The organism is Paenibacillus sp. FSL R5-192 (assembly GCF_000517845.1).
In the GTDB taxonomy this organism is placed as follows: Bacteria; Bacillota; Bacilli; order Paenibacillales; family Paenibacillaceae; genus Paenibacillus; species Paenibacillus amylolyticus.
On sequence record NZ_ASPR01000008.1, the window covers coordinates 1 to 57,671 of the forward strand.

General features: G+C 45.4%; 41 protein-coding genes and 1 pseudogene (1 of these 42 running past the window's edge). 26 read left to right on the plus strand and 16 right to left on the minus strand.

All coding sequences use genetic code 11. The features are described 5' to 3' along the window. Positions 1 to 814: exosporium glycoprotein BclB-related protein (locus C161_RS04665; RefSeq protein ID WP_036668487.1), on the plus strand; the 814-nt coding region annotated here is incomplete at its 5' end. Positions 815 to 994: 180 nt separating this feature from the next. Here the strand turns inward: C161_RS04665 and C161_RS04670 are convergent. Together C161_RS04670 and C161_RS04675 are read right to left on the minus strand one after the other, a co-directional pair. Further along, positions 995 to 2,893, minus strand: coding sequence for an AraC family transcriptional regulator (locus C161_RS04670; RefSeq protein ID WP_047844455.1), 1,899 nt, complete (start codon positions 2,891 to 2,893; stop codon positions 995 to 997). A 176-nt stretch (positions 2,894 to 3,069) separates the two neighbouring features. Beyond that, positions 3,070 to 3,423 (minus strand): DoxX family protein, encoded by a 354-nt coding sequence (locus tag C161_RS04675; RefSeq protein WP_036668488.1) that lies wholly within the window; start codon positions 3,421 to 3,423, stop codon positions 3,070 to 3,072. Between the two features lie 140 nt (positions 3,424 to 3,563). Between C161_RS04675 and C161_RS04680 the strand changes: the two genes are divergently transcribed. Together C161_RS04680 and C161_RS04685 are read left to right on the plus strand one after the other, a co-directional pair. Further along, positions 3,564 to 3,950, plus strand: a complete 387-nt coding sequence (locus C161_RS04680) for a winged helix-turn-helix transcriptional regulator (RefSeq protein WP_047843861.1) — start codon at positions 3,564 to 3,566, stop codon at positions 3,948 to 3,950. Between the two features lie 21 nt (positions 3,951 to 3,971). Next, the gene (locus C161_RS04685; protein WP_036668489.1) at positions 3,972 to 5,009 is read left to right on the plus strand and encodes an NAD(P)/FAD-dependent oxidoreductase; all 1,038 of its coding nucleotides are present in this window, start codon (positions 3,972 to 3,974) and stop codon (positions 5,007 to 5,009) included. Between the two features lie 154 nt (positions 5,010 to 5,163). Here C161_RS04685 and C161_RS04690 read toward each other — a convergent pair whose 3' ends face one another. Next, positions 5,164 to 5,964, minus strand: coding sequence for an ankyrin repeat domain-containing protein (locus C161_RS04690; RefSeq protein ID WP_036668490.1), 801 nt, complete (start codon positions 5,962 to 5,964; stop codon positions 5,164 to 5,166). A gap of 33 nt (positions 5,965 to 5,997) precedes the next feature. Then, positions 5,998 to 6,969, minus strand: a complete 972-nt coding sequence (locus C161_RS04695) for a phosphotransferase (RefSeq protein WP_051449583.1) — start codon at positions 6,967 to 6,969, stop codon at positions 5,998 to 6,000. Positions 6,970 to 7,190: 221 nt separating this feature from the next. Between C161_RS04695 and C161_RS04700 the strand changes: the two genes are divergently transcribed. Beyond that, entirely contained in the window at positions 7,191 to 9,155 is a 1,965-nt protein-coding gene (locus C161_RS04700) for an AraC family transcriptional regulator (protein WP_036668491.1), read from the plus strand. Between the two features lie 68 nt (positions 9,156 to 9,223). Further along, a complete protein-coding gene (locus C161_RS04705) occupies positions 9,224 to 9,811 on the plus strand; it encodes an imm11 family protein (protein WP_036668492.1) in 588 nt (195 codons plus the stop codon). 61 nt (positions 9,812 to 9,872) lie between these two features. Here C161_RS04705 and C161_RS32910 read toward each other — a convergent pair. After that, positions 9,873 to 10,013 (minus strand): annotated as a pseudogene (locus C161_RS32910) (sulfurtransferase); the annotation flags it as partial. A 295-nt stretch (positions 10,014 to 10,308) separates the two neighbouring features. Between C161_RS32910 and C161_RS04715 the strand changes: the two are divergent. Next, positions 10,309 to 11,868 (plus strand): acetamidase/formamidase family protein, encoded by a 1,560-nt coding sequence (locus tag C161_RS04715; RefSeq protein ID WP_036668494.1) that lies wholly within the window; start codon positions 10,309 to 10,311, stop codon positions 11,866 to 11,868. Positions 11,869 to 12,097: 229 nt separating this feature from the next. On the opposite strand, the gene C161_RS04720 is transcribed toward C161_RS04715, so the two are convergent. Then, positions 12,098 to 12,934: a sulfurtransferase gene (locus tag C161_RS04720; protein ID WP_036668495.1), complete on the minus strand. Its 837-nt coding sequence runs from the start codon at positions 12,932 to 12,934 to the stop codon at positions 12,098 to 12,100. A gap of 63 nt (positions 12,935 to 12,997) precedes the next feature. Continuing rightward, positions 12,998 to 13,942: a DMT family transporter gene (locus tag C161_RS04725; protein WP_036668496.1), complete on the minus strand. Its 945-nt coding sequence runs from the start codon at positions 13,940 to 13,942 to the stop codon at positions 12,998 to 13,000. Positions 13,943 to 14,170: 228 nt separating this feature from the next. On the opposite strand from C161_RS04725, the gene C161_RS04730 reads away from it, so the two are divergent. The 3 genes from C161_RS04730 (at position 14,171) to C161_RS04740 (ending at position 16,797) form a co-directional block, all read left to right on the plus strand. After that, on the plus strand, positions 14,171 to 15,073 hold the full coding sequence (locus tag C161_RS04730) for a polysaccharide deacetylase family protein (RefSeq protein ID WP_235193735.1): 903 nt from the start codon (positions 14,171 to 14,173) through the stop codon (positions 15,071 to 15,073). 37 nt (positions 15,074 to 15,110) lie between these two features. Continuing rightward, positions 15,111 to 15,764 carry a YkyA family protein gene (locus C161_RS04735; protein ID WP_036668498.1) on the plus strand — a complete coding sequence of 218 codons (654 nt, stop codon included), beginning with the start codon at positions 15,111 to 15,113 and terminating at the stop codon, positions 15,762 to 15,764. 142 nt (positions 15,765 to 15,906) lie between these two features. Next, positions 15,907 to 16,797 (plus strand): hypothetical protein, encoded by an 891-nt coding sequence (locus C161_RS04740; protein ID WP_036668499.1) that lies wholly within the window; start codon positions 15,907 to 15,909, stop codon positions 16,795 to 16,797. Between the two features lie 212 nt (positions 16,798 to 17,009). Here the strand turns inward: C161_RS04740 and C161_RS04745 are convergent, their stop codons facing one another. Together C161_RS04745 and C161_RS04750 are read right to left on the minus strand one after the other, a co-directional pair. Further along, on the minus strand, positions 17,010 to 18,182 hold the full coding sequence (locus C161_RS04745; protein ID WP_036668501.1) for a mannitol-1-phosphate 5-dehydrogenase: 1,173 nt from the start codon (positions 18,180 to 18,182) through the stop codon (positions 17,010 to 17,012). Between the two features lie 47 nt (positions 18,183 to 18,229). Beyond that, the gene (locus tag C161_RS04750; RefSeq protein WP_036668502.1) at positions 18,230 to 18,898 is read right to left on the minus strand and encodes an HAD family hydrolase; all 669 of its coding nucleotides are present in this window, start codon (positions 18,896 to 18,898) and stop codon (positions 18,230 to 18,232) included. Positions 18,899 to 19,404: 506 nt separating this feature from the next. On the opposite strand from C161_RS04750, the gene C161_RS04755 reads away from it, so the two are divergent. Together C161_RS04755 and C161_RS04760 are read left to right on the plus strand one after the other, a co-directional pair. Next, entirely contained in the window at positions 19,405 to 20,331 is a 927-nt protein-coding gene (locus C161_RS04755) for an ADP-ribosylglycohydrolase family protein (RefSeq protein WP_036668503.1), read from the plus strand. A 25-nt stretch (positions 20,332 to 20,356) separates the two neighbouring features. Next, positions 20,357 to 21,604 (plus strand): MFS transporter, encoded by a 1,248-nt coding sequence (locus C161_RS04760; protein WP_036668504.1) that lies wholly within the window; start codon positions 20,357 to 20,359, stop codon positions 21,602 to 21,604. A 66-nt stretch (positions 21,605 to 21,670) separates the two neighbouring features. Here C161_RS04760 and C161_RS04765 read toward each other — a convergent pair whose 3' ends face one another. Then, positions 21,671 to 24,082 carry a galactose-binding domain-containing protein gene (locus C161_RS04765; protein ID WP_156946079.1) on the minus strand — a complete coding sequence of 804 codons (2,412 nt, stop codon included), beginning with the start codon at positions 24,080 to 24,082 and terminating at the stop codon, positions 21,671 to 21,673. Between the two features lie 651 nt (positions 24,083 to 24,733). On the opposite strand from C161_RS04765, the gene C161_RS04770 reads away from it, so the two are divergent. From C161_RS04770 to C161_RS04795, 5 genes are all read left to right on the plus strand, one after another. Then, positions 24,734 to 25,546 carry an alpha/beta hydrolase gene (locus tag C161_RS04770; protein WP_370511457.1) on the plus strand — a complete coding sequence of 271 codons (813 nt, stop codon included), beginning with the start codon at positions 24,734 to 24,736 and terminating at the stop codon, positions 25,544 to 25,546. A 219-nt stretch (positions 25,547 to 25,765) separates the two neighbouring features. Beyond that, complete coding sequence (locus C161_RS04775) at positions 25,766 to 25,945, plus strand: hypothetical protein (protein WP_036615241.1); 180 nt, start codon at positions 25,766 to 25,768, stop codon at positions 25,943 to 25,945. A gap of 130 nt (positions 25,946 to 26,075) precedes the next feature. Beyond that, positions 26,076 to 26,774, plus strand: coding sequence for an RNA polymerase sporulation sigma factor SigK (gene sigK / locus C161_RS04780; protein WP_017687130.1), 699 nt, complete (start codon positions 26,076 to 26,078; stop codon positions 26,772 to 26,774). A gap of 670 nt (positions 26,775 to 27,444) precedes the next feature. Then, positions 27,445 to 27,639, plus strand: coding sequence for a hypothetical protein (locus tag C161_RS04790; protein WP_076318823.1), 195 nt, complete (start codon positions 27,445 to 27,447; stop codon positions 27,637 to 27,639). A gap of 2 nt (positions 27,640 to 27,641) precedes the next feature. Beyond that, positions 27,642 to 29,003, plus strand: coding sequence for an amino acid permease (locus C161_RS04795; RefSeq protein ID WP_036668508.1), 1,362 nt, complete (start codon positions 27,642 to 27,644; stop codon positions 29,001 to 29,003). Between the two features lie 55 nt (positions 29,004 to 29,058). On the opposite strand, the gene C161_RS04800 is transcribed toward C161_RS04795, so the two are convergent. After that, positions 29,059 to 30,243: a serine hydrolase domain-containing protein gene (locus C161_RS04800; RefSeq protein WP_051449585.1), complete on the minus strand. Its 1,185-nt coding sequence runs from the start codon at positions 30,241 to 30,243 to the stop codon at positions 29,059 to 29,061. A 170-nt stretch (positions 30,244 to 30,413) separates the two neighbouring features. On the opposite strand from C161_RS04800, the gene C161_RS04805 reads away from it, so the two are divergent. Then, on the plus strand, positions 30,414 to 30,866 hold the full coding sequence (locus C161_RS04805; RefSeq protein ID WP_017687134.1) for an Lrp/AsnC family transcriptional regulator: 453 nt from the start codon (positions 30,414 to 30,416) through the stop codon (positions 30,864 to 30,866). Positions 30,867 to 30,969: 103 nt separating this feature from the next. Here C161_RS04805 and C161_RS04810 read toward each other — a convergent pair whose 3' ends face one another. Further along, complete coding sequence (locus tag C161_RS04810) at positions 30,970 to 32,169, minus strand: MFS transporter (protein ID WP_051449586.1); 1,200 nt, start codon at positions 32,167 to 32,169, stop codon at positions 30,970 to 30,972. A 219-nt stretch (positions 32,170 to 32,388) separates the two neighbouring features. Next, complete coding sequence (locus C161_RS04815; RefSeq protein WP_036668509.1) at positions 32,389 to 33,453, minus strand: ABC transporter substrate-binding protein; 1,065 nt, start codon at positions 33,451 to 33,453, stop codon at positions 32,389 to 32,391. A 166-nt stretch (positions 33,454 to 33,619) separates the two neighbouring features. Between C161_RS04815 and C161_RS04820 the strand changes: the two genes are divergently transcribed. Next, a complete protein-coding gene (locus tag C161_RS04820) occupies positions 33,620 to 34,696 on the plus strand; it encodes a FecCD family ABC transporter permease (protein ID WP_200869400.1) in 1,077 nt (358 codons plus the stop codon). Between the two features lie 2 nt (positions 34,697 to 34,698). After that, positions 34,699 to 35,466, plus strand: a complete 768-nt coding sequence (locus tag C161_RS04825; protein WP_036668511.1) for an ABC transporter ATP-binding protein — start codon at positions 34,699 to 34,701, stop codon at positions 35,464 to 35,466. A gap of 144 nt (positions 35,467 to 35,610) precedes the next feature. On the opposite strand, the gene C161_RS04830 is transcribed toward C161_RS04825, so the two are convergent. Next, positions 35,611 to 36,243: a DUF421 domain-containing protein gene (locus tag C161_RS04830; RefSeq protein ID WP_051449587.1), complete on the minus strand. Its 633-nt coding sequence runs from the start codon at positions 36,241 to 36,243 to the stop codon at positions 35,611 to 35,613. 154 nt (positions 36,244 to 36,397) lie between these two features. On the opposite strand from C161_RS04830, the gene rnhA reads away from it, so the two are divergent. From rnhA to C161_RS04855, 5 genes are all read left to right on the plus strand, one after another. Continuing rightward, the gene (rnhA, locus tag C161_RS04835) at positions 36,398 to 37,051 is read left to right on the plus strand and encodes a ribonuclease H (protein ID WP_036668512.1); all 654 of its coding nucleotides are present in this window, start codon (positions 36,398 to 36,400) and stop codon (positions 37,049 to 37,051) included. Between the two features lie 332 nt (positions 37,052 to 37,383). Further along, positions 37,384 to 38,253, plus strand: a complete 870-nt coding sequence (locus C161_RS04840; protein WP_036668513.1) for an alpha/beta fold hydrolase — start codon at positions 37,384 to 37,386, stop codon at positions 38,251 to 38,253. Positions 38,254 to 38,552: 299 nt separating this feature from the next. Next, complete coding sequence (locus C161_RS04845) at positions 38,553 to 39,542, plus strand: serine/threonine protein kinase (protein ID WP_036668514.1); 990 nt, start codon at positions 38,553 to 38,555, stop codon at positions 39,540 to 39,542. A 309-nt stretch (positions 39,543 to 39,851) separates the two neighbouring features. Continuing rightward, positions 39,852 to 40,292, plus strand: coding sequence for an Imm48 family immunity protein (gene imm48, locus C161_RS04850; protein ID WP_051449588.1), 441 nt, complete (start codon positions 39,852 to 39,854; stop codon positions 40,290 to 40,292). A gap of 31 nt (positions 40,293 to 40,323) precedes the next feature. After that, the gene (locus tag C161_RS04855; protein WP_036668583.1) at positions 40,324 to 40,863 is read left to right on the plus strand and encodes an RNA 2'-phosphotransferase; all 540 of its coding nucleotides are present in this window, start codon (positions 40,324 to 40,326) and stop codon (positions 40,861 to 40,863) included. 200 nt (positions 40,864 to 41,063) lie between these two features. Here the strand turns inward: C161_RS04855 and C161_RS04860 are convergent, their stop codons facing one another. Next, on the minus strand, positions 41,064 to 41,921 hold the full coding sequence (locus C161_RS04860) for an SDR family oxidoreductase (RefSeq protein ID WP_036668515.1): 858 nt from the start codon (positions 41,919 to 41,921) through the stop codon (positions 41,064 to 41,066). 110 nt (positions 41,922 to 42,031) lie between these two features. Then, a complete protein-coding gene (locus C161_RS04865) occupies positions 42,032 to 42,457 on the minus strand; it encodes an Rrf2 family transcriptional regulator (RefSeq protein WP_036668516.1) in 426 nt (141 codons plus the stop codon). A gap of 423 nt (positions 42,458 to 42,880) precedes the next feature. Here C161_RS04865 and C161_RS04870 point away from each other — a divergent pair, with 423 nt between their 5' ends. Then, positions 42,881 to 43,357, plus strand: coding sequence for a DUF6790 family protein (locus C161_RS04870; RefSeq protein ID WP_026080959.1), 477 nt, complete (start codon positions 42,881 to 42,883; stop codon positions 43,355 to 43,357). 63 nt (positions 43,358 to 43,420) lie between these two features. Next, on the plus strand, positions 43,421 to 57,671 hold the 5' portion of the coding sequence (locus C161_RS04875; protein ID WP_036668517.1) for a hybrid non-ribosomal peptide synthetase/type I polyketide synthase. 2,543 nt of this gene lie beyond the right edge of the window; only the first 14,251 of its 16,794 coding nucleotides appear in the window; its start codon is at positions 43,421 to 43,423; its stop codon lies off the right edge, out of view.

Consider the following 57,671-nt stretch of genomic DNA (forward strand, 5'->3'; position numbering starts at 1 on the left):
CGGAGCAACAGGCACAGCAGGTACAACGGGAGTAACCGGAGCAACAGGCACAGCAGGTACAACGGGAGTAACCGGAGCGACAGGCACAGCAGGTACAACAGGAGCAACAGGAGAAACAGGCGCACCAGGTACAACGGGAGTAACCGGAGCAACAGGCACAGCAGGTACAACCGGAGTAACGGGAGCAACAGGCACAGCAGGTACGACCGGAGTAACGGGAGCAACAGGCGCATCAGGTACAACGGGAGTAACCGGAGCAACAGGTACAACCGGGGCTACGGGTGCGAGTGGTTCTGGAACAATTATTCCTTATGCATCAGGACTTCCTGTTGTGTTGACTACAGTTTTGGGTGGACTTTTGAATACTTCCAGTTTAGTTGGTTTTGGTAACAGTTCTACCGGAGTAAGTGTTAACGGAGGAATTATTGATCTCACAGGCGCTGCAGGCACATTGCTTAACTTTGCTTTCTCAGCATCGCGTGCAGGAACGATTACTTCACTGGCCGCTTATTTCAGCACAACAGCCGGACTTAGTTTGGTTGGATCTACAGTAACCTTAACTGCACAATTATTCCGATCCACTACACCTAATAACTCCTTTACAGCTGTACCGGGTGCATTGGTAACCTTAGCTCCTCCACTGACTGGCATTTTGGCACTGGGCACAATATCCAGCGGGGTGACTACAGGACTGAGTATTCCGGTATCTGCCGGTGACCGCCTGCTTATGGTGTTCTCAGCATCAGTAACAGCCGGAATTGATGTGGCTACAACGGTAGCGGGATATGCAAGTGGCGGCCTTACCATCACTTAACGGAAAATGGGCTATATAACAAGTTTAAAGACAGGGACTCTTGCCAACATGGTGAGAGGTCCCTGTTTATGTGTGTGCTTTTGTTTTCAAACTCTCTTCAAATGAAAGATAAGGACTATACAAAAACATAAAAAGACGAGGATTGCTCCTCGCCTCGTACATACCGTGGCCTACTCAATTTCACTCTGTTTTGGTTAGGCTGTCTACGACAAATTTAAGTTGGGCTTCCAACGAAATTGGGTCACTAAACACGAAGCCACGGCTTTCCTCGCGATAAACGTGATTATTCTGGACAGCAGGGAGGTTATCCCAGATAGGACCTTCAAAAACGGAATCCCCACTCTCATCACCTGTCCATCCACTTACAAAGATATAATCTCCTGCATATTGTGGTAACAATTCAAGTGATAACTTGGCCCAACCTTTGCCGCTATCGATGGCTTCCTTCTGAATGATCGGCGGTGCCTTCAGGCCAAACTCTCCATAAATAATATCTCCACCTCTACCAAAGCTCCCGTAGGCATAAAATTCTTTGGCACTTCCCGTATCAAAAATCGAAACCGTGCGATCACCTACCGCTTGCTCCACGAGTGGTTTATATTCAGCGATCTTAGCATCCCACTCTGCGATCCAGGCCTTCGCTTGCTCTTCTCTACCAGTCATCTTGCCAAAATCCATCAATTGCTCCCGTAGAGGTATTCCATATTCAACAGCGACGGTCGGCGCAATTTTGGACAGCTTTTCGATCGTTTCAGGGTCATTCCAAACGACAATTAAATCCGGCTGCAACTCCATGATTTTCTCGTAGGGTACATCGTTACCGATGTTGACAACGTCATCGAGCTTTCCTTCTGTATAACTGTTAAAGGACTCATCACCAGTTCCAACAGGCTTAAGGCCAAGAGCTAGCAAATGACCGGTAAAGGCTCCTGCAACCATTACTACCCTTTGAGGTTTTTTGGGGATTTGTACTTCACCGTTAACCGCAGAATAGGTTACCATCTCCGAGCTTCCGTTTGTGGTGTTACTGATATTACTCTCTGCACCTACAGTTGGACTTTGCGTACTGCCAGTGCTTCCATTCGTGTTTGCTGGCCTGGAACATGCGCTAACCAATAGAGTTAGGCACAACAGTAGGGTAATTCCTACAGGTAGTTTGCTTCTATACATCCGTAAATCTCCTTTTTCGCTATGTTGATAATGATTATCATCTCTGATATCAATATAACGACGGAGTTTACGCGGAGCAATGGATGATCGAAGCCTAAGGATAGGACGATAAGAACCTTTTGTCACTTGTCCGGACTCATCCTTGAATTGCTTTGGTGTGACTCCCGTATGTTTTTTGAACATTCTTATAAAATAGGATACATCAGCATATCCGACGCTTGCAGCGACTTCTTGCAGAGATAACTCGGTCTTTTGCAACAGCGTTACTGCTTTGTTCATCCTAATACCGATTAAGTAATCGATTAGACTTGCGCCAGTTTCACGTCGGAAGTACTTGGACAGATAAGGGACGCTGTAATGGAATGTATGAGCGAGGGTTTCCCGCGTCAGCGGCTTGGCGTAGTGCTCCTGCATATAGCGAATAAGCTGAGAAGCAAGGTTAGGCCTAACAATGCTTACCTGCTGTTGATCCATTTGTCTGAGCAATTCATATACAAATTGATAGAATAGTGTTTTGGTATGGAGTCGCTCCAAGCGTCCCGGTTTATTCCACTCGCCCAGCATTCGCTCAGTGATTTCGTAGAGGATGGCAGGATGATATGGAATAAAACCGTACTGGAGGTGGAATGGCAATGGTTGATCCGGTTGTTGAAGTGTATGCTGCTTGCCAGATAGCGCTAAGGAGGCTTTGTAGAAAATTAGGTAATAATGAAAGGATTCGTCCGTTGGGATGATGTCCAGACGGGTGTTTTTGCCCCCATGAAGCATATAAAATGGTTTGGTAGCATGCTCATTTCCGTCTAAGATCACGGTTGCATTGCCATTCGTTACGTACAGAAAGGCGCTGGCAGGGAACAGGTAAGGACGTACGCACTCGTCGGCTTGTATGACAATATGTCGTACATCCATGATTTTGAGCGATGCACAATTCCAGATGAGTATGTGTTCTTGTACATTCAAGGTTGCTTTCAATAGAGAGTTGTCTTCCTTCCATGAGCTGTTGAAGCCAGCCTTTTATGTGGTGAGGTTATTATATAATAATATTAGTGGCTTTTTGTCACTTTCCAGAACGTTCCCCGTTTCCTTTATAGTCTTCCAAAGGCTACGATCAATGCCAGAACTATAAAAAAGATATTTACGCTGAGCTCCCGGTACTCTTTACGCCAAACATGAAACAGCATTCCAAGCAGTGTGACAACAGCCAAAGCGATTGCGGCGATCGGCGTAAGCACCGGAGTGATGTTCAGCGCCCAAGGCAAAAAAAGGCCCAGCGCTCCTAGTAGCTCCGCGATACCGATCCAAATAACTAGACTTTTTGGCACATCATTGACCCAGGCCCAGGTCTTTTTTGACGACTCGATACGAATGGTTTTCATCCATCCTGAATATACGAAACCTAGCGCCAATATAAGTTGTACGATCCATAACGTTACATTCATCTTTTCTTATCCTCTCACTTGCTCGATTTTAATATCTGCCTCTATACTAAGGTGAGAAGGCCCAATCTGGAAGTAGGCACTTAAACCTAACCAGGTAACCAAAAGTATACCCGGATATGGTCAGAAAGTGAGGAATAAGAATGACGGTATATTGCAAATTCGGAACGGCCTTGGATATTCTTACGGGTAAATGGAAATCTTTGATTCTTCTACGACTGCTTAGCAACGGTACAATGCGGTTCAGCGAATTACAAAAAGCCATTCCAGATATTTCGAAAAAAATGCTGACCCAGCAGTTAAAAGAACTGGAGTATCACGATATTGTGCATCGCGAAGTATATGCTCAAATTCCGCCTAAGGTCGAATACTCGATTACGGAGTACGGACAGCTCATGAAACCTGTGCTCCAGACAATGAGCGACTGGGGAGCCGGCCATATGCAGCATATGGAGAAGCTGTACGGCGAAGAAGACGAAAAAGGAGCAAACCCATCCGAACTTCGGAAAATCGATTCCTTGGGGGGATAGGGTGACAAGGGAGAGTTAGTTTTGAATAAACAAAAAATTGTGATCATTGGTGCAGGGATTGTTGGGGCGTGTATGGCCTATCATCTAGCCAAACGAAATCAAGATGTAACGGTTATTGAACGGCACTCAGCCGCGGCGCGTGAAGTCACAGAAAAATCATTTGCCTGGATACATACGACGCATAGAGTGGCTCCTGAATACTGGCATTTGTACGATGCAGCTGTGGAAGAATATCACACACTTCAGCAAGAGTTGTCCGAACTGAAAATTCATTGGCATGGCGCGCTAACTTGGGACACTCCGCCTCTAAGGGAGCAACACTTTCAAAAATTAAACCGGGAGCAGCTTGAGGCATTGGAGCCCAATCTGAAGGAATATCCGGATGAAGCCATGTTTGTCAGCGAAGAAGGTGCGGTGGACCCTATTGCGGTAACGGAGCTGTTGTTGAGCAAAGCGCAAGAGTACGGAGCAAATATTCAGTTCGACACCAACGTTACACAGCTGAAGCAAGAGGGTTCCCATCTGGTTGGTGTTCATACATCCAAGGGTTTTGTGGAGTCGGATGTTGTGGTATTGGCTGCAGGAACAGGTACACCCGAACTTTGTAACCCGTTAGGTTGTCACGTGCCAATAACTTCGTCACCTTCGATTCTGATTCGGATGAAAACTGCTAATAAACGGATACACACATTAATCTCCAATGCGCAATTTGAAGCGCGTCAACTGACAGATTATACGCTGCTGGCTGCGGAAGATTATATCGACGAGTCGGAGGAAAACGGACCACAGGCGGTCGGTAAGCGAGCTTACGACACATTGCGTCGCAGTCTCAAGCACGGTAATCAATTGGAACTGGAGAGCATAAAGGTTGGATGGAGACCCATGCCTGAAGACGGTTATCCGATTGTGGGCTTCCATGATCACATGAATGGACTTTATCTGACGCTAATGCATTCTGCAATTACGCTGGCGCCGCTGATTGCGAATCTGGCTGCAAGTGAAATTATTGATGGCAAATCAAGAAATGAATTAGACCCTTGTCGCCTCTCACGGTTCTAGGGTCACTCCACAACGAAAAGGACATCGCTCAAGTGGCGATGTCCTTTTCGTTGTGGATATTTGTTGGAGTCTTCTATACTTCCCCAGTGGCCACCGGATTCTCCTCATAACTGTATTCGCAGCCACTGGCGAATGGCAATTCCATGCTAGCTTTTCATCTACCTGTGTGAATCTCGTTAGCGGATTTGGCACCTTGACTTTCAAGCCACGGGATCAGTTCAGCTGAAAAATTACGTTTTGCTGTGTCCAGTGGAGTCATTCCATCCCAGGTGGCTAACCAGTTCAGTTCGGCGCCTTGGTCAAGCAGGTATTCGGCTGTTTCTCTTTGACCTCCATGGCAAGCACACCAGAAGGCAACGCTTACTGCATCGGGCGGAGAAGGGGAGGTACTCGTTCCCCAAGGATAACGTTCCGGGAGTTTGGCTCCTTTAAAATGTTCTTGTATGGCGTGAATATCTCCAAGGGCGGCGGCATGCCAAAGGGCAAAGATCGCACCGCGCTCAACCAAGCGCCATGCTGCATTCCATTGTGCAAAAGCAATAGCATCGTCCAGCGGCGTGCCACCGGCGATCACCGCGCCAGGCGTTTCAATGTCTGCGCCAGCATCAAGAAGGGCATCGAGCACTTGAACATCATTGGAGCTTGCAGCCCAATGCAAAGGTGTCTCGATGTTTGGACCGACAAAAGGAGCATTCACTTCCGCACCAAACTTGGTCAATACTCGCACGGCATCCGCTCCATTAGGGAAGTGCCCCGGCCAATCCGTCACCACGTGCAGCAGCGTTCGAGAGATATTAGAGTCGGCATCTACGTTGTCAGGCTTTCTTTCCAATATTCTTATCTTTGCCAATCCCGGATTCTCTGCCAGCAGTTGCTCTAACGTTGGAATATCTCCAGTGTGAATGGCTTGAATAACGCTCACTGCAAGTTTTTCATCTTCGTGAATAAACTCCATGCTCCAAATCTCCTTCCAGGCTTATATCCATATTCATGAAAGCATTTGAACTGCACATCTGGCATGATACTCTGCGAGGCCTCTTGCGAATTGCTGATCGGGGAATTGTCTGTGAAGCAGTTTCAGTCCTCCTGATATCAAGGACAAATGATGGCAAAATCGATAAAATGTCATCCGCTCCGGGTCGAGATCATTATTTTTTAAGTAGTGATAAAAGTCTCCAAATCGAAACTCCAGAAAGCTATGCTCATGTTCGAGATCGAAGAATCCTGCGCCCTCAATATCAATAGGGCATGGTTGCATAGCATGATCTATCCATATATGATCCGGACCCAACTCTCCATGAATGAAACTATAGAGATCTCTGGGTTGAATCGCTGCTTCCAATTCGTAAAGTTTCTCAAGCAGCTTTTCGTCATTTTTCCTTATATCTGTCATGTGCTTGGATGCATAGGATAAGGCTGATTCGGCATCTAACCGCTGAACTTGGTAGCAAGGCCCAGCCTTTTTGCTGATATCGTTGGTGTTTCCATAAACGTTTCTTTGGACGTTATGCATATTAGACAACATATCCCTGATCCGTTGAAACAACTCATCCCGATCTTTGTGATTTTTGTGCTGGAAATAGGCTTCGGCTTTCTGTCCATCCACATACTCAACAAGAGCAAAATCATAAGAGTGCTGGTCTCTATCGTTATTCAGATCATACAAGATTGGTGTTCGAATTCCATGTTGAGCGAGAAAGCGAGTATTCAAAGAGAAAAGTTCGCTGCCATAGGAACTGTGGAAAGTGGGCTCATTCAAGATCTCTTCCTGAAAATAGTTGCTGGAAATATCCCAAACGTACAGCATACAAGTGAAACCATTCGTGCAGTCAATTTTGTAAATGACTTTTTGTGCGCCTCCATGTATTCTTGCGATCTGCGTTATGAGGTGACTGGCACCAAATACATTGTGCAGATAATCCTGTAATTCTTCACGAGTAAGATGGTTGTTGGAAGTCATTGATCTATGCTCCGTTTCATCTGTATTTTGCCGGCCAGCAACCTAAATATATAGAATATTTTCCCAAAAATATAGACTGTTTCTTTTCGATCTGTTAAAGTGTTGATTAAGGTCTGTATATTCATACGTATATCAAAGCAAGGGGTCGGGTACTCACGTTAGTGGGTGATCCGGCCCCTATTTTGCATGCAAGTTGACTCTCTGTTGACTATATATGACCAATGATTTTAAGGAGCTGGGAAGCCATCTTACATTTCAATGAACATCTTTTATTATGGAACAAGGCATCTATTAAAATAATGGATATTCGCCATATAACTATGCAAATGAAGGAGGGACTTCACTCCTATCGATTCCCTGTGAGCTGTTTCTTATACACGGTGCGTGGCAATGCTGTTATCCAGTTGGATGGAAAAGATCATCAGGTCTCGCGATTCCATATTTTACATGGTGGGAAGGGCTGTTGTCTGAACATTTTGCCTGTTGAAGAGGTCCTTGATTATTATATGATTTATTACAAAGCCATCATCCCGCTGCCTGAACGTCAGGATATTCTGGCCTTGATGGAGCACCGTAATCCCTTCAAGCTTCAATACGGCTTTGCACCTGATCAGCCTGTTTCCTTGTTAAGCAAAGTACAGTACATGATGACAGCTTGGGAAGAGCATGAGGCACTGGAACAGTTTCATGTAAAGTCATTATTTTATCAATTTGTATACGAGTTGTTATGGCAAATCCACAATGGGCGCGTGCCAACAATAAAGCCAGACCTGGTTGCCCAAATGAAATATTATATGCAGGAACACTATGCTGAACCCATTACAATGGACTTGTTAGCAGAGCTTATGGACAGCAGTCCACGTCATTTATCAAGGTTATTCAAACGCCAGACTGGTTATAGTCCGATTGATTTTGTCATTCAAATCCGGATGAACAAAGCGAAGGAACTGCTGCTTGCTACAGATGCTACTTTACAGGAAATTGCCAAGGCTGTTGGTTATCCGGATGGTTATTATCTTGCTAAAATATTTAAAAAATATATGGGGATTGCACCTATTCGTTATCGTAAGCAGCATGAAAGTCCTAATGTACCATCGACTGTGGCACGATTAGGCATTGTACAGGATCTAACTTCCTTATATATTGATAATGATTATCATAATCAGCATATATTTGAGGAGGAATTATTGATGTACAGAAGTAGAAAGACACCCTTGGCTATCACATTATTACTTTGTTTAAGCCTATTGCTTAGTGCTTGTTCAACTGGTGGGGCAGGAAGTCCGGCAGCCAATGAAGGTTCTCAGAAGCCAACGAATCAGGTATCGGCCAACAACGCTAACAATACAGATACACAATCTCAAATGAAGACCGTAACCACCATAAAAGGTGATATTGAAGTACCGGTTAATCCACAACGAGTGGTTGTCCTGTATCTAATGGGTGATTTGCTTGCTTTAGGCGTAAATCCTGTGGGGATTTCTTCTATAGAAGAAGGAGCGGCTTTTGCGAGCGAACTGGAAGGTGCCACTTCATTAGGAGCATTTAAGCCGGACCCGGAAGCAGTAACTGCGCTTAATCCCGATCTCATTATTGTTACCAATGAAGAAATCTATGAAGGACTTAAAATGATTGCCCCTACAGTATATATTCCTTATGACCTGCCAGTAGAAGAACGTATGAATTTGCTTGGTGAAATTCTGGGTAAAGAGGGACAAGCTCAGGAAATGTTAGATAACCTTCACAAAAAGGTTGAGCAAAGCAAGGAAAAACTTGAACAAGCAGGTATTTTGGATAAAACCGTCACAATAATGGAAAGTAACAAAGGTTCCATGGCTGTAATGACAGGCTTGGGTTATGGCCGGGGTTCGCAGATTATTTATCAATATTTAGGGATGAAAGCACCTGAAGTCTTGCAACGTGAAATTGAAAGTGCAAGAAACGATGCTACAAGCAAGGACGTTTCTTATGAAGTATTACCTGAATATGTGGGTGATTATATATTCCGTTCTTCCTTTGAAGGAATGGTTGATCTGTCAGACAATTCAATTTGGAATAACATCCCCGCAGTCAAAGAAGGACGTCTGATTGATATGAGCTTTGGTTTATTTTTCTACAATGATATTTATTCGTTAGACAAACAGCTTGATTTTATTGTGGATAACTTGCTTAAAACCGCGGAGTAATTGGAGGGGCCGCTTAACCTGTATAATTGATTGAAAGGCACTTTATTTGGAAAGGAGACATCATTCTTTTGAACTATTATTTTCTGGAATCTCAATATCCACGTAGAGGGTTTATTAGTGGCGGAACAACTTTCACTCCCCAATTAGATATGAATTATTTGGCGATAGAGAATCCGTTGCCCGAGGGGACAATGGCAGAGGTTGAGCTACTGTCTACGGTACGCAACCTGAACGTAGATTATTTTGAGACGATCACAGGAACGAGACACGTATCAGATCGTTTTAAAACGCTGTTGGAGGAAACGAAAACAAATACACAGTTTATTCCGACAACGGTGTGTTACCACGACGGTCGTGCGGTTGAAAAAACCTATTGGACTGCACATCAGCTCGATCGTTTGGATGTTTTTGATTATGAACGTTCAGAATATGGGCGCAAAGCGGTCATTGCTGCATCTGTACAACAACCTCCACGTAAGATCGTCAAAGTTGTATCTCGAATCTGCCTTCATGAAGAGCGAATTGGCGAGCATGAATTTTTTATGCTGGATTATATAAATATCTTCAAACCTATTGTTTCAAAAGATTTTTACGAAGTATGCCGAAAACATAAGCTAAATCTGAACGTGACAGAAGTCGAAAATGAAAGCATCTAAAGTGCTACATGAATATAATGAAAGCAAAGAGAAGCCCGCGCAAAACGTGGGCTCTTAGTCTTTATTTTTCCCCAGTAGCCACCGGGTTCTCCTCATAACTAATCCAGTAACTCCAGCTTCCGGAATACAACTTCACATTTGAGTATCCCGCTTTTTCCAGTGCAATCACGTGCGGACAGGTGATTAAGCCTGAACCGGAGTGCAGTAGTATTCCTGCGGCGGGTTCAGAAACATGAAATACATACATAATTTTCCTAAAACTTATTTCATTTGTTCAAATCGCTGAAGAAGGATCATTAAGTTTACTAAATGTATTTAAGTTTTATATGACTTATAAATGTTAAGTATACTTACATATCATTTATATTTATAAGTTTTTTCTTGATATGCAGCTCGTTAATGTTATGTTTGTTAACGAAAAATATTGTTGTAAATGTATTTATATGTTAGTGTTTATTTGTGTCAGAAAATATTACATAATACAGAGGGGGAGCGTAATGTTTATTAACCGAACGATTAGGAGATTTGGAGTTTCAGTAGGGATTATAGGTATGCTTACATTTGCTCTACCTTCAGTGGGTTTTAGTATGCCACTGCAACCAACAACTATCGATAAGGTAGAAGGTGATTATTATGTAACGTCTGCGATTGAGAACATTCGCTGGGGATCACTGCCTAATCGAGACAGCTCTCCGATTCTTACTGTACCATCAGGAAGTGCTGTAACATTTGATACGGTATCGCATGAGGGACTGATAGAAGATCAAGGGAGAAATCCAGTGGAGTACTTCGGCAAATTCGGTATCTCACCCGATGGAGTGTTGGATGATGCGAAGGCAATTGGGGCTTCTGCGATTAAGCATGATTATGTAAAAGACGGACCTCATATTATCACTGGGCCAGTAGCGGTTGAGGGAGCAGAGCCAGGAGATGTTCTTAAAGTAGAAGTCCTTTCGTTGCAAACTCGAGTTCCATATGGTGTCATTTCTAACCGCCATGGTAAAGGTGCCCTTCCTAACGAATTTCCAGAAAATACAGGCCCACAAGAGGGAGCTAGCGCAACAAAACCGGAGCTATATAATAATGTATCTATATTTACGCCTATTGAAGAAATCAACGGCAATTGGTATGGGGTATTACCAACAAAAGCTGGCAAAAATGTACGTTTCCCAATTAACCCGTTTCTAGGTGTTATGGGGGTTGCACCAAATACCAGTGAAGTTGTGAGTTCTATCCCACCTATTGAAACAGGAGGGAATATGGATATTAATGAGTTGGGTGTTGGTGCAACTATTTATTATCCGATTCAAGTTAAAGGCGGACTATTCTATACTGGTGATCCACACTTTGCTCAAGGAGATGGAGAAGTAGCGTTAACTGCATTGGAAGCTTCCTTAAGGGGGACAGTTCGGTTAACGGTGTTAAAGAAAGGTGATCCATCACTACCACACAGTGGAGAATTTACGCAACCCTTTGCTGAAACAGAGGATTATTGGATTCCAATTGGACTGGACCCTGATTTGGATGAAGCAATGAAAGAATCAGTACGTGAATCGATTCAGTTCTTATCTGATAAGCTTGATATGGATAGAAGTGTAGCTTATGCGTACTTATCGGCGGCAACGGATTATGAAGTATCTCAGGTGGTAGACCGAACTAAAGGGGTTCATGGACTCATTCGAAAAACCGATTTCCTTGAATATGTTGACGTTGCAATGTATGTAGGTGGTACGGTAATCAAACCGGTTGTTCATAACAATGAGTTCTACGTACCGATTCGAACAATTTCCGAGCTATTGGGCGGTACAGTAGTGTGGGATAATAAGACGCGTACAACGCAAATCAAATTAGGTGCGAAAAATATAAGTGCGCAAATTGGTTCAGATGTGTATTCAATTAACGATAAACTAGTGTTCAATAGAAACGTACCTAAGCTTTTAAATGGCGAAACCGTAGTTCCGGTTTCTGTTATTAATGAAATACTAGGTGCTTATGTAAACTGGACGACGATCGACAAGACGTTAACAGCTAATGTATCGTTAAGTAAAAAACAATAATAGATTTCATTATCAACCGCGGTGGACAGATATCCATCACGGTTTTTTTCGTTATCATGAATCAAAAAAAGCTGCCACTTGATGTCTACTTCTGTGTGCTTTTAAATACTTACTGGGTTGTATTGTTGAATTGATGTTGACTCCGAACATAGAAAAATACATCGCCGGGGCAGATAAGCCACCTAGCGATGTATTCCTCTTTGAGATAATGTGCACCCTCGCTACATTCTTAATTTTCCTCGGTAGCCACCGAATTCTCCTTATAACTGATCCAATCGCTCCAACTTCCAGAATACAACTTCACATTTGTATATCCCGCTTCTTCCAGTGCAATCACGTTCGGGCAGGCTGATACGCCGGAGCCGCAATACACGATAATCGCACCATCCTTGTCCAGCTTACTGAAACGCTCTTCTAACACCCCAGTATCTGTCCAACGTCCATCCCAATCCAACACATCTTTCCAAAAATAATTCACCGCACCCGGAATATGTCCGGCCTTGGCATCAATCGGTTCCTCCAGACCCGCATAACGGCGAGCATCACGGGAGTCAATTAGCACGGCACTACCATTTGTAGAGGCTTGTTGCACATCCTCAACACTTGCCAGCATAGCTGGCTGCACATTCACCTCAAAGGAAGATGGGATCTGAACCGGCACATCCGTAGTCACCGGATATTTGGCGTTTTTCCAAGCGGAGAAACCTTCGTCCATGATATACACCTGTTCATGACCGATATAGCGAAGCAGCCACCATAGCCGAGATGCATTCATTCCGCCTTGATCGTCATAAGCAACAATACGACTATTGGAGCCGATGCCAGCTTTGGAGAGACGACTTGCGAGCACAGCCGGATCAGGAAGCGGGTGACGTCCTCCGTGCGCAGACACAGGAGAAGACAGATCTTTTTCCAAATCGAGATAGACAGCTCCTGGAATATGTCCAGCTTCATAGGCTTGTCTTCCAGCCTCTGGCTGACCGAGCAAGAATCGGCAATCTGCAATAACTACATCCGGTTCATACATTCTGGCGAGCAGCCAGCGCATGGATACAATATTTTTCATCAAAATACACCGCCTTATGAGAGTGATAGAGTCGTTTATTACTATGATTTACGAAAAAATACGTTATACCGTTGTAGGTTCAATAGGCCCTTTTCCCGCAACAGAGGCTTCTGCTGAAGCAATCTGAGGTTTGGTTTTGCCATATCGAATGAAGATCCATACCCCGAATATAATGACAACCCCGGCAGACATCTGTAATGCACTGAGGGATTCGCCGAGCAGCATCCAGGCCAGTAATGAAGAGAATACGGGTTCCCCAAGTACGCCCATGGATACCGTCGTGGCATTCATATATTGAAGCAGCCAGTTGAAGAGATAATGTCCAAAGATCGTTGGCACAATGGCGAGCAGCAGGAAGATTCCCCACTCTGACGCAGCGTAACCTCCGAACGGATGGCCCATGATCAGATTATATACCGCCAGCGTGCAAGCAGCTACGAAGAACACCCAGAAGTTATACGAAAATGCACTAAGTCCCGCTCGCAAAAATTGACCCAGCAGCATATGAACGGCGACTGCGATTGTGCCAAGTAAAGACAGGACATCACCTTGCAGGGCAGTACCTGCCAACTGGAAATCTCCTGCGCCAATGACGATTGATCCAAGCAGGGCGATGCCCATGCCGATGATCATCATGCGGTTAATTTTGGCTTTGAACAGCCATACCGAACCGGCAAGAATCAGTATAGGCTCCAGCGCGAGAATAACTGTGGAACTGGCAACACTGGTGAGCCGCAGCGAACCCATCCAGAGCAGGAAATGAAGGGCCAGCATCACACCGGATGCAAGCAGCAAGCCCCACTGCCGTAAGCTCAGACGCATCATCTCATGTCTGTATTTCCAGACAAACGGGAGCATTAGCAGATTGGTCAGAAATAGACGGTACATGGCAATGACCGCAACATCTGCGGTAGACCAGCGTACAAAGATCGAAGAGAAAGAAATGGCGATAATGCCGACAAAGAATAACAGATAGATGGATCTGCCGGCACGGTTCAAGCTTGTCATGGGTGTAGCTCCTTCTTGAAGTCTGATAGCGTAAATCACTTCATTATACAGGAGAAGACAACCGCAGGAAAGATAAAGAGAACGAAGAGATAAGTAGATTGTAACCGGGCTTGTAACTATTCTGTCATTCTCCCGATCCATTTTTCTATTAATCTTCTATATAGAGACATGAAACGAGATAATATACCAATAATCGGGAAAAAATGAAAGTAAGGAAGTGGCATGACAGTGAGAGTTCAACAAGAGAGAGCGGGAGAACGTGGCAGTATTCCGCCTAGCACAAGTCGCACGAAAACACATAAACGAAGAAAAATCCGGTATGGAAGGGTAATCATAGCATTAATGCTCCTGGTACTGTTCGTTACCGGTATTACATATGTATTCTTTGGCATGACGCATTGGATCAAAAGCGTTGTGGCGCCGCCTCCGATTACTGTAATCGAACAGCCGGCCAAGCTTGGCATGATACAAGTTACTCCGGATGCGAAGGAGGAGCCGGCACGGTTCCAGGGCCAGGTTCGCAAATTGGCTTACATAACGTTTGATGATGGGCCAACTGAATATACAGAACAACTGCTGGATATATTGAAGCAGCATGAGGCGAAAGCTACCTTTTTTATGATCGGACGTCAGTTGAATCAGCATCCGGAAGCAGTGAAACGGCTGTTGAAGGAAGGCAGTTATCCTGGGCTTCACAGCATGACGCATAACTATAAAAAGCTGTATAAGAGTGGCAGCTCTGCGAACTTTGTGAAAGAGTTCAAGAAAGAGCAGAAGATGGTGCAAGACCTGATTGGTTTTACACCTCATCTTATTCGTGCACCTTATGGCAGCAGTCCACAGATCGGTGAAAAGTTCAGAGGGGACATTGCTGCGGCCGGATTCAAAATGTGGGACTGGACGACAGATTCACTCGATTGGAATCTTCCCGGTCAGCCGGACAAGATTGTGGCCCGGGTGAGCAAAAGTGTACATCGGGATAAGGAAGTGATTCTGATGCATGAGCGGGAGCAGACGGTGCAGGCTTTACCACGCATTCTGAAGTTACTCGAAGATCGGGGTTACGAGTTCGAAGTATACGATCCGGATGCACACTGGGTAGCCAATTTTAGCGGAGATACCCGCTTGTAATATAACAACAAGATGATGCAAGAGAGGAAGGACTTGGGTGCTAACGAGTAAAAAAGTGGCGCTTGCGGCAGTTAGTGTATTGCTAATTCTGCTGGTGAGTGGTTGTGGAGATCCGCAGGAGCCTGCGGCAAATCAGATAAACCAATTGGTGCTCAGCGGTCAGGAGATCGATCAGAGTTTGAAGACGCTGACCAGTCATGAGCAGGAAGATATGAAGTTATACAAGTCTATTTTAGACAAAGGCAAGAACAAAAACAGTGATCTCGAAGCACTGCTGGATCAGGCAGCAGATCATATCCATGAACGAAGAACGTTGTTGAAAAAGGCGGAAGAGGCCATGGAACAGACCAACGAGAAGACGGTGGCCCTGCGTAGTTCATTGAAAGAACTATCATTTGAAAAAGAAGAAACGTTGGCACAGGCAGAAAAGGTGCTGGATCAATATGAAGCAAGAGCACGTGCATTGGAAAATTTTGTTACTTCGTATCAGTTGAGTCTGAGTGCCGATGAGCAGTTGTATGATCTGATGAGAGAAAGTGCAGAACCTAATCTGGTTAAGATTAAGCGAGCCATTCGGGTACGGAATAGCGAATATGCGAAGCTTGCTGAATTCCGAAAGCAATTTAACCTCCAGACCAAAGCGTTTAACGGAGCCAATGCCAAACTGGTACAGATGGATCAGGCCAGCTGAGCAGAGGATCTGAGCAACCATTCAGACATTTTGCATGATTGAGCTGCCTGTCTCCCGTGTAAGTACTAGTATACAGCCAAGCCAATGGATGAGAAGCAACATGGACAAGCATCATTGCGTATAAGCTAACGGAGGTGTTCATATGCGAAAAGGAAATACAATGAAAGTCAGTGCATCACTCCTGGTTTTACTTATGGGATTCTCGCTTGTGGCTTGTGGGAACAGTAATCCTGCTGCACAGCCAACAGTGAATAATACGGAAGAACAGTCACCAGCACCGGAGCAACAACCAAATGAAAGTGCTGCAATAGAAGCAGAAGGTATTCTGACTGGATGGGCTGATCCGCATACCGTTGAGATTCGAGTGAATGAGAAGCCGATGTCATTCCAGGTGAGCGAAGATCTGCAGAAGTCTCTGGATGATATCGATGACGAAGATTCCGTTCGTTTCAAATATGTAGAGAAAACGATTGATGCAACAACGAAACAGTTGGTACTTACAGAGATTGCAAAGATTGAATCGAGTGATGACAATAACGGTTCCAATGCAGGCGGTACAGTAACGTCCGATCGTCCGAAGACATCAGAGCTGGAAGTGACGGTAGAAGGAATAACCGAGAAACGTCCAGTGACATTGGCACAAGCGAAAGGTTATTCACTTTATGTGTTTGAACCGATGGCTTTTGACGCTGAAGACCATGAATTAACAATGAAGATTGATCCGGATTATGAGGTAGAGATTGAGAAGCTGCCGGCGAATTACAATCTGGATGCGCTGAAGATGGATGCCAAGGAAGAGTTGTCGGAGACCGGAGAAGTGAAGCAGTTAACGGCTGAACAACTCAGCAACGGCCCGATGAAGGATGCAAGATTATACATGATGTCCCAGAATGATAAGAAAACAGAGTATTTTATCGTGAAAGAACTGGACGGCAATGGTTTCATTTTCCACATCCAAGCACCTATTGGTGAACCTTCGGAAGGTTTCCTGCCCATGGCATATGCATCCCTCAATTCCATTATGAATGAGTAGAAAATTAAATAAAAAAGATTCCCTAAACAGCGTGTTTCCTTGAGAGAGGAGATGCGCTGTTTTATTAACGTTACTACAATATAGATAGGATGTACCGTGCCGTGCATAGACAAATAGCCGGAAGGAGCGATGCTGCTGCATAGGTTCCTCCCGGCTTCTTGGCCGTGCTTCTATTCAGTTTGCAGGATCGAACCCATGCCCTGATCCGTTACTCAGGTTAGTATAGTCGATTCCTTGCGCCCTCTGAGTTCTTGATAACGGGCGATTACATTCTGATGAACGGGATGTTCGTCGGGAATTCCCATGCGTTCACGGATGAAGGCGGAGACGCCATCTTCGCGAATCATGTGTTGTAGCTTCATGGCTTCCTCGTCGCGTTTGTCATTAAACAGCATTGCGGCCGCCATAGCAGAAGTTAAATGAGGAATTTCAATTCCGAATTCACTGGCCTGCAGCGCTGGGCGAACAAGCCGATCATGAGGCGAGAGCTTGCGAAGGGGGGAACGTCCAACCCGGGTGACCTGATCTGTCAGGTTGGGATTGGCGAAGCGTTCCAGTATGGTGTCGATATATTTGTTATGCTTCTGTGCGTTGAATCCATGCTTCTGGATGAGCATCTGACCCGTCTCTTCCATAACATGGCGTACCTTGGCCCGCAGGGTAGAATTACTCATCACCTGGCGGATTGTCTTGAATCCTTCGAGATAGCCGAAGTATGCGGCGACACAGTGACCTGTATTTACCGTAAACATTTTACGCTCAATATAAGGTTCAAGCGAATCCACATAGTGGACGCCATCTATTTTCTTAAAACCATCCAGAAGTGCTGGACGATGAACGACCCATTCGTAAAAAGGTTCAACAGTGACCTGCAGCGGGTCTTCGTGGTTTTGAGCCGGAACAATCCGATCCACAGCTGCATTGGGGAAAGAAACATAACGTTCGGCTTTTTTGCGAGTTTGTTCATCCAGAAATGGATAGATGCGTTTCTTCAGCCTGGTGCTACCACCGATGGCATTTTCGCAAGCGATAATATGCAGTGGAGCCTGATTATTGTTTTTCATGCGAAGTTGAATGCCTTTGGCGATCGATTCGGCGATATCTCCGAGTGCAGATACACCCACCGCGGTTGTGATCACATCGGCTGAAGCGATCTCTTCAGCAACGAGATTCTGCTCATTCACATTGATAGCCGTCACGTTGTTGACAATCGTAGTGTCCTGATCTCTATTGGCAAGTGTAATCGGATATTCCTGTCTCTCTTGAAGCATGGAGATTTTCTTCGGGTTACGTGCGACAAAGCAGACTTCGTAGTCGGAAGCGGACAACATATGACCGATAAAACCGCGGCCTATATTGCCCGCACCAAAATGTACAGCTTTCATGTGTGAACTCCCCCTTTAAGGATTAAATCGCGAAATTCGTGCAGACCTTAGACGGTAGTGACGAGTGGCTTCGAAATCAAATCGTTAAATGTAAGGTCAGTCAAGCAAGACAGCCGTTGGTGAGGCATATCGAATTCCAGTGTTCCTGTGATGGTATTCGAGATGACTACGCAGTGCATACCAGCCGCAGCAGCTGCACGCGCGCCGTTAGGTGAATCCTCAATCGCTACGGCTTCGTCTGCAGTTACTCCAAGGGCTTCAAGCGCTTGAATATAGAGTTCCGGGTCAGGCTTCACATTTGCAACATCATCTGCCGTACGAATGACTTCAAAATAATCTTTCAGTTTCAGTTGTTCCAGATGTTGTTCAACCCACTCCCGTTTGGAGCTGGATGCTACAGCCAGTTTCAGTCCGGCTTCACGTGCTTGTTCAAGATATTCCTGAATACCAGGACGCACCTTTTCTTTGTTCATCAACGCAGCGTGCTGCAACTGAACGGATTCCCTGAACGCTTCCCGATCGATCGGAAGATTCAAATCTGTGATGAGGTACTCATACGGATTAAATGTTTTCAGACTGGTACCGATGCATTGTGAATACATCTCCAGGGTTAAATCTACGCCGTGTTCCTTGTAAGCATCACGAAAAGCAATATACCATGCTGTCTCTGTATCAATAATCGTTCCGTCGAAATCAAACACCAGTGCCTTAATCATAAATTTGTTCCTCCTGTTTCAGAATTAGTTTGGGGATAAAATAAAAAAAATGAAAATTTTCTGCAAATTCATTCCCTGTATTCATTAACCTGCGGGATATTAGTTGACGCAATAACCCGAAAATGAATATTAATTTGGGAAAAAATATGCGTTTGAAGCTAATAAAACCGTAACATAGGACAAACCGAAGGGTCAAGCGCGTCATGATTGTTTACATTGAAAATTTTCACATGTATGATTTGTTTTCAGAAAATGATGAGCGTTGCAAACCGTTAACCCTTTTGCATGTAAGCGGTGTACTGAATAAACTGTTTTTACAGCTCAAAAAAATAAAACTTTTTTTATGAAAATTTGCTATTCTGGCCGTTCTACAGCTTTCGACACTTTTATAATAGAAGAAATGGAGCTTAATTTATTGGATTTTATTAGCTTTACGCCAGATCAGGCCCTGTGGGAGAATGGAAGAAAGATTGTGAAAGTATATGGAGTAAGGGAGGAAGACAAGCATGTTGCAAAAGGACCGTTTCAATGGCTGCTTCATCGGGCTTGCAGCGGGTGATGCGTTGGGAACTACCGTGGAATTCAGTAGCCCGGGCACATTTGAACCCGTAACGGATATCGTGGGTGGAGGTGTATTCGGGCTGGAGGCAGGGCAGTGGACAGATGATACATCCATGGCTCTGTGCCTGGCAGAAAGTCTGGTACGTAAGGCAGACTTTGATCCTGCGGATCAGATGCGCAGATACACCAATTGGTACAAGGTCGGGTATATGAGCAGCACAGGCGATTGCTTTGATATCGGCGGGGCCACGCGAAGTGCCTTGGAGAGGTTTGAGATAACTGGAGAAGCCTACAGCGGATCAACTGACCCGATGACGGCGGGCAATGGCTCTATCATGAGGCTTGCACCTGTCGCGATGGCTTATGCTAATCAACTAAACGAGGCGGTTCGTTATGCCGGGCTGAGCTCCCGGACAACACATGCTGCAACGGAAAGTGTGGAAGCATGTGAAGTGCTGGCCGCCATAATTGTTGCCGGTCTGCGCGGAGCGAACAAGAGCGTCATGTTGATGCCGGAGACATGCAGACAGTGGAGGGAAGAACCTACTTTTTCGCCCGCTATTGAAGAGGTTGTTATGGGTTCCTATCAGAGCAAAGAACCGCCGGAAATTAAGGGCAGCGGCTATGTGGTTCGTTCACTTGAAGCAGCACTATGGGCGTTCCATAAGTCGTCAAGCTTTGAAGAAGGCGCGTTGTTAGCTGTTAATCTGGGTGATGATGCGGACACTACAGGTGCGGTGTATGGGCAGATCGCAGGTGCTTATTATGGACTGAGTGGTATTCCGGCACACTGGCGGGACAAGCTGGCTATGCGTGAAACGTTCGAACAACTAACAGATGCCTTGTGGTTGAAGGCGACAGAAAATCGTTGATTAGAGACAGGAGAAGAGAACATCTATGAGCACCACAGGACACACAACAGAACCACAGGCTTCGCAGTCAGGTAAACGAGGGGCGTTTCCATTATCCCTGTTATGCCTGACGATAGGGGCTTTTGCGATTGGTATGACTGAATTTATTATTATGGGCCTGCTGCCCAATGTGGCAACAGACCTGAATGTAAGTATTCCGCAGGCTGGACAACTCATTACGGGATATGCGCTTGGTGTAGCGGTAGGTGCGCCGATATTGACCGTATTTACACACAAGATTCCGCAGAAAAAACTGCTGGTACTGCTGATGTGCATTTTCATTATCGGGAACGCATTGTCCGTTATTGCTCCCACCTATGGGTTGTTAATCTCAGCACGGATATTAACGGCATTTGCTCATGGTACGTTCCTTGGTGTAGGTTCAATCATGGCAACGCGGCTTGTTGCGCCAGAGAGAAGGGCAGGAGCGGTATCGGTTGTTCTCGCGGGGCTAACGATTGCCAACATCATTGGCGTTCCGTTTGGTACATTTATCGGGCAACAGCTCGGATGGCGGTCATCTTTCGGGGCGATTACGATCTTGGGCATCGTTTCTTTGATTGGTATCATTCGTTTCATTCCCATCCTCCCGCAAGGAGCACCAGCGAACCTCGGACAGCAATTTCGGAATCTGGTTCGTCCACAAGTGTTGCTGGTTCTGCTTATTGGGGCGTTGGGGTGCGGAAGTTTGTTTACAGTCTTCACCTATATTACGCCGATGCTTGTGGATATTAGCGGCTTTGCGGAGCAAAGTGTGACCTGGATTCTGGTGTTGTTTGGCTTCGGTGTAACCTTGGGCAATTTGGTTGGCGGCCGTCTGGCAGACTGGAAGCTGATGCCTTCGTTAATCGTCAACTTTGGGATCTTAGCTGTTCTGTTAGCTGCACTTACGATTACACTAGAGAATCCTTATCTCGCGGTAATCACCATATTCTTCTGGGGTGTAGCCGCGTTTGGTATTATGCCGGGACTTCAGATTCGGATTATGAATATGACCCGCGAAGCGCCGCTGCTGGCGACAACCTCAAGTCATTCGGCATTTAACCTGGGAAATGCCGCTGGTGCCTATATGGGTGGGTATGCAATTACGCATACAGGACTTATCTCAGTGCCTTTGTATGCCGCAGTAATTGCTGCACTGGGTTTGCTGGGATTGTTCATCAGTCTGTTGATGAAGGACAGACTGACTTCACCCGAGGGTGCAGAGGTAGTTAATCCAGTATCCGTACACTAAACAGATGTCAAGAAAGCCTCAGCCATCCTGTGTAACCAGGGGCTGAGGCTTTTTGGGTATGTTGTTTTAATAGATTTCAAGCTCATTGATTCGCACATAGGTTGGCTGATGGGAAGGACCTTTACTCGCTACGACACGGATCTTGGAGGTACTGACTGCTGAAAATGTGTGTGAACGCGTTAACTCTTGATTGCCTGTAATCTGTACAAGATTCACCCAATTTGAGCCATTCCAGTATTGCAGATCATAATTGGCAAGCGGGTATCCCTGGGTGGTATACAGATCAATTCGCTGGATTGAACTCGATGCCGGCAAATCAATGACGACATATTGGGGAAGTGAGGAATTACGGTTATTGGCCCAGCTATAACTTTCCCCCAAGGCCGTGTTACGATCCCCGTCATTGATTCGGGCTGCTGAATACCCGGGATAGGTGGAAGTTACCGTTATGGCAGCATTTCGTGCCAGGTTCTGTCCGGTTCCCGGATTGGTAGGGGTTTTCACCAGATTCACCAAATTCCAGCGCAACTCGAAGAGTTTGAAGGACTTATTAAATACAGCTCCTTCTCCTTTGACGAGAGCATCAATCTTTAGAGACATGGTACTGGGCACATTATTGCTGCTTGTCCATTTCCCTGTGCCTTCAATGCCGGCAAAAACACTTACCTCAAGTATTTTTTTGCCGGCAATTTTCAGACCGACTTCCGCTTTGGCTCCTGCCCAAGCAGTGATCTGTCCTTCAATTTTATGGGTTACCGTAAGATATCTGTTCACACTGCTGTAAGGCTGGATCTTCACGGGAATAAAGACACGTGTTTTCCCTTTGACTCCCGCAGTAACCGTGTATCCCTGATCGACCTGAAATTCAAAGGTGACATTGCCGTCAATACCAATGACCAGAAAAACGCCGACAGATACGGCTCCGAGATTGCCAGCACCAATGTTGAAGCCCATGATTGGAACTTTGACCTCTTTTTTGAACTTGGCATCACCTTTGATATAGATGTTGGCTTTCTCACCAGCAGTAAATTTCAGATCATATTTTCCCCAAAATCCGTATTTCCCCGTAACTTTGGGTGCAATCAAGGTGAGCTTGCCACCTGCTTCAACGAACACTTTGTTACCGTTTGCATTTTGTTGATTTACAAGTACCTTCTTGAAATCACAGACAAACTCATTGCCGGATTTTTTGCAATTGGCAAAATCACCTGCTCCAGCAGCACGAATCACATCATTCAGATCCGTTGAATTAATATCAGTTAATTCCGTGGAGTTTATTTCATTCAGATCCATATCATTTGTATCATTCATGTCCATGGAATTCACATCATTCAGATCCATGGGTGCGATATCCGTGGAAGCGATATCCATTGTTTCTGCATCCGCAACCATGTCCGTATTTGCATCTAAATCATTTTGAATCGTGTTGTCGATGTTGAACTGTCGCATTTCAGCATCATCAGCTATATCGGTCTCTAACAAGGAAGGGGTTTCCTGAACAAGCCATTCCTTGCTATCCAATACCATCTCAGGATCAGGCATGACGATATTGCGCTCTTCGAACGAGACCTCCTGCTCGGGAATATCATAGTAATCGAACAATTCCTCCACACCCGGAGTGTTGTAATCTACCCGCATACCACCAGAGCTTCTATTGACGCTTGTAACTTTGATAGCCCGGGCAGAGGACTGATCGAGAAAGATCTGACCAGGAGCTAGGTTATTACCGATCTGGGCAGCCTCTTGGGTGCTAAGTTCTATAGAACCTTTCTCTTCCACCGTTTCAAAGACGGCATTTACCACGGGAAGTCTCTTCACCATGGAAGCAGGCATGGGTTGGGTTGGTTTTAACTGATAATCGACTTGCTCGAATTGACCTGAAGAAGAAATGGGGTTGCTAATAGCCAGTCCATCTTCGGAGACGTTAAATGAGATTCGAAAATATGCTTCTGAAACTGGAGCATTAACATTGGTCTTGCCTGCCCAGATCCAGCGTGCACTGGTCTCCTCAGGCATGCCACTAATCTGTTTCCAAGGATCACTGCCATACCGTCCGAAGTCAGTAGCACGTGACCATGACGAATCATCGAATTTGGGTTGCTCCCAACCTTCGATATATCGTTCAGATACTTTCCAGTTGAAATCCGTAACCAGATTCTCATCTCCGTAGCTAAGGTCTGCCAGCAGTCCCGCATAGAGGCCTATATCCTTCGCTTGAACTGCAATCACATTGATGCCAGATTGAATGGGCACAGGGAACGTATAGGCTTTGGCCCAGTCGGTGCCTTTTCCCGTCTGTCTGCCGTTTATAAAAAGTGTGAACTCATCATCTGCGGTTATAGATATTTTTCCTTCATTGTTAGATGCAGCATAGACATTGGATGGCCATAATCCTACAAGTAAAGGCAGCAATAATGTAATAACCAGGAATGAAGCCCATGCTTTTTTGATCGACAAGCGTACATTGAACATCATCATTTTCCTCCCAGAAAATAAAGTAGTTGCAAAAGATATTGGCGGCCGAAACGTTGAAACTTTTTCGTAAGCATATCTCAGAAGAAAAATATTATGAATCTATTGAAATTGTTCATAGACACCCCCCTATGGAAGCTATAATAAGGTAAAATATTCAATTTAACAACAGTATTTTACAATTTTAATTATGATTCGAGAATAAAGAAGAAAGAAGAAAAACTCTGATGCTATAAGATCATTGAATTGAATCGCTAGAAATGAAAATATTGTTGCAAAAAATGGATAAATAAGTTTAAATATACTATATAAGTAATTCTATGTCAGGAAAACAGAGTGGAATCTACATGTTTCAGTGTTTTTCTGAAGGGAAGGGAGGTGATCTAACCTGTTTCTTGTAAGGGCTTTCAATTTTGGGTTAAGAGGAAGCTTGCTTCACCGCGTTAGAAAAAAGTTGAACTTCAGCATCAAGCGTAATCCAGTGAAACTTCGAGAAACGCATACTTAAGTTTGACAAAATTGAGAGGAGAAATTGAGATGAAAAAACGTATTACAATCCTTTTAAGTCTTTCGATGATCGTTGCCATGATTGCCCCAACAATGGCTTTTGCTACGGATTCCAGCGAGGTTGGGGCTCAGAACACAGCGTATGAATCTATGAATGTATCCGGCAATGACGCAAACAATGCGCTTGCTAATACTCCGGTGGTGCCGGCACCACCGGGTTTTGATGGCTATCGAAACAATATTCCGCACGGAAATACCAATCTGATATCCTATTACTCCACAACGGTGGGCAATACACGGAAAGCGACCGTGTATACACCGCCAGGATATTCTCCGAATAAAAAGTATAACGTCTTGTATCTCCTGCACGGCATCGGCGGGGATGAGCATGAGTGGGTCAATGCAATGAAACCCAAGAACATTTTGGACAACCTGTATTCGGAAGGCAAGCTGTCCCAGATGATCGTTGTCATGCCGAATGGCCGTGCCATGAAGGACGACCGTCCAGTCGGTGACATTTTTGCTCCGGACAAAGTGGCTGCGTTTGAACGGTTTGAGCAAGACCTGCTCAAGGATCTGATTCCTCATATCGAGGCCAATTATCCGGTATACAAAGACAAGAATAGCCGTGCGTTGGCCGGTCTGTCCATGGGTGGTGGGCAGTCGCTTAACTTCGGATTGAAAAATCTGAATACCTTCGCTTGGGTAGGGGCCTTCTCGGCTGCACCGAATACGCAATCTGTATCACAGCTGGTTTCCAACCCGGGACAAGTAGCCAGCCAACTCAAATTGTTGTGGATCTCCTGTGGATCAAGTGACGGTCTGTTATGGGTCAGCCAGAACTTCAAAAACGGCTTGAGCAGCATGAATATTCCGCATACCTTTTATCTGGATGTAGGTGGACACGAACCATCTGTCTGGAACAGCGGCCTGTATCAGTTCTCACAACGAATCTTCAAATAATTTAATTTGAATTAGCTTCTTGAAGCAATCGACAGGAGAAACAGGAATTCATATCGATATGTAGCCTCAGTTCTGTTCTGCACAGGGCTGGGGCTTTATGTTGGTTAGTGTGCGAATATGACATGATGAATGAGAGAGAATATGTTAGCATGAAGGAAGCAGATCCACATGGAGCGGGTAGTTAATTACATAGGTAGATACATGAAGGAGAGAAATAGGATGTTCTATTACAAAGGTGCGTTTCGGGAAACGGACAATGTGATCTATTTTAAAAGCGATGTTTCATTAGCCCAGAATGATGTTGTCCTATTTGGTGAAAAGAAGTATTTTATCGAAAGTGTGGAAAAAGAATTTCTCCTGCTTCAGCGGGTGGGCTCCATTGTTTCTGTGAGTCTGTGAAATCTTCGCAAGATCATCCCCTTTTTCAAGTGTACGTGCACTTCTGGGCCTCTGCCTACATACAATAGATCGACCCTGTTCCCACATGTGCTCAGGCCAGATCGTTGTAAAACTGCAGGAGGTGTCATCCGTGCCCGGATTGTTTACCGCAATTGCTCTATTCATTAAAGAGTTAACGTTACTCGTCTCGTATGTCAAAAATAATGCGTTCCCCCAGCCACTGGCTGAGGGTGATGAAGCCAAACATTTGCGCCTTATGGCTGAAGGCAATGCTCACTCTCGCAATCTGCTCATTGAACACAATCTGCGCCTCGTCGCGCATATCGTCAAGAAGTTCGACAATACGGGTGAAGATCAGGAAGACCTGATTTCCATCGGAACCATTGGTTTGATCAAAGCGATCGAAAGTTTTCAACAAGGCAAAGGCACGAAGCTTGCCACATTTGCGGCGAGATGTATTGAAAACGAGATACTTATGCATCTGCGTTCCCTGAAGAAAACACGCAAAGACGTATCCCTGCACGACCCTATCGGTACGGACAAAGAAGGCAATGAAATTACATTAATCGACATCCTTGGCACAGAAGCTGATGATGTTGTAGATCGGGTACAGCTCAAGATTGAAAAAAGCAAAATTTATCGCAATCTAGATATCCTGGATGACCGGGAGAAGGAAGTTGTAATCGGTCGATTTGGCCTGGAAGCAGGCGGGGAGGAACGAACTCAACGCGAAATTGCGAAGGAACTGGGCATCTCACGTTCTTATGTATCACGGATTGAGAAGCGGGCGTTAATGAAGCTGTACCACGAGTTTTATAAGCAAAAGTAGTTGTTGGATAGATAGCGCTTTTCGTTAAAAAGATGGTGCTTTCTGAACCTTCCGCATTTGTAGGGAGATGCATTAAGATCGAAAATTTGATACACTGCGCTCTCTGAAAATGGCACGGACAAAGAGGGCAATGAAATTACACTAATTGATATCCTCAAAACAGATTGGAAAAGAAAAAGGAATAGATTAACAGACCAGAGGGCGCCTTTATCAGGAGCCCTTTTTACTGTGAAGATACTTAAAACTGGATCTAAATAGTATTAATTATTTGGGGTTATGACCTAAATAAAGGAATTTCCATTCCCGTTGAAGAATATCTTGTACACAGACCAATTTAATATATAAGGAGTAAATCATAATGAAGCAGCTTTTTCAGAAAACTCCACTGTGGTTTTTGTTAATCTGGATTGTAGGATTTATGATGATCGTGTTCAACTCGTTTCAATCAAACTCGGGTACCATTAACTTGCTTGCATTATTCATAATTAATGTTGCTAATGCTATTCGAATTTGGAAAAACGAACGTTCATTAGCAATTACCTTTTTAGTTGTTGCCGCTCTATGCTTGGCTTATATTTTAATATACTTCTATAGATATGTATAATCAGCATGACATGGCATGAGAATAACAACAAAGGAATGTACATAGGCTGATGATAGTATGGATCGGATGCAACTTAAGATTAATAAAAGCCAAGGGCATGAAATAGGAGCATATGAAGTGGTCACCTTTTACAAAGGTGGCCTCTTTGCTTTTGCAAAAAAATATATAAAAGAGGGATATGTATTCTGGGCAGATTATTATATGATGAGTAATAATATTTTGCATCGTAGAGAGCATGTACAGAAAGAGAGTGGTGGTTGATCATGCAGCAAGAAACGTTAACAAGGGGATTAAAGAACCGACACGTGCAGTTGATGGCGATTGGAGGTGCGATCGGTACAGGTCTGTTTCTTGGAGCAGGCAAAACGATCCAGCTAACAGGGCCATCCATCTTGCTGGCCTACATTATTACGGGTGTTGTGTTGTTCCTGATCATGCGTGCATTGGGGGAGCTGCTGTTAAGCAACTTGCAGTATCATTCCTTTGTCGATTTTGTGCGTGATTACCTGGGAAATATGGCGGCATTTATTACAGGCTGGACCTATTGGTTCTGCTGGATCTCCATTGCCATGGCTGATATTACGGCCGTTGGTTTATATACGCAGTTTTGGTTTCCGAATGTACCTCAGTGGATGCCAGGGTTAATTGCGCTGGTCATTTTGCTAATTATGAACTTGGCAACGGTCAAGTTGTTTGGTGAGATGGAATTCTGGTTTGCCCTGATTAAAGTCGTGGCTATTCTGGCACTCATTGTTGTTGGTTTATATATGATTTTCAAAGGTTTTACAACGGATCAGGGTCCAGCGAGCTTCACCAATCTGTGGAGTCATGGGGGATGGTTTCCGAATGGACTGCATGGGTTCATCATATCGTTCCAGATGGTGGTATTCGCCTTTGTAGGCATGGAACTGGTGGGACTCACAGCGGGGGAAACGGAGAATCCGGAGAAGGTTATTCCTAGAGCGATTAACCAGATTCCGATCCGGGTACTGCTCTTCTATGTTGGCGCACTGCTGATTATTATGAGCATCTACCCGTGGAACGCCATTGTGCCTACTGAAAGTCCGTTTGTACAAGTGTTTGCCGCTGTGGGTATTGCAGCTGCCGCCGGCATTGTGAATTTCGTGGTACTGACTTCCGCAGCGTCAGCGTGTAACAGTGCCATTTTCAGTACAAGCCGTATGGTGTTCTCCATGGCAAAGGATCACAACGCACCTGAATCATTTGCAAGACTGAACAAGAGGAAAGTCCCTTCCAATGCGCTGTTTTTCTCCACGATCGTTATTCTGATCGCGATTGTGCTGAACTATATCATGCCAGAGGGTGTATTTACGCTGATCACGAGTGTGTCGACTGTGTGCTTCATCTTCGTCTGGGGCATCATGGTAATCTGTCATCTCAGATATCGTCGTACTCAGCCGGAACTGGCGAGTCGCAGTCGCTTCAAACTGCCACTATATCCGTTTTCGAACTACTTTATCCTGGCGTTTCTGGCATTTGTGCTGGTGGTATTGGCATTGGCCGAAGATACGCGTGTGGCACTGTTTGTCACGCCAGTGTGGTTTATTCTTGTTGCGGGGATCTACCTTTTTAAAAAGAAAAATTTGAGTAATAACAGACAGTAGTCTTACCATCGTTGCCAAATAAAGCCGCCCAATGATATTGGGCGGTTATTCGTATTTATATTCTTGCAGCCTCTTTGCCTTCACAAATGCCTGCGTAGATGGCATCACAGATATCGATGGTATACTGGCCCGACATCCCTTCAAGTGCCGTGTTGGTGAATGCTGCAACACTAAGTTCTTCTTTTGGATCAACAAACCAGGAATGACCGTAAGTTCCACCCATCCGCCACGTACCCGGGGATTCCGGTGTACCGGCTGCGACAGGATCTTTAAGTACGGTAAAACCAAGGCCAAACCCTCTGCCTGGCCAGTATGGCATCACGAGATCACCGATTTGATTGGTAGACATCTCAGCCGCAACGGCTTCTGTAAGGAGAGGCTGTCCTCCTAGTCGCAATGCTTCAAGTAAAGTAAGAAAATCTCCGGTACTTCCAACCATACCCGCTCCGCCCGACAAGTAAGCAGAAGTATGATTCACACGATTGGGTGACAGTCGGAAGCCAGCAGTACCCTCAATAAAAGGAATCAGCTCCAACTCCTGATGAAGGAGACGCGGTTCTTCAGAACCATTAGCATATGCGGCTGTCAATCGTTCCGAATCCACCGCAACAAAGTCAGTGTCGGTCATGTGGAGTGGATGAGTAACCAGCGTTTGGACAGCTTCTCGTAGTGACATCCCAGTTACCTTTTCGATAACGGCACCAAGTACATCTGTCGCAATGGAATATCTCCACATGTTGCCTGGCTCATACAGAAGAGGAGCAGAAGCCAGCCTCTGCAGATTCTCCTCCAGACTCATTTCAGACCAATCCATTCCGTCCGATACTCCTGCGAGCTCATAGGTTCCCTGATCTTCTTGGAAGAAACGGTATGTTAAGCCTGCGGTGTGCGTCATCAACTGATGTACTTTTATTAAAGCATCCTGACCATTGGCAAGTTTGGGCCGGAATGCAGGAAGCCAGCGTGTCACCGGATCATGGAGACTCAGCTTTCCTTGTGAGATTAATGCCAGAGCTGCTGTCGAGACAATAGGTTTGGTTACGGAAGCAAGTCGAAACAGAGCGTTTTCCGACATGGTGCGTTTTTGCTCCCTGTCTGCGAAACCAGCAGCCCGGCTATATACCAGTTCCCCTCTTAAAGCAACTTGTACAACTGTTCCTACAATTCTTTTTTCGCTTAGAGCCCGATCAATGGCTTCATCCACATAATTATGCAATGTCGTCATGTCTTTTTTTCTCATGCTTATCTTCCTCTCACCAACTGATGTATTTGATTTCTCGTGATAACTGTGTTTATTATATAAATGATTGATCTTGTATTACATGGTTTGTTTAAGGCATTATAATGGATTAGCGAATATACTTAAGGTAATTTCTGAATATATCTTATGTATTTAAAGGAGTGGATCACATGGACGAAATAGATCAGCATATTCTGTATCACTTGGAGAATCAGGCGAGATTATCCATGACCGAACTCGGCAAACTGGTGGGGTTATCTCAGCCCGCCGTTACTGAACGAGTCAAACGAATGGAAGAAAAGGGAATTATCGAGGAATATCGAACCGTAATCTCCCCATCCAAATTGGGCAAGCAGAGCACAGCCTATGTTCTTTTTCGTACGCGGGATTGTTATCCTTTCCTGGATTTCTGTCGTGCGTCACCTGAAGTTGTGGAATGTTATCGGATAAGCGGAGAGTACAATTACTTGCTGAAAATCCTCACAGATACCATTCAGGGACTCGAGGAGTTTCAGAACAAGTGTGATCCGTACGGTACTTACATGACTTTAATCACCATGTCTTCTCCAATTGCACATAAGAATCTCGTGGAAGGACCAAATCTGTTGGCACAGGCAGAATAAGATTCTGGTCTTTAAAATGAAAAAACAGAAGAGGAGTCCACATCAAGTGAACTCCTCTTCCTCCTGCGTGTAACTCATGCAAAATACCTTCCTGTTATTTTACTTACTTGGGAAATCCATATTTATAAGCACGCATAGCTACAAGCAACGCAGGAATGAGCAAAATAAACAGCGCCCCAGAAAGGTATCCTGCTCCAAATACTTCAAGAAGGATGCCCCCGATGATACCTCCTCCGCCAATCGCCAGATTCCATGCTGTAACCAGCATCGATTGGGCGACATCTGTGCTTTTGCCTCCGGCTTGAGCGATGGCAGTCTGTAACAGTGTCGCGGCTCCGCCAAACGTAAATCCCCAGATCATGACGCCAAGGATAATAATCACAGGTTGATGAGTAGCGATTCCCATCACGACAGAGGCCAGAGCGAATGATGCCAAGCTAATGATAACCAATCTCCTCAAAAATCGGTCAATGAGCATTCCGGTTAACCAAATTCCAACAATGGAAGTAAAACCGAAAATGAGCAAAATCAAGTCGACTCTGTTAGCAAATACGGTCTGGGCAAGGTAGGGAGAAATATAGGTATATAGAATGTTATGGGCAAGCATCCAAGCCAGAACAACAAACAGAATAGGCCTAACTCCCGGAATTAAAAACACCTTATGCAGCGGAAGACGTTCACCAGCTGGCTCTCCGGCAAAATCCGGCATTCTCCAGAGAACCCATACGATTAAAGCTACGGTTAGAAGAGATACCATCCCGAAGATGAGGCGCCAGCCGACATAAGAACTGAGAAAACTACCGATTGGGACACCCAGGGCTAATGCTACCGGAGTGCCGACCATAGCCACAGCCATGGCTTTACCTTTTAACGAATCCGGAACCATCCGACGAGCATAACCTGCTGTCATTCCCCATAACACACCCGCAGAGACTCCAGCCATGAAACGAGCAGCAAGTGTCAGGATATAATCCGAAGATAAGGCGGTAACGGTGTTAAAGACAAGAAAACCGCTAATGCATACCAGCAGAAGAGGTCGGCGTCTCCATCCGCGTGTAGCAGTAGTCAAGGGAATGGCAGCAACAAGTGATCCAATGGCATAAAGAGTCACCAACTGTCCTGTGAGGGCTTCTGTGATCCCCAAGTCTTTTGCAATTTGCGGCAGCAGTCCCGCAGGCAAGCTTTCAGTGAGGATGCAAATAAATCCCGCCATGGCTAATGCAAGAAGCCCAGCCCACGGAAGGCGTTCTGAAGATATGGAAGGTAGCTCCCTTTGCTTTGGGAGGGATGTGTGAGCGGTCATGAATAAAACCTCATTTCTTATATTTTAATCCTATCCAGAACTATGCATATAAGCTTATCTGAAAAAATCAAACTTTTGCATACAGGATTAAAGGTGAGAAGGAGGTTTTAACATGATTTTTAATTTAATTTGTGAGTTTATCCGTTAATTTAGTATGTTCTAAAGTCAACTGAAAAAAGAGCAGGGAGAATGTCTTCTCCTGCTCATTGGCTCAAGTCATTACTTCATCGGATTAGCTTTCATTTCCTGTCCCATTTTCTCAATACCGTCCAGAATTTGATATCCATAACCCCAGAACTGGCTGAAATCTGTCACATAGATTTGTTTGTTCTTGATCGCGTTCATGCTTTGCAGGGCAGGGTTGGCATACAGGTTCTCAATTAGCTTATCGATATCCGGTGAACCGGCATACGCGGACAAGAGCAGGTAGTCCGGGTTCGCTGTGATCAGTTGCTCAACACTTACCTCACCTTGCACACCATCAAACGTATTTTTCAGCTTCAACAGGCCAAGTGCATCAAGCTGATACGTATCGTTCTGCATGCTGCTTACCGTAATGGTGTCTTCCGTAGCGGGTACGATATAGGCAAAACTATGCTCAGGCTGATCGGCTACACTTGCCTTAATAGCTTCAACACGAGTCTTCAGACTTTCGGTGAATGTTGCGGCATTATCCTGAACGTCGAAGATTTGTCCAAGTTGTGCAATATCGCTATAGAGGGTTTCGAGTGTGCCTTTGTGATTCGTCGTTTGCAGAAACGTGCGGATATTCATGTCATTCAATCCATCGACGGTACCCACGCCCCAGTCTGCATCAGCGAAAAGGTCGCCCCGTCCGAGTACCAGATCCGGGCTTGCGCCTACAACCAGCTCTTTACCTACATAATCCTTGGACAATACCGGAATTTGGGCGAAATCATCAGCCACATCGGGTGTAACGGAACCGTATAGAGCAGCGACACCGACCATTTTATCGGTCAGACCTAATTTGATGAGCATCTCAGCCGCAGATTGGGTATTCGCAACAACACGTTCAGGTGCTTTATCGAATACTTGCACTTTGGGTTTCCACTCGCCACCCTCACCCGAGATCGTGAAATTTTCAATGGTGAGCGGGTACGTCGTTTTATTTGTATTCTCAGCAGGAGCTGAAGTTTCTGTCGTGTTAGTTGTTGAAGTTGTTTCTTCGGCAGGGGAAGAAGTTGATGCATTCGAACAGGCTGCAAGCAGCAGTAACAGGAGACTTAGAGCAGCGAAGCCAATGGTTCTGGATGTGAATTTCATTAAATGATGAACCCCTTTTCTATGTGTTTTAAATTGACAAAGATAATCATTCTCAATTATAATCCGAGAAAACACATTGTAAATAGCTAAATTTAATTTGTTCTACATTTTACGCGAATTGATGGGGGAAGAGATGGCACAGACGGTTCAGGTTCAGACACAGCGTATGGGGAAAAGAGAGTCTCTGATTCATAGTAAATCCGGGTTTGCTTTACTGATTGCAGCTTTAATCATGATTACGCTTATATCCGTAGGTATTGCAGTTTCCATTGGACAGGTACAAATTCCACTGGCGGAGTCATATCGTATTCTTTTATACAAATTATCGGGATTTCAGTGGGGGACAACACCCATTGAGGCAGGTTCCTTTACCGATATCATTTGGCAGATTCGTTTCCCGCGTGTGCTGATGGCGATGTTTATCGGTGCAGGCTTGGCCTTGTGCGGTGCTGTTATGCAGGCTGCTGTGCAGAATCCGCTGGCTGATCCTTACATACTGGGTATATCTTCAGGCGCTTCACTTGGAGCAACCTTTGCAATTCTTATTGGATTCGGTGCGATTGGGTGGCTTGGTCAGACGGGGGTGGCTTTCTGGGCCTTTACCGGTGCGATGGGTGCGTCCTTACTGGTCCTGACTTTGGCAGGGATTCGGGGGAAAATGACGTCGGTCAAGCTGGTGCTTGCCGGAATGGTGATTAACGCGTTATGCAGCGCTTTTTCGAACTTTATTATTTATTTTGCCAACAATGCTGAAGGCATCAAAACGGTGACATTCTGGACCATGGGCAGCCTGGCGGCTTCCGGATGGAACAAGCTTCCACTCGTGGGTATCGTCGTGCTGGTGGCGATTCTATTTTTCCTTTTACAGTCCAGAGTTCTTAATACGATGTTATTGGGGGATGAAGCAGCTGTTACGCTGGGCATTAATCTGAGTGTGTATCGCAGACTGTACATGCTGTTAACCGCTTTGGTGACAGGTGTTATGGTGGCGAGCTGTGGCATGATTGGTTTTGTTGGACTCATTATTCCGCATATTGTCAGAGGTCTCGTGGGTTCCGACCATCGTAAAGTGATGCCTGTATCCGTGCTGTTTGGAGCCATTTTCCTCATCTGGACGGATGTTATTGCACGATCCCTCATATCCAGCGTGGAGTTGCCAATCGGTATTATTACGGCCATGATTGGCGCACCAATGTTTATGTATATGCTGGTCAAAAAAGGCTACGGTTTTGGAGGAAATTAAACATGAAGCTGAACGTAGAAAATGTATCCATCTCTGTGCTGAACACGGACATCATCAAGGATATTTCATTGCAGGTGAACGGTAAACAGTTCGTCGGACTGATCGGACCCAATGGTTGTGGCAAGTCAACACTGCTCAAGAGCATTTATAAAGTGATCAAACCGCAGCAAGGTAAGGTTTTTCTGGACAATACCGATATTCTCAAATCCAGTCCAAAGCTTGTTTCCAGACACATGGGCGTTGTTGGCCAGTTTAATGAATTGAGTTTTGATTTTACAGTACGCGAGATGGTCATGATGGGCCGTACCCCACACAAAAAAATGCTGGAGACGGATAATGAACGGGATCATGAAATCGTAGAGCAGGCTTTGGAAAAAGTACATCTGACTGGACATGCAGACCGCAATTACGTGTCTCTGTCTGGTGGGGAGAAACAGCGTGTCGTCTTGGCGCGTGTCTTGGCACAGCAACCCCAATTCCTGATCTTGGACGAGCCGACGAACCATCTGGACATCAAATACCAGCTACAAATTCTAAATATTGTCCGTGGACTCGGCATTGGTGTATTGGCAGCGCTGCATGATCTCGAACTCGCCGCAGAATATTGCGATTATCTCTATGTGGTGAAAAAGGGCCAGATTGTGGTCCATGGCAAACCGGCTGATATTCTGACTCGCGAGATGATTGGTGAGGTATTTGATGTCGATTGTGAAATCTATACAAATCCAGTTACGGGCGGCTTAGGCATTGCTTACCTGAGTACACGTTGATTGGGGCTATATCTTTGTTTGGATGACGTGGAGAAATCTTTCGAAATAATCAATTGAAGTGAAAATAGACCGTGCCTGTTGGAGCGATGTTGTTGAGTGCTCACAAGGCCGGTCTTTTGTTTTTTAGGTGGGGGTAGGGATCAACTATTGAAGCTTGGGATCAACGGGATGAGCATGAGCACCTTTACTTACTTCTTGGAAGATATCTGAGGAGTTATCGCTATGCGTTGAAGAATTGTTGCTGTTGTCTTGTTGTGGGTGTTCTCCCGTTGCTGGACCACTGCCTGTAATCGCATAACTTCGTAAGATCTCTTCCAGATCTCCAATCGTCACAGGACGAGCATGTCGTTTCAGGACATAACCAAGTTGACCATTGGGTTCCACCGTTGCCGTCTCCAGATCGTCTACTCTTGTAATTCCGTGCTGTCGCATATGCATCTCAAGCTGATCCATCGTATAACGCATACGTTTCAGATTCGCTATAATGACCTTTCCGTCCTCTACCACGATTTTGGAACTGCCACTCATTAACCGTTCAAAAATATTAAATTTCAATTGCAGTTGTTCCACTACAAGCAATGTCAAAATGAATACCGATGCTGATCCAATCGCTTTGCCAAGCTCATGATTTGCGATGGGTTGTACAATCGTTGTTCCGATGGAGATCATGATGACCGTTGTGGCGACACTCATCTGTGAGATCGACTTGCGTCCTGCAATTCGCAGCAGAATCATGCCGATAAGTACAAGTAAAACAGATTTCCATATCCAGTCCATACGTATATTCCTTTCTATTCCAGTATGCGCTTTGTTTCTTAGACTGTTCTGGAGTTGGAGGAATTATGCAGATGGCCAAATCCATAGCTTTCATTCCGCCCACCAGATCGTTTACAATAGGGTATTGATGAAGTGAACAAAGGAGCGGGTTACAGTGGCAAAACAGAAATATTATGTTGTCTGGGAAGGCAAGAAGCCGGGTGTGTATAACACATGGGCAGATTGCAAAGCGCAGACGGATCATTATACTGGAGCAAAATATAAATCCTATGAGTCCAAAGCAGCCGCAGAAGAAGCGTATCGTGCTGGCTGGAAAGGGAACTGGGGTTCAAGTGCAGGCGGAGCGTCGAAGACAAAGTCGGCTGGTAGCGGAAGAAGTGCTGGCATGGAAACGTCAGAGGAAGTGGATTACGACAGCGTCTCTGTTGATGTGGGCACACGTGGTAACCCCGGACCTGTAGAATACAAAGGAGTAGACACCCGCACCGGTGAGGTTATTTTCTCCGTCGGACCGATCTCCAAAGGCACGAACAATCTGGGCGAATTTTTGGCCATTGTACATGCCCTTGCACATCTGAAAAAAGAAGGCAGTACCAAAACGGTGTATACCGACTCGGTCAATGCCATGAAATGGCTAAAGCAGAAAAAAGTAGCCACGACATTAGCACGGGACAACTCCACGGAAGAGATCTGGCTGATGATTGATCGTGCGGAGCAGTGGCTCCAGACGAATACGTACAGCAATAAAGTGCTAAAATGGCAGACCAAGCAGTGGGGCGAAATCAAGGCGGATTACGGCCGGAAGTAAGTATTTATCCGTATCAATTTCATAATACCTGTAGCTGCTTCACTCAAGGCTAGATATAGATCAAAGCGGTTTAATTTGTCTATATCTAGTCACAAAAATCCATTTTTAGTGAGTTATAAAATTGATTTAACCAAAGGATGCCTCCTTTATTTCTGGTCTATTAGAATCGTTATTTACAATTTCCAGTTTCCGCTCTATAATCATCTGAATATGATTAGTTAAACATATGGAGGAGCCTGTCATCTGCAGGCCCTCTTTATCTTTTTGGTCCACTGATTAGCAAGTCCATTCAATAGAATGGGGTATTTGAGTATATATTGCAGGAGGCAGACATGAGTTCCATTTATAGAAGTGAAGAAGGCAAGAGCAGCATACTTGAAGAGTATGAGATTTATTTGAACGAGTTGGGTGAGAAATTTACTCGGGAGTATGTAGAGACGCGTTTTGGAAAGACGCATGTTTTACTGACGGGTCCTCTAGATGGTAAGCCGTTATTTATTCTCCAGGGCGGTAATTGTGTGAATCCGATGACATTGTCATGGTTCTCTTCTTTATTTAAAGAATACCGGATTATAGCTCCTGATACGATTGGTCATCCTGGTTATAGTGAGGAAGCGAGTATTTCGACACGGTTTGATAGCTTGGCATTATGGGTATCGGATCTGTTAGATCACTATGATATTGAAAAGAGTGCATTTATCGGTCCATCGTTTGGAGGAGGCATTATCCTCAGACTAGCTACCTATATTCCGGAACGCATCTCGTGTGCCGTATTGGTTGCTCCTGCGGGTCTTGCGGTCAATTCCAAAATTAAAACAGCTCAGGATATCACGCTGCCACTCGTCAAGTATCGTATGACGTCTTCACCATCTTCTTTGCAAAAAATTACGGACAACATGTCATGCAACTGCATGAAAGAAATGGATAAAAACATTATCGGCAAACTTTTTAAATACGTCAGCATAGATCAGGATCTGCCCAAGCTTACGGAGCGGGAAGAACTGGTGAACTACACGTCACCAACCTTGTTATTGGTGGGGGAGAAGGATGTCTTTTTCCCAGCGGATAAGTGTATTGAGCGAGCTCAAAAGATTATTACGAATGTAGAAGCCATCAAGTATGATACAGGACATTTTCCTTCACAGGACGTATTGGTTCAGATGAACGAGGAAATCGGGCGTTTTTTACAGAATAATTATTAATAAAAGCTGTAAATGAAGGATGAGAAATGTTATTCTCCAGTTTAATAAAGTAATTACATCCATCTGTCGATACTCTATATAAGAGAATGCTTTTCTTCTATAGAGTAGTGTGGATAGGGATTAGCAATATATCGCAGAAGGCTTGATATCATTAATATTTAAATATTTCGCGTTAAGGTGTTTCAAATTGCATCATTTGGTTTATATGTATAGTTGGCGATGAATTGCTGACTGGTTAAACCAAGTGATGCATTTACGCGGAAAGTCTTCCGATCGACAAGGTTGAAAAGAGGTCTGTTATGAGAAAAGACAATTGCAAAATGGCATTGCAGCGCAATGTGATTATAAATGATACATATCAGGTAAGACAGGTATTAGCCAGCAGTGAGTTGGCTATTGTATATGCAGGGCGAGATCGTAATACAGGTGCCAAAGTAGCCATTAAGGAATTTTTCCCACAGAGACTCGCTGAACGTCAGGCAGACAAGCGGAGAGTATTCTGTTCTTCACGAGGATATGGTGGGCAATATCAGGAGTTACTGGCTGCATTTCTGCTCGAAGGTGAACTGTTATCGAAACTGGACCATCCTCATATTGTTTCGTATTTGGATCATTTTGAAGCGAATGATACGGGGTATCTGGTTATGGAATACTGCACGGGAATCACATTGACCGAGTATTTGAATGAACATAATCATGCTCTTGATGCTGCCTTCATAACGGAGACGCTGCTTCCACTGGTGGATACATTGGATTACATACATAAGCAAGGCATTCTTCACCGGGATGTGAAACCTTCCAACATTATGGTTATGGAGGATGGTACACCCAAACTTCTGGACTTTGGCTCAGCTACCCGTTGGCCTATGCAATCCGGAGAGAAACAGGTGATATTTACATCGGCAGGTTATTCTCCACTGGAGTTTTATTCGGAGAAATCCAGTCAGGGACCGATGTCGGACATCTATAGTTTGGCGGCTCTGCTCCATTATTGGACATGCGGGCAACCCCCTATGGACGTGAAACAGCGGTTGTTCCAGGATGAATTGCCATCTGTTCGCTCACATAATGAGTATGTGAATCCTTGGCTCGCTCGTGTTATTCATTGGGGGTTGACGGTTCGTTCTGAGAAACGCTGTGCCTCTTTAGCTTGGGTCAGAAGCTCGCTGCGAGTTCAAGCTTGGGTATGGAAAGTGCGCAAGCCAGGTACAGTGGAATGGTCTTTAGCCGAGAATGAACATACACAGGTCTATGAAGTGGAGTCGAAAAAGCAACATGAGATGGCTTGAGTTATAACACCTCTTTTATAAAATGGTATGCTAGATGAGCATATTCGTACAATAAATTAAACCAAGTCGACTTATAAAAGAGGAGATTTGGTTTTTTTGTTATTTATTATGTTATAGGGAATCGGATGTAATTGAATGACGTTATATTTTATAGAGTTCGTCTCGAAGTTAGCCAGACGATAAATCATGCCGTGATTAACAGCTCCACCTATAGATAGAATTTGAAACGAACACCCCAACTCCGATACAATGTTCTCATAGAGTCTAAGAGAATGGATCAAATACGGTGCAGAAATGGAGAAAACCAATATGACTGAATTTATCAACGCTGACGATATTAATGACGTAATTCTGGCTGCGGCAGCAAACGAGTTGGAGCAGATGGTGGACAAAATGTGTGAGCTGATTGGCATGCCTTTGGAACAGACAACAGAACTGGAGCGTCAGGTCATGGCTGCTTTTGGTTTTGGCGCGGTGTATGGCATCACTCATCGGGATCAGCTGGCGGAGCCGCAGGCCCATGCCTTGAGCATTCGGATGCTGATTAAACCGTTTAATTACAGTGAACAGCAGGCGGTTGATTTTGCCGATGATCTGATTCGGGTGGCTTCCGATCGTGAGGTTCATCCGGTGATGAATACGATTATTCATCGTGGGATTGATGGACACCGCCAATTCAATCAGGAAGACGATGAAGGATTGGAACGTAACATTCAGGAGATTTTAACCGCGGTTCAATCGCAAAAATAGACGGTTTTATTAGATGTGGGAGATGATTGCATTGGATCTGATGAAATTAAGCAAGGAACTCTCATACGCTCTGCGACATGCACCATGGGAGTATGAGCTGGAACTGGACGAAGAGGGTTGGGTGGAAATCTCGCAATTGCTGGTGGCTTTACATGAAAGTCCGTACTGGAAGGAAGTCACGCCAGCCGATCTGGAGCAGATGATTGAAGCCTCGGAGAAAAAGAGACATGAAATCCGTTCTGGCCGCATCCGGGCATTGTATGGACATTCGACACCTCATAAGATATCGAAAATATCTGCTGAGCCACCGGAAACCCTGTACCATGGGACCCCGGCACGCGCAGTGCATTCTATTATGGAACATGGCTTACAGCCACGGCAAAGGCAATATGTACATCTGTCCGCAGATATCGATACGGCCAATCAGGTGGGACGAAGACGGGATGATCAGCCTGTCATTTTGAAAATCAATGCTGCTCAAGCGGCCACAGACGGAATCCTCTTTTATCATGGAAACGAAAATATCTGGCTGGCTGATCACATTCCTGCACGTTATATTCTTGAGCAGTGAGCAGTGACTGGTGAGCAATGAGTGATGAACTGTTGTGGAAAGCATAAATACCTATCTCAAATTGCAGCAGTCGCAATCAACGGGTGAGTATACGGGCATCCGTTCAACGGTTATATCGTTGTATTGATCGTTAGCTCACCAAACCAAAAAAAGGGACGCATCCAACATTTGTTGGTGTGTCCCTTTCTCATATTCAAAACTTACTTGCCTACAATTGCTTTAATACTTTCGCTAAGTGGCTGAGCCGGACGGCCAAGCAATTTCTCTAAAGTATCACTTTCTACAGCCAGTGCGCCTTCACGGATGGCACTTTGCATATCAACAAGCATCGATACGACAAAGTCCGGTAGACCTGCACCTTTCATGATGTCAGCGTAAGCGGCATCGTCCACGTTTTGCACGTTGATTTCCTGCCCAAGCACTTCACCAACAATGGCAGCCAGTTCAGCTTGCGTGCGTAGTTTGCCGGACAATTCATATACGGTATTCTCATGTCCTTCGCCTGCGAGTACAGCTGCTGCAGCATGGGCGTAGTCACTGCGGGTAGCCCAGCCTACTTGGCTGTTGTTGGTGGCATGAACCCAAGGTGCACCTTGGGTAGCTGCTTGCACACTGCCTGCTTCATTTTCCAGGTACCAGTTGTTGCGCAGGAAGGAATACGGAATGCCGGATTCACGAATAGCTTTTTCTGTAGCGCGGTGAACTTCCGCCAGGGAAAGGGTATTTTTCTCTGCATTCACAACGCTTGTATAAGCGATGAAACCCACGCCTGCGTTCTTGGCAGCGTCAATGGCAGCCTGATGTTGGCGAATACGCGTTTCATTGTCACCATCAGTTGAGATGAGCAACAGACGGTCTACACCGGCAAAAGCTTTCTCCAACGTCTCCGGTTGATCGAAATCACCATGACGCACGTCAACCCCTTGAGTGCGGAGTGCTTCCGCTTTCTCTGGATTACGTACACTTACTGCCACATCCTTGGCAGAATTGTTTTTCAACAATGCCTCTACAACCAGTGAACCCAAATGACCTGTGGCGCCAGTAACCAAAATTTTCATTTTCTTTTCCTCCTAGGATATGTGTTTTGTTTGCATATGGATGTAATCAAAATTGTTATAACAGGTGTGATTACAACGAAAGGGTTAAAAAAAGCTCATTATGAGCTTTTTTATTCAGAGACATGAATCTGATCCATCATCTGTTGTATGGTTACACGATTCAAGCGCTGTTCCATGGCTGTCTGAGCCTCAATGAGTTCGGCACGCAAGGTGTGTTCAATCATGTTGCCGACCGGACATTTCGGATTCGGATGTTTGTGAAAGTTAAACAATTCCCCATCCTCCACCACCTCAAGCGCTCGATATACATCAAGAAGGGTAATGTCGGCTGGATCTTTCAACAAGGAAGCACCACCCACACCGGGTCTGACGTCAATCAGTCCAGCCTGTTTCAGCTTGGACATAATCCGCCGAATAATCACGGGATTTGTATTCACACTCTGCGCGATCACATCTCCGGTGCATTCATTGGGCATAACAGCGATCAGGGACAGGGTATGAACCGCAATGGAAAAGCGACTGCTGATTTGTCTCATGGGATAATCACCACCGTTGTAACTATAATAGTTACAAAGAGATCGGATGTCAATTCCTTTATATTATATTTTAATGGATAGTTGCTGTTGTTCTGTAATCGTAGATGATCAAACAGATGATAATTGAACTATCAGCTATGTCAAATAAATGAGTTGTGGTTCTTTTGATGCGTTAAAAAAGAAGTAGGTTTCAAACCTTTTAATGTAATAATAGGGCTAAATTCCTATTATTTTCAAGTTAAATGGAACTATATGGTTTTCTTGTTTGCGTACAGAAGAAGAAAAATGACAAAAGCTTCGACAAACTAGAAAATTATGTATGAATTGACAAATGTAAAAGCGATTATATAATGTGTTTAACTACAAGATTGTACATTTAGTTACAAATGATTCCAAATAACAAACGGCGGGAGTGGGACAGGCATGTGGTTTTTGGTTCTATGGTTGTTAGGTCTAATTTCAGGGGGAGTACACCTATATGTGTTAGGTTTTCCCGGGGAAATGAGCGAGATTAGCAGGGTGTTGCTGCTTCATCAGTTTGTGGTTACGTTTGGATTGGTTGGAGTGATTGGTTATGTTGTCAACATTGCCAGAGCGGATCAAACAGCCAAAATGTTAGGATGGCCTGGTGGACCATTTCAGGTTAAATACGGTTTTTCCCAGGTAGGGCTTGGAGTTATGGGGATTATGGCCATTTGGTTCCAAGGGAACTTTTGGGTTGGTGTATTGGTAACGATGTACATATACGGATTAAGTGGTCTTTGGTCACATACTTATGTCATGATTAAAAATCGCAAGGCAGATGGAGACAGTATCGGGAATCTCATTATGGATGTGGTGTATCAAACGTTTATCACGGTTCTCTCCGTATTGGCTGGTGGAATCTGGGTAATGCACTAAGCTGTAACTGATTTTTTGCCTTACACAGCTTGAATCTCAATTAAACGATGAGGTGTGGTCGTGATGGTACAAAAAACCGTTGAACTTTCCGAAACACAAAAGGGAATCTATTTTGATTGTCAGGTGAATGATCCCACTTCGTATAACATCTCAGCTTCAATGCAATTTGATCATCTTCAAATGGAGATATTTCGCCAATCCATCGAATTGCTTATGTATGAGCAAGTGGTGCTGCGTACTCGGATTGAGATTCAAAATGATGTACCCGTGTTATCCGTTCATGAAGATATGGATTATTCACTTGCCTTGTGGGACCTAAGTAGCGAGAATCAGGAGAATCCAAAGGAACAACAGTTAGTAGCACTGGTGGATGAATGCATCGGGACACCTTTTGAGCTGGAGAAAGGTCCTCTGTTCCGTATAATGATTGTTCAGATGGATAAAAGCCGATATATTCTGACCTTATGTATTCATCATTTAATATGTGATGGCTTGTCGCTTGAACTGATGAAAAACAAACTTATCCAGTCATATACGTGTCTTCTTGAAGATCAGCCTGTGGATGTCAAGCTGGATGAAGGATTCATCTCTTATGTTGAGGCAGAGAACAAGAAACTGCACGAAAACAAGTACTCCAAAGAGCGGGAATACTGGTTGAACAAAATGAAGGGAGTGGAACCTCTTTCTCTAAAGCACGACTTTCCAGCAGGTTCTGTACAAGAAGGGATTGGTCATGAACTGAGATTTGATATTTCGGAATCGTTAATGGCTGATATTACACAGATGTCCAAAGATAATGAAGTAACCGTTTTTATGTTCTTTATGGGTGCCTTTGGCATTCTTATGAGTAAATATGTCGGTACAGACGATATCACCTTTGCCTCCCCATATTCTCATCGTCCCGGTATGGACTTGGAAGAAACGATTGGATGTTTTGTCCATATGTTGCCTATGCGATTCCATATTGACCTCGAATCAACTCTAAAACCTCTGCTGCAACAAGTAGCCACAACCTGGATGGATACGTACAGGAACATCGGATATCCCAATAACCTCATTGTCAGAGACAGTATGTTACAGGCTCAACCCGGATCACCATCGTTGTTTGATATCTCCTTTGTTTATGATTCCTATGAGGAAGATATGCTCGGAACTCGTATTCTGGATCAGGATAAGGTTACGTTTCCAGGAGATCTGATGGTGGTGTTGAGTCGTTTACCGCAAGGTGCTCAGTTGAAGCTGCAATATAAACCGAGCTTGTTCCGTGAAGATTCAATGGAGCGAATGGGCCAACGATTTCTATATTTGCTGAATCAACTAGTAACCAATTCTGATCAAAAAATCAGTGAGTTCAGCCTCCTGGTGCAAGATGAGAAAGAAAACCTACTGTACCGATTCAATCAAACTTCTTATTTTCCCTACACTCCACAACATATTATGGATATATTTCACGATAAAGTAGCACGTTTCCCGGAGCGGGTAGCTCTAATGGAAGGCAAGCAGCATCAGACCTATGCGCAGGTCAACGCAAAAGCGAATCAATTGGCTAGGCAGATCGTTGCGAGTAAAAAAAGTGATAACGCAGCAGTTGGCGTGCAGATGCCACGTTCCTCGGATATGGTCATTGCCCTATTGGCTGTATTAAAAGCCGGATGTGCTTTTGTACCTGTAGACCCTTCCTACCCTTTGTCCAGAAAGGCCTATATTATATCGGATGCAGACATATCCGTAGTGCTGGCTATGCAGCCCGAAAAAGATGACGAGACTCTGGATGTCCAGTACATCTACGTTGAGGGCGATCAGGCCTATACGGGGGATGTCTCAAACCTCGAAGAGGCGCTGAATCCGCATAGCCTTGCCTATATCATGTACACGTCCGGATCAACAGGCAAGCCAAAAGGAGTCATGGTTGAAAATCATAGCGTAGTCAATACACTGCTTGATCTGGAGCGTCGTTTTCCAATGCAGGCGCAGGATGTTTACTTGCTGAAAACGGCATATACCTTTGATGTGTCCGCCACGGAACTTTTCGGCTGGTTCATGGGTGAAGGCGCACTAAGTATTCTTGAGCCTGGAGCAGAAAAAGACCCTGCTCGTATTGTGTCTACGGTGGCATCACATAAGGTTACACACATCAACTTTGTTCCAACGTTGTTCCGTCTTTTTCTGGAAACGATGGAGCTTCGCTCCGATCTGTCAGCATTGGAAACGCTGAAATGGATGTTTGTTGGCGGAGAGGCAGTCACGCCAGACATCATTGAGAAATTTAACAGGTTAGGCATTGGAGCAAGTCTTGAAAATGTATATGGTCCAACCGAATGCACCATATGGGTTTCTCATTATCCGTTAAGCCATTACGAAGGCTTGGGCAATGTACCGATTGGCTACCCGCTCAATGAGTCCAGATGGTATGTCGTCGGAAATCAAGATGAGCTTCAGCCGTTAGGTATTCCAGGGGAGCTTTGTCTTAGCGGTGTTGGGCTTGCACGTGGATACCTGAATCTGGAACAGATGACCCGAGAGAAGTTTGTCCCTAATCCTTTCTTTCAAGAAGGACAGGACGCAGAGCATTTCAGGTACATGTACCGTACAGGGGATCTGGTACGTTCACTCCCAAGCGGTACGATCGAATATCTGGGACGCATTGATTTTCAGGTTAAAATTCAGGGAGCCAGACTGGAGACAGGTGAAATTGAGAATACCCTGTCATCCTATCCGGGTGTCATCCAGACCGTGGTAGTCATGAAATCATTTGAAGGTAGGTCCGGCTTGCTGTATGCCTACTATCTGTCAGAGCAGGAGCTGCCTTCTGTCGAATTGAGAGAGCATCTGTCTCGTTTGTTACCGGCATATATGATACCATCCGTTTTTGTACATAAATCCGAATTTCCATTGAATAGCAGTGGGAAGATTGACCGGAAGGCACTCATGGCAGATATCACGCATGCTCACGCTTCCAGTACGTTCTATACCGCCCCGTCTTCTGAGCTTGAGAAGGTTATAGCCGAAGTGTGGGCCGAAGTGCTCGGTGTTGAGAGAGTAGGGCGCGATGACCATTTCTTTGAATTGGGCGGAAATTCATTTTCTGTCATTCAGGCTCACAATAAACTTAAGCATTATACCGATGTGGAGTTCCCTGTGCCTCGTTTTTTCGAATGCCCGACATTGCGTCAATTTGCCGCACTGGGTCCGAAAGATGAGGGAGTTCGGATACCGACTGAAAGGGAACAATTGTTTCAACGAAAAGATGGCATTATGCGTGAGGACATTGCAATTGTGGGCATGGCGGTGAATGTGCCGGGTGCTGAGGATATAAGGGAGTTCTGGAGTAACCTTGTTGAACGGCGGGAAAGTATTCACTTTTATAGTGATGATGAATTGAGGGAACTTGGCGTGGAGGAAGCACTGCTGCGTTCACCTCGTTATGTCAAGGCAAAAGGACGTGCCAACGGCATCGATGAGTTTGATGCAGGGTTCTTTGACTATACTCCCGGTGAAGCCAAAATGATGTCTCCCCAATTCAGACTTTTGTATCAGGGAATATGGGAAGCGCTGGAGGATGCAGGCTGCAGACCGGATGAAGCGGGTAAGGTGGGTGTGTTCCTTGGCGGGTCCGATGACTTCGAATGGTACCGTCAAGTGCTTTTTAACGATGCTAACTATAGCAGTAAATACGAAGCATTCACCCTCAGCACCAATCATTTTCTCGCTACCCGAATGGCTTATAAGCTGAACTTAAAAGGGCCGGCCTATACCGCTCTGACGGGATGTTCTACTTCATTGGTTACACCTCATCTGGCATGTCAATCTTTGATCGTTGGAGAATGTGATGTGGCCGTGGCTGGTGGAATTACCGTGGAGTTGCCCAATGAAGGGGGTTACATATTTGAGGATGGCATGATGTTTTCCACAGATGGACACTGTCGTCCATTTGATGCGGCAGCCAGTGGAACCGTCTTCTCCAATGGTATGGGAATTGTGGTGCTGAAGCGGGTAACCGATGCTCTGCGGGATGGAGATCATATCTACGGGGTCATCAAAGGCTCAGCAATTAACAATGACGGACAAGAAAAACTCAGTTTTCTTGCTCCTAGCGTAAGCGGACAGGCTGAAGTCATTCAGGATGCTTATAAGGTAGCCGGAGTAGACCCGGAAACGGTGAGTTATATCGAAGCACATGGTACGGGAACGTTGCTTGGTGATCCAATTGAAGTAAACTCGTTAACTCGGGCCTTTGCTTCCGACCAAAAGCAATTTTGTTATCTTGGTTCGGTTAAAGGCAATGTGGGACATATGGATACAGCCGCAGGTGTGGTTGGTTTAATCAAGGTAGCGCTCAGTCTTGGACAAGGTTATATCCCTGGAACAGCGAATTATGAGCAACCTAATCCCAAAATTGATTTTTTGAATACGCCTTTTAAAGTTAATGCACAAGGGGTGGACTGGAAACAGGGCAATGTTGGAGTCATGCGCGCAGGAATCAATTCATTTGGTGTGGGGGGCACGAATGCTCACATGGTATTGGAGGAGGCTCCCGAGATGGAGAAGTGCAGTCCGGATGATGACGTAAATATATTGCTTTTTTCCGCCAAAACAGAGTACTCGCTGAACCGCACCGCTGAACGGATTATGGAACATCTGACTCAGCAGTCGAATCAATCTGTATCGAACGCAGCGTGGACCTTGCAGTCAGGTAGATCTGTTTTTGCGTATCGTAAGGCACTCATTCTGGATAAGACATGGAAGGATAATCCGGACAAGCTGATACAGCAGCTGGGAAAAGCACGCGTATACCATTCGGCTCAAGGCACTCGTCCCGTATACTTTATGTTCCCCGGACAGGGCAGTCAGTATCAGGGAATGGGTGCAGAACTATACAGATCTACAGAGCAAGCAGGCCTGGCTCCAATCTTCAGAAGTTATATTCAGGAAATATTGGACCTTCTGCCTGCGGAAGAACGAGAAGATATGCTGTCTGTTGTATACGGGGATCAGCACCCTGAGCGAATAAACCAGACGGAGTACAGCCAATTCGCACTGTTCATGACAAGTTATGCGCTGGCCAAGTCGCTGTTGGATCTGGGCATCAAGCCAGATGGCATGATCGGGCATAGCATTGGTGAATTGGCTGCCGCAGCGGTAGCGGGTGTGTTCGAACTCGGAGATGCTGTCAAGTTAGTTCGACTTCGCGGACGTCTGATGCAGCAACAACAACCCGGGGTTATGCTTGCCATTATGGCGGATGCACAGCAGGTGAAGTCACAACTGGAGGAAGACATGTGGCTTGCCCTGGTGAATACTACAGGTTCCAGTGTGATTGGTGGGACAGCTGAAGCCATTTCACGGATGGAAGCCAAGGCTGAAGGACTGGGCTGGAAGTGCATTCGTGTGAAGACTTCCCATGCATTCCATACGCCAATGATGAATCAGGCTGCCGAGGAATTTAGACGTTATTTAGCAGAGCATTCACTTCATACGCCACAGATCCCATTACTGTCCAACACCAGTGGAACATGGGCGCTTGGAGATGAAATCACACAACCTGACTATTGGTCCCGTCATATTTTACAGCCGGTGTTGTTTGAATCAAACCTGGCTGAAGTGTTAAAGGATGAACGGGCTGTATTAATTGAAGTAGGTGCAGGACGAACGCTAAGCTCCTTTGCCAGACAGCACAGTCTATCAAGAGATTCCCAGACGGTACTGAATATGCTACGTCACGTAAGGGAGACGGAGCAGGACAGTATCTATGTGAACCGCAGACTTGCGGAGTTATGGTGCGAAGGCATTGAACCGGACTGGAAGGTGCTCAAAGGGCAGACGGTACGACGCAAATGCTCTCTGCCTACTTATGTTTTCAACAAACAATCCTATCCTGTGGGTGTTTCTCTTTCTGGCTCATCAGCAGTGGAAGGAATGGGTACCGGGGATGATAGGCAGCATGCAGATCTGGGTAAGGGAAGTGGCTCTACTCTAGTAAAAGGGACAGTTTATACTGGTGGTTCAGACCAACTGAAACAGATTGTCCTGGACGCATATCGAACGATTTTTGGCATCGATGATCTAGATGAAAAGGTTAATTTCTTTGCGGTTGGAGGAGATTCTCTCAAAGCAGTCAGCTTGTCTGCATGGATCCGGTCCCATTTAGGAATTCAGCCTGAGGTAGCAGATATTTTCAATCATTCAACGCCTATTCAACTGGCGGAGCATCTCTATGTCATAGCGAAACCAAAAGTGGACCAACAGATAATTCAATCTGCACCCACTATGGACGCTTATCCAATCTCTTCTGCACAGATGCGTATGTTCACACAGGCGATGCTTGATCCAGGCAATACGGCATACAACCTACCGTCTGCAACCATTATTGAAGGTGAATTGGACCGTATAAGAGTTGAGGTTGCTTTGCAGAAGTTGATGCAGCATCATGAGGCGCTCAGAACATCGTTTGAGATACGGGGTGGTCAGATCGTTCAGATTATCCAACCTTCGGTTCGCTTAAGTATGGGCTATGCAGAGCAGCATGTGGCAGATGACCAAGATTTGCCTGCGATGATTGAGACATTGATTCGTCCTTTTGATCTGGGGAGTGCTCCGCTTATGCGGGTTGAACTGATTAAGATAGGCGAGCGCAAGCATCTGTTATTCTTTGATATTCACCATATTATCGCGGATGGTACATCTGTCGAAATCATTACTCGTGACTTCAATGATTTATATTTTGGCAAAGAGCATGCAGTCCGATTGCAGTACAAAGATTACGCGGTATGGCAGCAGCAACGTCTCGCTTCACAGGAATACATTTCACATCAAACGTACTGGCTGGACCATCTTGGCCCTTCTTTACCTGTGCTGGAGCTTCCACTTGACCATGAGCGTCCATCACAGCGATCCATGCAAGGGGGACGTCTCCATTTCACGTTGAATCGTTCGTTAACACAACACTTGCACGAGCTGGCTTCCTCATCGGAAGCATCCATGTATATGGTAATGCTAAGTGTGTGGAATCTTCTTCTCGCACACCGCTCAGGTCAGCAGGACATTGTGGTAGGAACGCCTGTTGCAGGAAGGATGCAAGAGGAGTGGAAAGAGACGGTAGGCATGTTTGTCAATATGATTGCGATGCGGAATTTTCCAACGTTTGATCGTACGTATACTGATTTTTTACGCGAACTTAAACAACATACACTGGATGCTTTTGCGTATCAGGAGTATCCGTTTAATGAGCTTGTGGCACAACTGGGCGTGACACGTGAGTTGAACCGAAATCCGGTATTTGATGTTTGTTTTGATTATCAGAACATGGATTTGCATGGACTTGAACTTCATGGCTTGCAATTCAGTTCTTTTCCGGTGGAGACGGGTACGTCTACTTATGATCTGTTAATGACCTGTCAAGAAAACAGGGAGAAGCAGGTGATTGAAGGATATATCGAATACTCGCTCGATCTGTTCGGCCGGGACACAGTTGAAGGTATGATGCAGGAGTTTATCGGACTCTGCCAAGAGGTTGTAAAACAGCCTGACCTGTCTGTGAGTGAACTGTTTGAGAGAAACGAACGTTCTCATGAGCACCCAGTCCATCGTCTTGCTGGTCCACGTCTGGATTACAATCCTAGGGTAGGTCTGCATCGGCTGTTCGAGCTACAGGCAGAACACACGCCAGACAAGAAAGCTCTCCTTGTATCATCCGGAGCCTCTTTTACCTACAGGGAGCTTAATGAAAAAGCTAATACGCTGGCTTGGAAGCTGATTGATCAAGGTGTGCGCCGGGATGAACCTATAGGCATATTATCCAGACGAGATGAATCGTTGATCATTATGCTATTGGCGGTGCTGAAAGCTGGGGCGGCTTATGTGCCTCTGGACCCTGCTTTTCCGCCACAGCGCATCGTGAATATGATTGAAGACAGCCGAATGAACGTATTGCTGTGTACGCCTGATGCAGAAGGCACAGTGACTTTTAGCGGAGAGCGATTTGTGTATGATCCAACTGCCCAGGATGTGCGCTCATCCGTTAACCCGGACGTAAGCCTCCTGTCTTTGGACCTGTCCTGTGTGATTTTTACCTCAGGATCGACGGGGCGTCCCAAAGGGGTGATGATTACTCATGAGGCGATGGTCAATTTTGTTGAGGACATTAGGCACCGACATATTTTTGCACATGAGACAGATCGCATCATCAGTGTAACGACCATATCTTTTGATATTTTCGGATTTGAAGTGTGGGCACCATTATGCACCGGATATTCGTTGTATCTGGCCAATGAGCAGGAGCAGCTTGACCCGGCTCTTGCTTCACGTCGAATACGTGAACATGGTGTTACACACATTCTTAGCACGGTCTCACGTATTAAGGCATTTGTCGAAAATCCAGAATTCGCTCATGCGTTGGGCAATCTGCGGTGTGTTCTTACCGGAGGGGAAAATGTCCCTGTGGGACTCCTCACCGATCTGAAGCGGCTTACGCCCGCTCGAGTCTTTAACATGTATGGACCAACGGAAACTACGATCTGGTCAACGACCAAAGAATTGAATGACACAGCTGCGATTACGATTGGCAAGCCCATTACCAATACAGAGATTTATATTCTGAATGATGAAGGTGAAATACTGCCACCTGGAAGTTATGGAGAGCTGTGCATTGCAGGAAAAGGATTATCCCGCGGTTATCTGCACAACGCTGCTGAGACCGATGCCCGATTCATTGCAAACCCCAATGTTTTGGGAGGCCGTTTATACCGAACTGGCGATCTGGCCCGTATACTGCCGGATGGGGATGTTGAGTTAATGGGACGGTTGGATCAGCAGGTGAAGATTCGTGGCTACCGGATTGAACTGAATGAGATTGAGCAGGCAGCGATGAATTATGAACGTGTAAGAGAAGCTGTCGTTAAGGTAGAAGGGGCCGAGCCACATTCATTGCAATTAATCCTTTTCTACAGTCTGAAGCCTGGGAGTGGGCCTTCCGTTATGGAAGATGAAGACGTACAGCTTCGGACCTGGTTAAAGCAGCGGCTTCCACAGTACATGATGCCTTCTCGCTTGATTCGTCTGGAAAATCTGCCTGTGCTGCCTAATGGCAAACTGAATCGCAATGCCCTTCGTCTGGCTGATTTTGAGCCGGGAAAGAGGGATAACCCGGCTCTGGTTTATGGCTCATCGATTCAAGGAATGGAGCGGGCAAAAGTTGATCTGGAGCAGATGCTCATTGCAACGTGGAAGGAAATATTGAATCTGGATACGGTTAATATCCATGATCACTTTTTTGACATCGGAGGCAACTCGCTGGGGCTTATTCTGATCAATAATCGGCTGAATGCCTATCTGGATAAAAGCGTTCCGCTGGTGCAATTGTTTGAGCATTCCTCCATTGCAGCACTGGTCAATCATCTGGTGGCTGAGCAGATGCTGCCGACAGTTACACAACAGGTACAAGAGGAGAGCGGACATATCGCTTCGGCTGGATATTCTGTTACGGACCCGGAGCCGACAATAGCTCCAAAAGAGTATGTAATGAGCACAGTTGAACACAGCAAAGTGGAACAGAGAAGACCAGATCAGGGCAGACCGGAACAGAGTATCCCGTTTGCTTCAGAACACAGTAGCAGAATTTCTTCTTCCTCGGATATCGCAGTCATTGGTATGGCAGGGCATTTTCCCGGTTCAAGAAATATCGAGGAGTTCTGGGATAACCTAATGGCAGGTAAGGACGGTATCACCCGTCTGAATGAGGAGGATCTAACCGCTGCGGGTGTACGACCGGAAGACTTCAAACATCCTGATTATGTACGGGCCAAAGGTGTACTGGAAGATACTGAGTATTTTGACTCCGGATTTTTCGAATATCCGCATCAGGAATCCAACATGATGGATCCGCAAATACGGCTGCTGCATCAGTGCTCATGGGAGGCACTTGAGCATGCCGGGTGTGATCCTTACAGTTATGAGGGATCTATAGGATTGTTTGCCGGAAGTGGACTGAGCTTACCATGGATGGTGCAATTTCTCGGTCGCTCCGGTAATCTGTTACAGGCTTTTGAAGCCATGACTTTAAATGAAAAGGACTATATTACAACCCGAGTATCTCACAAATTAAATCTGAGAGGGCCGAGTATGGCAGTCCAGACCGCATGTTCGACTTCTTTGGTCGCTATCCACCAAGCTGCTGAATCGCTGATTCGGGGGGAGTGTGATGTGGCACTTGCGGGAGGTGTCTCTATCTCCTATCCGCTCAAAGAAGGTTATCACTGGCATGAAGGCATGATTTATTCAAAGGATGGTCATTGCAGACCGTTTGATGAGCAGGCATCTGGTACGGTGTCTGGTAATGGATGCGGAATGGTTGTGCTCAAGTCACTCCGCGACGCGCAGAGAGATGGAGATCATATCTATGCAGTCATTAAAGGTTCAGCGATAAATAATGATGGCATGGACAAGATTGGATATACGGCACCGAGTGTGGCCGGGCAGGTCAAGGTTATTCAATCAGCCCTGCATCGTTCGGGAGTGTCTCCAAAAGAGATCTCCTATCTGGAGGCGCATGGAACAGGAACCAAACTGGGGGACCCGATTGAAATTGAAGCGCTCAGGCAGTCATGGGGAACAGATCGTAGAAATTATTGTGCTCTAGGTTCTGTGAAAGCCAATATTGGGCATCTTGATGCGGCAGCAGGTGTCGCCGGTTTTATTAAAACCGTACTGACGCTTTATCACCGGGTGGTTCCGCCACAGATTCACATGAATCGGACGAATCCGATGTTGGAGCTGGAGCATAGTCCCTTCTATATCAACAAGGAGCCACAGCCATTAGAAGACGCGAAGCGTATCCTGCGAGCAGGTGTCAGTTCGTTTGGGATCGGGGGTACTAATGCTCACGTCATTCTGGAGCAACCGCCCGTCCAAGAGAGCCAAGCCAATTATGAATCATTGCTTCTGCTGCCCTTCTCGGCCAAAAGTGAATCTGCGCTGGAACGCACGTACGATTCGGTTCTACAGGCGATTCATGCATTGCCGGACCAGTTGCCCAATGCTGCGTGGACGCTACAGAAGGGAAGAAGCAGATTCATTCATCGTAAAGCACTAATCGTTGTAGACGGTTATACTCCGCCAAGCGAGCAGTCTGTAGAGTTTGAGACACAGGCAAGTGTGATGAATGGGAAGCCTAAGGTCATGTTTTACCTCAGCGGAAATGCAAGTTGGGAAGCGCGCAAGATTCGGGAACTATATGCTTCTGTGTATCGCAGCCAGGTCTCAGAGATATTCAAACAGTACTTTGAAGAGATACTGAACCTCTTTGAGTCCAAGGAACAGTATGCCATTCGCCAAGGCATAGGGCGATCGTTAACCGATTCAAGGCTTGAGCGCATGCAGTGCTTTGTTGTGCAATATGCTCTTTATAAAACCGTGATGCAGCTTGGTATCAAGCCGGATGCTGTCTGTGGACAAGGCGTTGGCGAACTGGTGGGGTTGGTTATTAGTGATGCACTTGATCCAGTACATGCCGTGGGGCTTCTATACAATCTGGAGCATTGGTCACTAGAAGAAGGAGCATTGTCAGATGCTTTGACAGGAAGGATGACAGATGCAACTGTAACAGACCTTGCGTCAAGTATTGCACCACTGTTATCTCCAAATTTCCTGTTTACGCTGCTAAATCGCAAGACGCTTTCTGAATCTGCTGGGCATACGCTGTGGATCGTTTCGAATCAGCTGCAGGATACAGAACAAATAGCCCCGGATTCATTTTCAGAGCCAAACATCATTGCTCTTACTGAAGATCGTCAGAGCTTGCTTAAGGCAGACGTGTATTTAATGAAAGTACTTGCTTTTTGCTGGTGCTCTGGCATGGAGCTGGATTGGGAACAGCTAAACGGAACGGGGCGTAGGCAAAAAATCTCCCTGCCGACGTATTCCTTTGATCCCATTGTTCATCAACATGATGTTGCGTTGTATCAGCTTGCAGGTATGTCGCAGGTTGCAGCGGGTTCTATCGCAGCATTAGACCAATCTCCATCTGGGAAAGTCAGGGTTCAACGGACTGAAGATGAGATAAGGCATGTATTGTCGCAATTGTGGCAGGAGTTGCTTGGTAATGGAGCAGTCGACCTTGAAGATGATTTCTTTGAGCTTGGGGGTCATTCATTAAAAGCGATTTCCTTGGCGTCGAGGATTAAAGAAATGTTTGGATTAAATTTGGGGCTGGAAGAGGTTTTTGATCATTCTGTATTTGAACACATGGTTCAATGGATTGCTGAACATCAGGCTACAAGTGACTCTGATACAGTGAACCCAATCTTGCCTGTTACTAAGAAAGAGAAATACAAGACCACTTCTGCACAGAGAAGAATGTATGTGGTGCATGAGTGGATGAAAGGTGAGAGTACAGCGTACAATCTCGCCAGCTCCTATAGGGTAAGGGGAAAACTTGACCCTACGCAATTCAGATTAATAATGAATGCACTGGTAGAGAGACATGAAGCATTCCGTACCAGATTTGAAATGATTGATGGTGAGCTTTTCCAAATTGTGGAGGATCAGGTTCCAAGCGTGGTGGAGTTGCTGGAATTAGAAACGGCAGGGTTAGAACAGGTCATGGAATGGATCAAGCCTTTTGATCTGACCAGCGCACCATTGGTTCGTGTTAAGCTCATTCGCCTTTCTCAAGAGGAACACATCTTATTCATCGACATGCATCATATCATTTCGGATCAGAGTTCCATTGCTATCCTGATGCAGGATTTTGCTCGCATGTACAGAGGAGAAACATTGCAATCTCTTGATATTCAGTATAAGGATTATGCGGAATGGCGTGATGAAGCTGCGTCACATGGACAATCTGTTAAAGACGCCGAGTTTTGGATACGGGAATTCGAGGACATGCCTGCACCGGTTGAATTGCTTACAGACTTCCCAAGACATAGCGCGTCATCCTACAGCGGAGACAGACGTTCCATTGAACTTGGTGAGTCGTTAAGCACACAGGTCAATGACTTCTGTACTCAACAAGGGCTTACACCCTATATGTTGTTTATGGCAACTTTGAATCTATTAATCTGGAAGTATACGGGTCAAGACGACTTGGTCGTTGGTACAGCGGTTGCGGGGCGTGAGAAGCCAGAACTCAATAACGTTATGGGTATGTTCGTGAACATGCTTGCCATTCGCACCAGCATGGACAGAGAATGCTCCACAGAGGCGTATTTGAATGAGATGCGAGGCAAGCTGTTATCCTGTTATGAGCATCAACAATATCCTTATGAAGCACTGGTGGAACAACTTGGTCTATTCGGTGATTTAAGCCGCAACCCCCTATTTGATGTGGTGCTAAATTACATTAATATGGGAACCGATGATCCTGAAGCCGGGGAACTGATGCTTGAACCATGGGTCGAAGGTAAGGTGGATGCCAAATTTGATCTGACTTGGACACTGGTCGAACATAAACAATGTTACACGGTTGAACTTGACTATCGCTCAGATTTGTTTAAAGCCGAGTCCATGGAACTGATGCTGGATAAATTCCGGTATATCCTGTCTCAGATCACAACAGGGGATACTGAACGAATTGGTCAGATTAAGATCACTACACCGGAGGAAGAGGAATGGCTGCTGTACGGAGTCAACGATAATGCCGCCCAGTATCCGCGAGATGCGACCATTTCCCAATTATTCGAGGAACAAGTTCATGTGCATGCACAGAAGACAGCATTGGTCTGGGAAGACGGTGAATGGAGCTATGCGGATCTGTATGAACGTGTTCAGTGGCTGGCGTTCAGATTGCTTGGACAAGGGGTGAAATCAGGCTCCAGTATTGCTCTCATTCTGGACCGTGGACCGAACCAGATGATCAGTATTCTTGCTACACTCCAAGTGGGTTGCAGTTATGTCCCGATCGACCCGGCTTCGCCGCCATCGAGAATTGAATTTATTTTGCAAGATTGCGATGCGGCTGTGTTATTGACTGAAACGGCTTATGCCTCCACATGGCAATCTGTAGTTCCTTGTATCGTGCCGGCAGATGAACTGGCAGCATTTGATTCAGGAGACATTCAGGAGCCCGTTGAAAATATGAACAAGACCGCTCTTGACCCGGCTTATATCATTTATACATCAGGGTCAACAGGAACCCCAAAAGGGACTGTGATGAGTCATCGCAATGTAACCAAAGTCATGAAAAATAGTAATTTTGTTACCGTCGTGCCAGAGGATCGTATCCTGCAAATTTCTAACTATGCGTTTGACGGTTCCATTTTCGATATTTTTGCTTCATTAATAAATGGCGCTACTCTTGTATTAATCTCAAAAGAGACCA

What these genes read in the sequence shown, in the direction of transcription:
- C161_RS04820 (WP_200869400.1), top strand. Translation starts at nt 33,620, where the DNA reads ATGGGGAAAAGAGAGTCTCTGATTCATAGTAAATCCGGGTTTGCTTTA.
- C161_RS04695 (WP_051449583.1), bottom strand. Translation starts at nt 6,969, where the DNA reads ATGACTTCCAACAACCATCTTACTCGTGAAGAATTACAGGATTATCTG.
- C161_RS04745 (WP_036668501.1), bottom strand. Translation starts at nt 18,182, where the DNA reads ATGAAAGCTGTACATTTTGGTGCGGGCAATATAGGCCGCGGTTTTATC.
- C161_RS04825 (WP_036668511.1), top strand. Translation starts at nt 34,699, where the DNA reads ATGAAGCTGAACGTAGAAAATGTATCCATCTCTGTGCTGAACACGGAC.
- C161_RS04750 (WP_036668502.1), bottom strand. Translation starts at nt 18,898, where the DNA reads ATGATTAAGGCACTGGTGTTTGATTTCGACGGAACGATTATTGATACA.
- C161_RS04860 (WP_036668515.1), bottom strand. Translation starts at nt 41,921, where the DNA reads ATGAAAATTTTGGTTACTGGCGCCACAGGTCATTTGGGTTCACTGGTT.
- C161_RS04830 (WP_051449587.1), bottom strand. Translation starts at nt 36,243, where the DNA reads ATGGACTGGATATGGAAATCTGTTTTACTTGTACTTATCGGCATGATT.
- C161_RS04870 (WP_026080959.1), top strand. Translation starts at nt 42,881, where the DNA reads ATGTGGTTTTTGGTTCTATGGTTGTTAGGTCTAATTTCAGGGGGAGTA.
- C161_RS04690 (WP_036668490.1), bottom strand. Translation starts at nt 5,964, where the DNA reads ATGGAGTTTATTCACGAAGATGAAAAACTTGCAGTGAGCGTTATTCAA.
- C161_RS04795 (WP_036668508.1), top strand. Translation starts at nt 27,642, where the DNA reads ATGCAGCAAGAAACGTTAACAAGGGGATTAAAGAACCGACACGTGCAG.
- C161_RS04700 (WP_036668491.1), top strand. Translation starts at nt 7,191, where the DNA reads ATGATTTTAAGGAGCTGGGAAGCCATCTTACATTTCAATGAACATCTT.
- imm48 (WP_051449588.1), top strand. Translation starts at nt 39,852, where the DNA reads ATGACTGAATTTATCAACGCTGACGATATTAATGACGTAATTCTGGCT.
- C161_RS04810 (WP_051449586.1), bottom strand. Translation starts at nt 32,169, where the DNA reads ATGACCGCTCACACATCCCTCCCAAAGCAAAGGGAGCTACCTTCCATA.
- C161_RS04680 (WP_047843861.1), top strand. Translation starts at nt 3,564, where the DNA reads ATGACGGTATATTGCAAATTCGGAACGGCCTTGGATATTCTTACGGGT.
- C161_RS04845 (WP_036668514.1), top strand. Translation starts at nt 38,553, where the DNA reads ATGAGAAAAGACAATTGCAAAATGGCATTGCAGCGCAATGTGATTATA.
- C161_RS04790 (WP_076318823.1), top strand. Translation starts at nt 27,445, where the DNA reads ATGCAACTTAAGATTAATAAAAGCCAAGGGCATGAAATAGGAGCATAT.
- C161_RS04840 (WP_036668513.1), top strand. Translation starts at nt 37,384, where the DNA reads ATGAGTTCCATTTATAGAAGTGAAGAAGGCAAGAGCAGCATACTTGAA.
- C161_RS04760 (WP_036668504.1), top strand. Translation starts at nt 20,357, where the DNA reads ATGAGCACCACAGGACACACAACAGAACCACAGGCTTCGCAGTCAGGT.
- C161_RS04865 (WP_036668516.1), bottom strand. Translation starts at nt 42,457, where the DNA reads ATGAGACAAATCAGCAGTCGCTTTTCCATTGCGGTTCATACCCTGTCC.
- C161_RS04720 (WP_036668495.1), bottom strand. Translation starts at nt 12,934, where the DNA reads ATGAAAAATATTGTATCCATGCGCTGGCTGCTCGCCAGAATGTATGAA.
- C161_RS04770 (WP_370511457.1), top strand. Translation starts at nt 24,734, where the DNA reads ATGAATGTATCCGGCAATGACGCAAACAATGCGCTTGCTAATACTCCG.
- C161_RS04675 (WP_036668488.1), bottom strand. Translation starts at nt 3,423, where the DNA reads ATGAATGTAACGTTATGGATCGTACAACTTATATTGGCGCTAGGTTTC.
- C161_RS04715 (WP_036668494.1), top strand. Translation starts at nt 10,309, where the DNA reads ATGTTTATTAACCGAACGATTAGGAGATTTGGAGTTTCAGTAGGGATT.
- C161_RS04670 (WP_047844455.1), bottom strand. Translation starts at nt 2,893, where the DNA reads ATGGATGTACGACATATTGTCATACAAGCCGACGAGTGCGTACGTCCT.
- C161_RS04725 (WP_036668496.1), bottom strand. Translation starts at nt 13,942, where the DNA reads ATGACAAGCTTGAACCGTGCCGGCAGATCCATCTATCTGTTATTCTTT.
- C161_RS04775 (WP_036615241.1), top strand. Translation starts at nt 25,766, where the DNA reads ATGTTCTATTACAAAGGTGCGTTTCGGGAAACGGACAATGTGATCTAT.
- C161_RS04805 (WP_017687134.1), top strand. Translation starts at nt 30,414, where the DNA reads ATGGACGAAATAGATCAGCATATTCTGTATCACTTGGAGAATCAGGCG.
- C161_RS04800 (WP_051449585.1), bottom strand. Translation starts at nt 30,243, where the DNA reads ATGAGAAAAAAAGACATGACGACATTGCATAATTATGTGGATGAAGCC.
- C161_RS04765 (WP_156946079.1), bottom strand. Translation starts at nt 24,082, where the DNA reads ATGATGATGTTCAATGTACGCTTGTCGATCAAAAAAGCATGGGCTTCA.
- C161_RS04740 (WP_036668499.1), top strand. Translation starts at nt 15,907, where the DNA reads ATGCGAAAAGGAAATACAATGAAAGTCAGTGCATCACTCCTGGTTTTA.
- C161_RS04815 (WP_036668509.1), bottom strand. Translation starts at nt 33,453, where the DNA reads ATGAAATTCACATCCAGAACCATTGGCTTCGCTGCTCTAAGTCTCCTG.
- C161_RS04755 (WP_036668503.1), top strand. Translation starts at nt 19,405, where the DNA reads ATGTTGCAAAAGGACCGTTTCAATGGCTGCTTCATCGGGCTTGCAGCG.